Annotated in this window: 45 protein-coding genes and 1 pseudogene (2 of these 46 running past the window's edge); 11 read left to right on the forward strand and 35 right to left on the reverse strand. The window is 39.4% G+C overall.

The window, feature by feature from the left end; translation table 11 throughout:
* The 15 genes from KFO35_RS01615 to KFO35_RS01685 all read right to left on the reverse strand — a co-directional run.
* On the reverse strand, positions 1 to 785 hold the 5' portion of the coding sequence (locus KFO35_RS01615; protein ID WP_025477344.1) for a zinc-binding alcohol dehydrogenase family protein. Its footprint begins 253 nt before the window's first position; the window shows 785 of its 1,038 coding nt (coding positions 1-785); the start codon lies at positions 783 to 785; the stop codon falls past the left edge of the window.
* A 324-nt stretch (positions 786 to 1,109) separates the two neighbouring features.
* Positions 1,110 to 2,093 (reverse strand): tRNA dihydrouridine synthase, encoded by a 984-nt coding sequence (locus tag KFO35_RS01620; RefSeq protein ID WP_002310522.1) that lies wholly within the window; start codon positions 2,091 to 2,093, stop codon positions 1,110 to 1,112.
* Positions 2,094 to 2,382: 289 nt separating this feature from the next.
* Entirely contained in the window at positions 2,383 to 3,153 is a 771-nt protein-coding gene (locus KFO35_RS01625; RefSeq protein WP_002287492.1) for an ABC transporter permease, read from the reverse strand.
* The gene (locus tag KFO35_RS01630; RefSeq protein WP_002315841.1) at positions 3,146 to 4,081 is read right to left on the reverse strand and encodes an ABC transporter ATP-binding protein; all 936 of its coding nucleotides are present in this window, start codon (positions 4,079 to 4,081) and stop codon (positions 3,146 to 3,148) included. Before KFO35_RS01630 ends, KFO35_RS01625 begins: the two co-directional genes overlap by 8 nt.
* A 315-nt stretch (positions 4,082 to 4,396) precedes the next feature.
* Complete coding sequence (locus KFO35_RS01635) at positions 4,397 to 6,046, reverse strand: MutS-related protein (protein ID WP_156272036.1); 1,650 nt, start codon at positions 6,044 to 6,046, stop codon at positions 4,397 to 4,399.
* Positions 6,047 to 6,162: 116 nt separating this feature from the next.
* Positions 6,163 to 8,766, reverse strand: a complete 2,604-nt coding sequence (locus KFO35_RS01640) for a glycoside hydrolase family 38 N-terminal domain-containing protein (RefSeq protein ID WP_156272038.1) — start codon at positions 8,764 to 8,766, stop codon at positions 6,163 to 6,165.
* A gap of 11 nt (positions 8,767 to 8,777) precedes the next feature.
* Positions 8,778 to 9,827 carry a PTS fructose transporter subunit IIC gene (locus KFO35_RS01645; protein WP_002305530.1) on the reverse strand — a complete coding sequence of 350 codons (1,050 nt, stop codon included), beginning with the start codon at positions 9,825 to 9,827 and terminating at the stop codon, positions 8,778 to 8,780.
* Between the two features lie 25 nt (positions 9,828 to 9,852).
* Positions 9,853 to 10,167, reverse strand: a complete 315-nt coding sequence (locus KFO35_RS01650) for a PTS fructose transporter subunit IIB (protein WP_002315837.1) — start codon at positions 10,165 to 10,167, stop codon at positions 9,853 to 9,855.
* Positions 10,168 to 10,182: 15 nt separating this feature from the next.
* Entirely contained in the window at positions 10,183 to 10,629 is a 447-nt protein-coding gene (locus tag KFO35_RS01655) for a PTS sugar transporter subunit IIA (protein ID WP_002302514.1), read from the reverse strand.
* Entirely contained in the window at positions 10,630 to 12,552 is a 1,923-nt protein-coding gene (locus KFO35_RS01660; RefSeq protein WP_070704681.1) for a BglG family transcription antiterminator, read from the reverse strand. It lies immediately after the preceding gene.
* A gap of 226 nt (positions 12,553 to 12,778) precedes the next feature.
* Positions 12,779 to 13,675, reverse strand: coding sequence for a sensor histidine kinase (locus KFO35_RS01665; protein ID WP_002315834.1), 897 nt, complete (start codon positions 13,673 to 13,675; stop codon positions 12,779 to 12,781).
* On the reverse strand, positions 13,668 to 14,348 hold the full coding sequence (locus tag KFO35_RS01670) for a response regulator transcription factor (protein WP_002303698.1): 681 nt from the start codon (positions 14,346 to 14,348) through the stop codon (positions 13,668 to 13,670). Before KFO35_RS01670 ends, KFO35_RS01665 begins: the two co-directional genes overlap by 8 nt.
* Positions 14,349 to 15,131, reverse strand: a complete 783-nt coding sequence (locus KFO35_RS01675) for a DUF2705 family protein (RefSeq protein WP_002315833.1) — start codon at positions 15,129 to 15,131, stop codon at positions 14,349 to 14,351.
* Positions 15,124 to 16,041, reverse strand: coding sequence for an ATP-binding cassette domain-containing protein (locus KFO35_RS01680; RefSeq protein WP_002315832.1), 918 nt, complete (start codon positions 16,039 to 16,041; stop codon positions 15,124 to 15,126). Before KFO35_RS01680 ends, KFO35_RS01675 begins: the two co-directional genes overlap by 8 nt.
* Positions 16,042 to 16,203: 162 nt before the next feature.
* On the reverse strand, positions 16,204 to 17,574 hold the full coding sequence (locus KFO35_RS01685) for an MFS transporter (RefSeq protein WP_002315830.1): 1,371 nt from the start codon (positions 17,572 to 17,574) through the stop codon (positions 16,204 to 16,206).
* Positions 17,575 to 17,639: 65 nt separating this feature from the next.
* Here KFO35_RS01685 and KFO35_RS01690 point away from each other — a divergent pair, with 65 nt between their 5' ends.
* Positions 17,640 to 18,566: an Rgg family transcriptional regulator gene (locus KFO35_RS01690; protein ID WP_025477343.1), complete on the forward strand. Its 927-nt coding sequence runs from the start codon at positions 17,640 to 17,642 to the stop codon at positions 18,564 to 18,566.
* Positions 18,567 to 18,805: 239 nt separating this feature from the next.
* On the opposite strand, the gene KFO35_RS01695 is transcribed toward KFO35_RS01690, so the two are convergent.
* Entirely contained in the window at positions 18,806 to 20,935 is a 2,130-nt protein-coding gene (locus KFO35_RS01695) for a hypothetical protein (RefSeq protein ID WP_002315828.1), read from the reverse strand.
* A gap of 211 nt (positions 20,936 to 21,146) precedes the next feature.
* On the opposite strand from KFO35_RS01695, the gene KFO35_RS01700 reads away from it, so the two are divergent.
* Positions 21,147 to 21,635 carry a hypothetical protein gene (locus KFO35_RS01700; RefSeq protein ID WP_025477342.1) on the forward strand — a complete coding sequence of 163 codons (489 nt, stop codon included), beginning with the start codon at positions 21,147 to 21,149 and terminating at the stop codon, positions 21,633 to 21,635.
* A gap of 39 nt (positions 21,636 to 21,674) precedes the next feature.
* Here the strand turns inward: KFO35_RS01700 and KFO35_RS01705 are convergent, their stop codons facing one another.
* From KFO35_RS01705 to KFO35_RS01725, 5 genes are all read right to left on the reverse strand, one after another.
* On the reverse strand, positions 21,675 to 22,424 hold the full coding sequence (locus KFO35_RS01705) for a helix-turn-helix domain-containing protein (RefSeq protein ID WP_160769826.1): 750 nt from the start codon (positions 22,422 to 22,424) through the stop codon (positions 21,675 to 21,677).
* A gap of 289 nt (positions 22,425 to 22,713) precedes the next feature.
* Positions 22,714 to 23,106, reverse strand: coding sequence for a 30S ribosomal protein S9 (gene rpsI / locus KFO35_RS01710; RefSeq protein WP_002287505.1), 393 nt, complete (start codon positions 23,104 to 23,106; stop codon positions 22,714 to 22,716).
* A 15-nt stretch (positions 23,107 to 23,121) separates the two neighbouring features.
* Entirely contained in the window at positions 23,122 to 23,550 is a 429-nt protein-coding gene (gene rplM, locus KFO35_RS01715) for a 50S ribosomal protein L13 (RefSeq protein ID WP_002323724.1), read from the reverse strand.
* A 282-nt stretch (positions 23,551 to 23,832) separates the two neighbouring features.
* Positions 23,833 to 24,300: a Dps family protein gene (locus KFO35_RS01720; RefSeq protein ID WP_002310545.1), complete on the reverse strand. Its 468-nt coding sequence runs from the start codon at positions 24,298 to 24,300 to the stop codon at positions 23,833 to 23,835.
* Positions 24,301 to 24,419: 119 nt separating this feature from the next.
* Complete coding sequence (locus KFO35_RS01725) at positions 24,420 to 25,958, reverse strand: gluconokinase (protein WP_156272040.1); 1,539 nt, start codon at positions 25,956 to 25,958, stop codon at positions 24,420 to 24,422.
* 79 nt (positions 25,959 to 26,037) lie between these two features.
* On the opposite strand from KFO35_RS01725, the pseudogene KFO35_RS01730 reads away from it, so the two are divergent.
* A pseudogene (locus KFO35_RS01730) lies at positions 26,038 to 26,723 on the forward strand (prepilin peptidase).
* Between the two features lie 71 nt (positions 26,724 to 26,794).
* On the opposite strand, the gene msrA reads toward KFO35_RS01730, so the two are convergent.
* Positions 26,795 to 27,322, reverse strand: coding sequence for a peptide-methionine (S)-S-oxide reductase MsrA (gene msrA / locus KFO35_RS01735; protein WP_002315823.1), 528 nt, complete (start codon positions 27,320 to 27,322; stop codon positions 26,795 to 26,797).
* Between the two features lie 278 nt (positions 27,323 to 27,600).
* On the opposite strand from msrA, the gene KFO35_RS01740 reads away from it, so the two are divergent.
* Positions 27,601 to 28,755, forward strand: coding sequence for a hypothetical protein (locus KFO35_RS01740; protein ID WP_025477341.1), 1,155 nt, complete (start codon positions 27,601 to 27,603; stop codon positions 28,753 to 28,755).
* A 301-nt stretch (positions 28,756 to 29,056) separates the two neighbouring features.
* Here KFO35_RS01740 and rpoC read toward each other — a convergent pair whose 3' ends face one another.
* Positions 29,057 to 32,710: a DNA-directed RNA polymerase subunit beta' gene (gene rpoC / locus KFO35_RS01745; protein ID WP_002295965.1), complete on the reverse strand. Its 3,654-nt coding sequence runs from the start codon at positions 32,708 to 32,710 to the stop codon at positions 29,057 to 29,059.
* A 78-nt stretch (positions 32,711 to 32,788) separates the two neighbouring features.
* Complete coding sequence (rpoB, locus tag KFO35_RS01750; RefSeq protein WP_156272042.1) at positions 32,789 to 36,406, reverse strand: DNA-directed RNA polymerase subunit beta; 3,618 nt, start codon at positions 36,404 to 36,406, stop codon at positions 32,789 to 32,791.
* A 726-nt stretch (positions 36,407 to 37,132) separates the two neighbouring features.
* Here rpoB and KFO35_RS01755 point away from each other — a divergent pair.
* The 4 genes from KFO35_RS01755 (at position 37,133) to KFO35_RS01770 (ending at position 40,951) form a co-directional block, all read left to right on the forward strand.
* A complete protein-coding gene (locus KFO35_RS01755; protein WP_025477340.1) occupies positions 37,133 to 38,101 on the forward strand; it encodes an ABC transporter substrate-binding protein in 969 nt (322 codons plus the stop codon).
* 17 nt (positions 38,102 to 38,118) lie between these two features.
* Positions 38,119 to 39,024: an ABC transporter permease gene (locus KFO35_RS01760; protein WP_002315820.1), complete on the forward strand. Its 906-nt coding sequence runs from the start codon at positions 38,119 to 38,121 to the stop codon at positions 39,022 to 39,024.
* Positions 39,021 to 39,827: an ABC transporter ATP-binding protein gene (locus tag KFO35_RS01765; protein ID WP_156272044.1), complete on the forward strand. Its 807-nt coding sequence runs from the start codon at positions 39,021 to 39,023 to the stop codon at positions 39,825 to 39,827. The genes KFO35_RS01760 and KFO35_RS01765 overlap by 4 nt, the downstream gene beginning before the upstream one ends.
* Before the next feature lie 155 nt (positions 39,828 to 39,982).
* Positions 39,983 to 40,951: a biotin--[acetyl-CoA-carboxylase] ligase gene (locus tag KFO35_RS01770; RefSeq protein ID WP_070704735.1), complete on the forward strand. Its 969-nt coding sequence runs from the start codon at positions 39,983 to 39,985 to the stop codon at positions 40,949 to 40,951.
* A 456-nt stretch (positions 40,952 to 41,407) separates the two neighbouring features.
* Here the strand turns inward: KFO35_RS01770 and KFO35_RS01775 are convergent, their stop codons facing one another.
* Together KFO35_RS01775 and KFO35_RS01780 are read right to left on the reverse strand one after the other, a co-directional pair.
* Complete coding sequence (locus KFO35_RS01775) at positions 41,408 to 41,596, reverse strand: hypothetical protein (protein WP_002315817.1); 189 nt, start codon at positions 41,594 to 41,596, stop codon at positions 41,408 to 41,410.
* 216 nt (positions 41,597 to 41,812) lie between these two features.
* Positions 41,813 to 42,058 (reverse strand): hypothetical protein, encoded by a 246-nt coding sequence (locus KFO35_RS01780; protein WP_002310557.1) that lies wholly within the window; start codon positions 42,056 to 42,058, stop codon positions 41,813 to 41,815.
* 374 nt (positions 42,059 to 42,432) lie between these two features.
* On the opposite strand from KFO35_RS01780, the gene KFO35_RS01785 reads away from it, so the two are divergent.
* Positions 42,433 to 43,209, forward strand: a complete 777-nt coding sequence (locus KFO35_RS01785; protein ID WP_002315815.1) for a hypothetical protein — start codon at positions 42,433 to 42,435, stop codon at positions 43,207 to 43,209.
* Between the two features lie 87 nt (positions 43,210 to 43,296).
* Here the strand turns inward: KFO35_RS01785 and KFO35_RS01790 are convergent, their stop codons facing one another.
* Genes KFO35_RS01790 through KFO35_RS01805 form a run of 4 tightly spaced genes read right to left on the reverse strand, consistent with a single transcriptional unit; the run spans position 43,297 to position 50,209 of the window.
* Positions 43,297 to 48,720, reverse strand: coding sequence for a putative mucin/carbohydrate-binding domain-containing protein (locus KFO35_RS01790; protein ID WP_025477338.1), 5,424 nt, complete (start codon positions 48,718 to 48,720; stop codon positions 43,297 to 43,299).
* A gap of 36 nt (positions 48,721 to 48,756) precedes the next feature.
* Complete coding sequence (locus KFO35_RS01795; RefSeq protein ID WP_002315813.1) at positions 48,757 to 49,161, reverse strand: LPXTG cell wall anchor domain-containing protein; 405 nt, start codon at positions 49,159 to 49,161, stop codon at positions 48,757 to 48,759.
* Positions 49,162 to 49,165: 4 nt separating this feature from the next.
* The gene (locus KFO35_RS01800; protein ID WP_002315812.1) at positions 49,166 to 49,777 is read right to left on the reverse strand and encodes a hypothetical protein; all 612 of its coding nucleotides are present in this window, start codon (positions 49,775 to 49,777) and stop codon (positions 49,166 to 49,168) included.
* Positions 49,778 to 49,813: 36 nt separating this feature from the next.
* Positions 49,814 to 50,209 carry a hypothetical protein gene (locus KFO35_RS01805; RefSeq protein WP_231401893.1) on the reverse strand — a complete coding sequence of 132 codons (396 nt, stop codon included), beginning with the start codon at positions 50,207 to 50,209 and terminating at the stop codon, positions 49,814 to 49,816.
* Between the two features lie 381 nt (positions 50,210 to 50,590).
* Here KFO35_RS01805 and KFO35_RS01810 point away from each other — a divergent pair, with 381 nt between their 5' ends.
* The gene (locus KFO35_RS01810) at positions 50,591 to 50,758 is read left to right on the forward strand and encodes a hypothetical protein (RefSeq protein ID WP_154017557.1); all 168 of its coding nucleotides are present in this window, start codon (positions 50,591 to 50,593) and stop codon (positions 50,756 to 50,758) included.
* Here the strand turns inward: KFO35_RS01810 and KFO35_RS01815 are convergent.
* Positions 50,738 to 51,262 (reverse strand): mycothiol transferase, encoded by a 525-nt coding sequence (locus KFO35_RS01815; protein WP_002315810.1) that lies wholly within the window; start codon positions 51,260 to 51,262, stop codon positions 50,738 to 50,740. The genes KFO35_RS01810 and KFO35_RS01815 overlap by 21 nt on opposite strands.
* 284 nt (positions 51,263 to 51,546) lie before the next feature.
* On the opposite strand from KFO35_RS01815, the gene scm reads away from it, so the two are divergent.
* Complete coding sequence (gene scm / locus KFO35_RS01820) at positions 51,547 to 53,583, forward strand: collagen-binding MSCRAMM adhesin Scm (RefSeq protein ID WP_156272048.1); 2,037 nt, start codon at positions 51,547 to 51,549, stop codon at positions 53,581 to 53,583.
* Between the two features lie 153 nt (positions 53,584 to 53,736).
* Here the strand turns inward: scm and KFO35_RS01825 are convergent, their stop codons facing one another.
* The 4 genes from KFO35_RS01825 to KFO35_RS01840 form a co-directional block, all read right to left on the reverse strand.
* Positions 53,737 to 54,723 carry a polyprenyl synthetase family protein gene (locus KFO35_RS01825; RefSeq protein WP_156272050.1) on the reverse strand — a complete coding sequence of 329 codons (987 nt, stop codon included), beginning with the start codon at positions 54,721 to 54,723 and terminating at the stop codon, positions 53,737 to 53,739.
* A gap of 22 nt (positions 54,724 to 54,745) precedes the next feature.
* The gene (locus KFO35_RS01830) at positions 54,746 to 55,312 is read right to left on the reverse strand and encodes a Gx transporter family protein (protein WP_042957083.1); all 567 of its coding nucleotides are present in this window, start codon (positions 55,310 to 55,312) and stop codon (positions 54,746 to 54,748) included.
* Between the two features lie 13 nt (positions 55,313 to 55,325).
* Positions 55,326 to 55,742, reverse strand: coding sequence for a NusG domain II-containing protein (locus KFO35_RS01835; protein WP_002315806.1), 417 nt, complete (start codon positions 55,740 to 55,742; stop codon positions 55,326 to 55,328).
* 454 nt (positions 55,743 to 56,196) lie between these two features.
* Positions 56,197 to 57,671: the 3' portion of an NAD(P)/FAD-dependent oxidoreductase gene (locus KFO35_RS01840; protein ID WP_002315805.1), read on the reverse strand. Its footprint extends 460 nt past the window's final position; 1,475 of the gene's 1,935 nt are visible here — the last part of the coding sequence; its start codon lies beyond the right edge, outside the window — the gene reads right to left on this strand; its stop codon occupies positions 56,197 to 56,199.

Consider the following 57,671-nt stretch of genomic DNA (forward strand, 5'->3'; position numbering starts at 1 on the left):
ACACCTATGTCTAACGGCTCTTTTATCCCTACGATCGTTCCCACATGTCCAAATGGTCGGACAAGGTGCTTGATTTGATCAAAATAGCGGGTAATATCGAATAATACAGCGACATACTCTACTTGATCGATTCCTAATTCACGAAAACTTTTACTTAAGTCTTGATGATAATCGATTGGATAGTCTACGCCTGTTTTTTTCAGCCATTCAAAATTCTTCGGACTTGCAGTCGCATAGACTTCTAGACCAGCCCAATGCGCTAGTTGATTCAAAATCGAACCGACGCCCCCAGCTCCGTTGATCACTAAGATTTTTTTCCCGCGGTTGGCATTTTCTTCTGGAATCAGACCAAATTTTTCAAATAACAATTCATAAGCGGTCAATGAAGTCAATGGCAACGCTGCGGCTTCTTCATCTGACAGATTTTTCGGTGCAAGAGCGGCAATACGTTCGTCAACCAGTTGGTATTCTTGATTGCTTCCTGCTCTTGTTGTTGTACCTGCATAAAACACGCGATCGCCGACAGAAAATTTTTGCACTTCATCGCCTACAGCAACGACTTTCCCGACCCCATCAAACCCTAAGATACGCAAAGCATTTCTTATCCCATTATCTTGGCGAAGTTTCGTATCGACAGGATTGACAGATACTGCGTTGACTTTTACCAGAAGATCCTGTGGAGTGGGTACAGGTACCTGTTCTTTTTCATCCATAAAGCTTTTTGGATCATCGATCGGCAGCCCTTCATAAAAACCGACTACCTTCATTAATTCCTTTTCTGACATACGAATTCCTCCTTAGCTTCATCAAGTTGGAGCATCCATACAGTGTTCATTTCAATATATATAGTATGTTATTTGTTCCACCTTTTTTATCCATCATAATTATTCTCTTACTTAAAGTAAACTATTTGTACTTTTTTGGTTAAAAAAGAGGCTGCGACAAGACTTTTGTCACAACCTCTTATAAACGGTGTTCTCCTACCAACTCTTCGGTCACAAGTTACAATATTCATAAAATATGAGGAGCTATTTTTTGAAATTGCTCCTTGTAACTCAGAGTTAAACGGCAGGCTCACAACCTCTGATTCGCGGTGTTCAAGCAAGAAATCATCGTTCACTGAAAAGTGTTGGATGTTCTTTTTCAAAGGTGTCTAAAATCTCTCGTACTTCATCGGTAGATTTCGTATTCATCAACTGAACACGCAAGTCATTTGCTCCTGGAAATCCTTTGATATAGATTTTAAAGAAACGATGCAGTCCTGTGATCGAACGCGGGATGATTTCTGAATAATGATCTTGCAGATCTAGTTGCAGACGAAGTAGGCCAATCAGTTCTTTTTCTGTATGTTCCCTCGGTTCTTTTTCAAATGCATAAGGATTCTTGAAAATCCCCCGGCCAATCATGATGCCATCTACGCCATATTTTTCAGCCAATTCTTCTCCTGTCCGGCGATCGGGGATATCTCCATTGATCGTGATTAGTGTTTGCGGAGCGATTTGGTCACGTAAAGCAATGATTTTAGGAATGACTTCCCAATGTGCATCTACTTTACTCATCTCTTTACGCGTACGCAAATGGACAGAAAGATTGGCTATATCTTGATGAAGTAGGTGACTGATCCATTCTTCCATCTCAGACATTTCCGTATAACCGATACGCGTCTTGACGCTGACAGGCAAACCACCAGTTTTAGCCGCTTCAATCAATTGTGCCGCTACTTCTGGACGAAGGATCAAGCCACTGCCTTTTCCACGTTCTGCTACATTAGGAACTGGGCAGCCCATGTTGATATCGATTCCTTGGAAGCCCATTTCTGCCATAGCAATGCTCATTTCTCTAAAAAATTCTGGCTTGTCTCCCCAGATATGGGCAACCATCGGCTGTTCATCTTCTGTAAAGGTCAATCTTCCTCGTACACTGTCTTTTCCATCTGGATGACAGAAACTGTCTGAGTTTGTAAACTCAGTAAAGAAGACATCCGGTGCTGCTGCATGCTTTACGACATGGCGAAATACAACATCTGTTACATCTTCCATTGGTGCTAAAACAAAAAAAGGCTTTGGCAGCTCTTTCCAAAAATTAGTAGTCATTTATTTGTTACTCTCCATTCTATCAAGCAGTGAAGTCGCAATCTTTCTCAAAAACATTGTCATTATACTAGGAAACAAAAAAAGAAGCAAAGTGAACAGCTTAAAAGATGTTTCTGATTGAACAAAAAAGACTGTGACAAAAATCTTATCACAGTCCATTTTCCGGAATAAATGGTGTTCTCCTGCCAACTCCTCGGTATTCGCTCAACAAACGACAAAATATGAGGAACTATTTTCCCGTTTGTTTCTCTAATACTCAGGTCAAAACGCTGATTTCACAACCTCTTTTCTAACTTCTCAATCCTCTTCCTTTATTGATCAGATACCAAGTAACAGCGTACAAAACAACGATGAATAACACAAGTACGATCATCGATGTTGCTACTGGCACATCGATCGTTCCAAGGAATCCGTAACGGAAACCGGAGATCATATAAACGATCGGATTGACTTTCGAAACAGCTTGCCAAAAGGGCGGTAACATCGAGATGGCATAGAAAACGCCACCTAGATAAGTTAACGGCTGCAAGACAAATGTAGGCACGATCGATACATCATCATAAGACTGAGCAAAAATCCCGTTGAGCAGACCTGCTAACGAAAACAAGATTGCCGTCATCAATAATGTAATGATGACCATGAACCATGAATACACATGAAGTGGTACAAAGAACAAGGAAATGATCGTTACGAGAGAGCCGACGAGAATACTACGACCCACTCCGCCAATCACAAAGCCCCAAATGATCACATGGGTAGGAACAGGTGCTACCAAGATTTCTTCGATGTTTTTCTGGAATTTTTGAGAGAAGAAGGACGAAGAAACGTTGGCATACGAACTAGTGATAGCAGACATCATAATCAAACCAGGCACGATGAATTCCATATATGAAAAACCACCCATGTCACCGATCCGACCACCGATCATTTTTCCGAAAATAACAAAGTACAAGGATGTCGTGATCACTGGCGGAACCAGTGTTTGGACCCAGATACGCAAATAGCGGTTCGTTTCCTTGATAGCTAAACTTTTTAATGCAGTAAAATAAAGATTAAACATTTTTCTCCTCCGTATGATCATTTTCTTCTGTGATTTTCAAGAACAGTTCTTCTAAACGATTCGACTTATTCCTCATAGAAAGAACTTTGATTCCTTGTCTTGTCAGCTGATCGAAGATTCCGTTCACCCCTTGATTTCGTTCAACTTCGACAGCGATTGTCTGTTCATCTTCAAATGTACAAGCGTATCCTTCAATCACAGGTTTGGTCTCATATGGCGCTAAATCAAAGATAAATGTTTCAAATTGCAATTTGGATAGAAGCTCTTTCATACTAGTATTCTCGATCAGTTCACCTGATTGGATGATCCCGATGTTACGACAAAGCATTTCAGCTTCTTCTAAATAATGCGTTGTTAAAATGATCGTTGTACCATGTTCGTTCAATTCTCGGAGAAACTCCCACATCTCGCGTCTCAATTCAATATCGACTCCTGCTGTTGGTTCATCCAAGATCAGCAAACGTGGTTCATGCATCAATGCCCTAGCAATCATCAGTCTTCGCTTCATTCCCCCGGAAAGCATACGTGCACGGACATTTCTCTTTTCCCAAAGATTGGACTGCTTCAAATATTTTTCGCTGCGTTTCATCGCTTCTTTGCGAGAGACACCGTAGTAACCTGCTTGATTCACGACGATTTGCTGGACCGTTTCAAAGGGATTGAAATTGAACTCTTGCGGGACTAATCCAATCTGTTGCTTTGCTCGGACTAGATCCGTATCCAGATCATAACCGAAGACCTTCACTTTTCCAGATGTTTTATTAACTAAAGAAGTAATGATTCCGATCGTTGTAGACTTTCCAGCTCCATTTGGTCCTAATAGCGCATAGAAATCTCCTTCTTTCACGGAGAGATCGATTCCTCGCAATGCTTCGACCCCACTTCCATAAACCTTTTTCAAATTATTTATTTCAAGCGCATTTGCCATTTATTTCCTATCTCCTTATAGACATGATTCTTTATTGTATCATGGAATACAGCAGATGAAAAAACAACTTGGTTCCAGCGAAAAATCAGGTTGCTGGGCTCAGGAAAATCTCCTAATAAAAGACATCAATCGGACGAAGTCAGACAACCTTTTCAGAAAAAACAAATCGAAGATAAAGGATTACTATTCATATGTGCAACAAAAGGAGCGTGAGACAAAAGTAAAGAACACTTTTGTCTCACGCTCTAAACACGTATAAACGGCGGAAGCAAAAGCCAAGATTTTTGATCCAATAAATACTTTCGATCACTTCGCCTATCCCAATACATGCCACTGCCGCTTTTCATCAAATGACGCAGCTTCCGTTTTTGCGGTTTCTACTAAAGTCTCTGGGTAATCCAAAACTTTCAGCAAGGCAATCGCATTTCGGGTCCTTGAAGGTCCTTCTTTTAATTTGAAATCAAAACTGATTCCTTTTCCTTCTGTTACTTGTTCTTCAAAGTGGACATTCTCACAATAATTCTTTAAAATCTCTGTCAATTCGATATCATGTGTGGCGACAAATGCTAAAGATGGATACTCCGCAAGCCACCGAACGACTGAAGCGGAAGAAGCAATCCGTTCGATCGTATTTGTTCCTTTTAAAATCTCATCTACGAAGCAGTAGCAGCGTTCTTTGGAAGCCACTTGGTCCAACAAACGTTTGATCGATTTGATTTCTGAAACAAAATAACTGTCGCCTTCAAATAAATCATCTTCGATTGCCATGGAAGTCAACACATGTCCAGGTTGCAGGGTAAACTGTTCTGCAATCGCTGTTTGGATCGTCTGTGCTAGAATACAGCTGATAGCTATACTTTTGACATACGTAGATTTTCCTGATGCATTGGAACCCGTGACTAATGTATTCTTCTGCCAGTTGACTGGATTCACTACCGCTTCTTTTAATAATGGATAATAGATATCTTTCGCTGTCACACCGCCCTCAGTAAATTCCGGACGGCAAGTGATGGGCATATAAGTACGGTAATTCAATACTGCGGCGGCTACTTCCAGTTCTCCCAGCAGTTCCCACAGCTTGATAGCTTCAGTTGAATGCTTTTCTAATTTAGTGAGAACGAAATGATAGGAGATAAATGGCAGCATGAACATGATGTTGACATATTCAAAAATCAACTCTGCTTCACTCCCGCTCTTCATACGAAATGAAAAACCTAATTTAGGGATGTCTCTTAATGGTTTAGTTTGCTGCTTCAGCTCTTCTTGAAGTGGTGTCGGCAGTTTTGCTAACTGATTGGCGGCTGAAATCGTTGAAACCAAATAACTCATGCTATTCAGCTCTGTTTCTAGTGTTTGTTTCTTCACTAGATAATAGACCGTATTGAATACTAACCCACCGATTGCCAAATAGATTCCTAGTACTTGACCTAAAAGAAGCAAACCTACACCCACCAGCGGAAGCAAGCCAAGAAAAATAAATAAACCTACGCGTCCAATCTTTTTACTTTTTCCATCCGCTAGATATTGTTTTGCAAAATTATGATCTTTTTTTCCTAAACGAGCGAATTGATATTGGATTTTTTCTCTCAGTTGAGGATTTTCCTGATAAAAAGCAATCAGTTTTTCTAACTGCTGATCTTCGCCAAAATCAAAGCTGCGTAAACGTTGATACAACGCTTCTGAACCTACACTAGAATAGGTACTGTTGATCCCTTCGAATACTTCGAACATATCCAGGTCATACCAAGTAAGATCGTCGATTTCGCTATCCCATGAACGGAACTTCTTCTCCGTGAGCCATGCTTCCTTCAAGCTTTCTTCTTTATCAAATCTCGGTTGATAAGGAATTTTTCCCCATTTGCTACGAACTGTTTCCTTTAATTTCAAACGTGAAAAAATTTCTAAAGCAACTAATAAAATAACAGCCGCAATAATAATTGAAATGATAAATTCTCTTTGACCCATATCCCTCTCCGTTCCTTTATTTGTTAGCTTTAGTATAGCACTGTTGCGCTATTTGAAAAGGGGGTAAAAAAACACCTTTCAAAATAAAAGGTGTTTTTTTCTTGTATATTACATATTTATCTCTCATTTATCAAAATTGACAAATAATCATAGGGAGGAATTGTTGTTAATTCTTGTTTATTCTCCAGTGCATTGACAACTGTCCCAAGGGAAAGGATAGCCTCAGGTACTATTTTTTCTTGTTCTGTTGGATTAGCTAAGCGAAGAACAAATCCTTGTTCATGAAAATAAGAAGGATAAATCGATGATACAATTAAGTCTTCAGGTAATTCAATCAATGAAAATTTACGAGGAACATCAAGTTCGTTTTGTAATGGCCAAATCTTGTTATCTAACCTGTGAATAAATACATTCAGTTTCTGCTTTTGATAAGAAATAGATTGTTCTAACCGTTTTTCTGCCTGTTTTGCCACTTTGAACTCATTAAATCTTCCTTCTTCTACATTAAATCCAAAAGTGACTTTATACTCACCTATTTCTTGAGCTAGCGGTGTTTCCATCATGACATGCCCTTCATTTGTCGTATCTCCTGAAGCTCGCCCAGGTCGCCAAGCAAGATTAGGTTTTCCAAGTTCCCCTGTTGTTGAAAATAAGGTTATGATCAATTGATTTTCTATACGTTCATACTCTTTTAAACCATCTGCATAAAAAGTAAAATAATGATCATTTTCTGCCACAGAGACACTCTTATCGAATATTTCTAAATTAACAGGTTTCTCTACCATAGTTTCTGACCAATCCGGAGGAATGACATCAGGGGTATTTTCAATAAATCCGTTTTGAATTTGTGCAATTGATTTTTCAGATTTATCTAAAACATTAATTGCTAAGCGCATACGATGCGAGTAAACAGTATTATGAATTTTGAGTGTGCCTTCAACGATTTGACTTTCTCCCAGACTGAACGATATTTCATAAGATATTTCTTCCATTTCGGGTTTTTCAGATAAACGATCTTTTAAATTTTTAGGAAGTTGAGCTTTTCCGTAAACAACTAATGTTTCTTGTAAAGAATCTTTATATACTTTAGCTGTTTCAAATTTTAGAGATAGTTCTGTATCTCCTTCTAATGGTGAATAATCATACGTATCGCCATCATTTGCTGAATCGATCAAATGAACGAAATCAAGATATTGTCTATCTCCAACTATCAAATTCAAGTGCCCATCCTTAAAAAAAAGTTTATATTTATTGTTACTTATCTCAGTTTTGTCTATCTCGATTGCTGTTTCTAATTTTTCATTATTTTTCTCAAATTCAACAACAGTGTATCCTAGCGCTGGCACATTTACATTTATTTTTATGTCAAGTTCATAATAAGCTGGTTCATCAAAATATTCGAAACCTGTAGCAATCATCCGATAAGCATTTTTCCGTTCTGGAAAATAAACTTCTTTTTCAATGATATTATAGGGACTGCCTTTGAAATGTATTTTCTTTGAATCAGCTACTACATGCACGATTTTCGATCCACTATAATTCTCAGTCGTTGTGTTGAAAACAAGGACTTCATTCGATTTTAGCTTTAATGCATCAGCCATCCGTTTTACAATAAGGTTTTCGATTCCGTCGGCTATCTCATTAGCTTCTTTGATCCGATGGAAAATATCTTCCGCAACATTATCTGAAACACAGCCACCAATACTATCATGAGCCTGGTTTTGCAAAATCTTTTTCCATAACCGACGAAGTAGGCCTTTACTGATATGGATACCATTTCTTTCTGCAATCAGCATGAGTGGCTCAACTCGTTTTAAAATTTTTTGTTCCAATTTAAAATTTTCTATTTTCATTTTTGTTCTTACTGAGCCAATCGAACGATGAACACGAGAGTAAACCGGCTGACGAAGTTCACCTTTATATTCAGGTAATTCTTTTTTATTTTTGATAACTTCTACATAAGAAGGATAGTCTGAAATAATATTGTGGAATTTACTGTATTTATTCAACTTCTCTACGACTTGATCAAAATTTAAAATCATTGACTTTTGATCTACACCCGAAGGTACTAAAATATCTTTGTTTTTTCCTTGCATATGAAGCATTTCAACTGCTTCATCCAACTTTTCTTTTGCAAATTCAGGAATATCTTTAATTGCGTCTAAGGTCATCATTCCAGTCATATAACCAAATGGAAAATTCATGGCATAAACAAATTTATCTCCTAATCCGTTCCAGATAAAGTAAGGAGATGGAACCATCGTTTCAAAGTTTAATCCTCGCCAACACATGAAATTATCGATTTCTACTTGATGAAAAAGTGTAGGCAAATTCGCATTGAACCCAAACGTGTCAGGCAAATACCCTACCATCATTGGATCTCCATATTTAAGGATCGTATCACTGATCCCAATCATTAAGTTTCTTAAAATTGATTCAGCATCCACTAATAAGGCATCTGTTTGTGCATACCACGGTCCCACGAATAGTTGTCCTGTTTTCATCAGTCGTTGGATAACCTTAAGCTTTTGCGGATTGATCTCCAAATACTCATCGACGATTGAAGTTTGTCCATCTAAACAAAAGTTTACTTTAGGGTTCCTTTCCAATTCATCTAGAACTTCAGTAAAGACCTGATCAGACAATACGATGGCATCTTCATTTGTAAAATACCATTCTCTGTCCCAGTGCGTGTGTTGAATTATATGTGCATTGACCATGTCAGATTCCCCTACTTTCCTTCTTCTACTGAATTTACTTGTTGTTCTTTTTTATACTTGATGGATTTTAGTGCATTGACCATTAACGCTGTAACCACTCCTCCAATAACAATTGATACTAAATATAAAGGTATATTCGTAACAAAAGGAATCGCCATAAAGGTTGAAAGCATTGTTTCTTGTGTAACACCAAAAAATCCATTTAGACCACATGCTACTGCAGTGCCCACCACGATGCTCGGTATTACTCGTAAAGGATCTTTCACGGCAAACGGGATCGTCCCTTCAGTAATCCCCACAAGGCCCATAATCATAGCTGTCTTTGCATTATCTCGTTCTGATTCATCATAGAGTTTTTTGTTTAAAATTGTTGCTAAAAACATTCCAAATGGCGGAATAGCAATTCCTAACAACATGGCTGTACTAGGTCCAAAGCTTCCGCTTGAAAAAGAAGCAACCCCAAAAGCATATGCAATTTTATTGATAGGTCCTCCCATATCAAACGCCATCATTCCTCCTAAAATAGCCGACATCAAAGCAGCATTTGCTCCTGACATGCCTTCTAGCCAATTAGTCAGTCCTGTTGTCATTGCTTGAATAGGCGTAGCTAGTACATACCATAATATGATTCCAACAACTAATGTAGTAACAAAAGGAATCAGCATAATTGATTTTAGACTAATAACTTGCATCGGTACTTTTACTTTTTTCAATGCATTAGCTAAATAGCCACAAGCTAATCCAGCAACCATTCCTCCAATAAATCCCATACCAAGATTTTGACACATCATCCCAGTGATAAAAGCTGGTGCTAGACCGGGACGGTCAGCAATTGAATATGCGATATAGGCTGAAATCATCGGTACGATAAACTGTAATCCCGTCTGACCAATCATTCGCAGGACTCCCCAGAATGTATCCGTCTGGTCCCAAACACCTGTGCCACCAAAAATGACTGCAATAGAAGTTAGTAACCCTGCTGCTACGACAAGCGGGATCATATAGGAAACCCCACTTTGGAAATGATTTAAAATTTCTCTTCCTTGTTTCTTGAATTCCATTAGTAACTCCCCCACGATACATTTTTTATTTGTTAATTAATGCAATTGCTTCATCAATCGTCTCTTCACCATCTTTTACTACCTCTGAGGTTCCTACTATTAAAATCGGTTTACCATCAAAGCGACCTCGTTCTGAAACATTTGTATCTACTGCAAATATGACAACATCTGCCTCGGAAACATCCGAAATTGAAAGTTTGTTTTCTATCCCCATAGCCCCCTGTGTTTCTACTTTAATATCTAACCCTTTCTTCTTCGCAAACTTTTCTAAATTAGCTTTTGCCATATAAGTATGGGCAATCCCTGCAATACATGCTGTTACTGCTACTATTTTTGTCATATGAAATTCCTCCTTTTAAAATGATAGAGCTTTTACCAATTCTTTTTTATTTCTCGAATCTTTTATTCTTTTAACAAACTCGTCATCCATCAATCTTCCAGATAATTCTGCTAAAATACGTAAATGATTAGTACCTTTATCAGTGTCTTTTATTGCTAACAAAAAGACGAGATCAACTGGTTGATCATCTAATGCGCCCCATTCAACAGACCGCTTTAACTTGGCTACAGCCACTGTTGATTCAATTACTGCTAGGCTTTTGCCATGAGGAATGGCGATATTTTTCCCAATTCCTGTGGTCATATGGTTTTCTCTGTCAAATACGTCTTTTTGAAATTGTTTGTGGTCAGACACAAACCCATTAGTCTCTAACAATTTCGATAATTTTTCGACTACACTTTTTTTATCAGATGCATTTAAATCTATCACTATATTATTTATATTGATTTTTTCACTGATCATTTATAAGCCTTCTTTCAATATATAAACTAATTTTTCAAACGACGAACTCGTTTTTAAATTTGCTAATAACTCATGATTCGAAGCGATTTCATTGAATGTTTCATAAATTTTATTCAATTCAGGTTTTACTTTTTCATTAAGTGCAAAAAAGAAAACAGAATGAACAAGTGTCCCATCCCAATCAATTCCTTCTGGATTAACGTAGACACAGATTACTGGTTTTTTTATAAAATCTACTTCAATATGCGGCATAGCAAAATCATTCATCGCTGTTGAAGATAGTTTTTCTCTTTTGATTGCTCCCTCTAGTATCCCTTCTTTCGCGTAATTTTCTTTTACCAATTTTTTGGTAATTATATTTAAAACGTTCACTTGATTATCCTTTATTTGGTGGGTAAAAAAGCAAAATCGTTTATCTAATAAATTTAGAAAAGCATCTTCTGTTTGTTCATTTAACTGTAGATACTGTTTTACTTTTCTGACATCTGCCCCTAACATCAAAGGACTAACAACAATAACAGGAAAATTTGTATTTTCAATCGGAATCGTGCTTATAACAAGTTCATCAGTGACTTTTCGATCTTGTAGTTCATTGATGCTTAGTACATCTTCTATCTCAACCATATCTGCAAAACCGTTATTTATTCTTTGCTCTAATAATTTTGATGTTCCATATCCGCTACTACAAACTAATATCACTTTCGTTTTGTCAGGTTTGTAACGATCCAAAAGTGATTGAACATGGAGTGTTACGTAAGCGATTTCATCTTCATTGAAATGTATACAGAATCTCTCTTCGATTTCCTCTAATAAATCCACACTTATCATAAATGACCTTTTAAAAGAATATTTGATTTTGTCCGTATAAGGATTATAGATATTTACTCCCAATTTGAGTCTTTTAACTGCTGCATTGAGATGTAATACTAGATTATTGATCAATTCTTCATCAGGATAAAATTCATTTAATTTAGTTCTTACTAGCTCTTGTAGCTCAACACCCATATCTAAATAGGAAAGCTTCGTTTGATCTAAGTCGTGATTCATAGCATTTTTTTCAATCGAAGTAATGTGGATGTCAACATAAGCTTGTTCATCTATTGGCACAATAATTGAAAATGCTTTTTCAATCATTTTGATTAAAATAAGTGTATTCTCTGAGATTTCTTCTTCAGAATTATTACTACGTGATAAGAAATTGCTTGTTTCAATCCTTTCTATCGCAATAGCAAGGTGGATAGCTAAAGTTTGAAATTCATAATCTGTAAATTTCAATTGTGTCTTATTCATGTATCGATTAAGCAATTCGGCTACTTTTTTCAATATGTCCTTATTTAAGAAATTATTCGCTTCACCAATGAAATTAATATTCAAGTCTAAGAGATCTGTTTTACTGTTAGATGCTGTAAAGCCACCCCAATAATAGTTCACAACTTCTGACATCAACCTTCTTTTACTTTTTTCATCAGCTTTGATGCGCACGCCATTTCGATCTGAAACTAAGGACATCCCATGCTTGTTTAGTCTTTTTCTAACATCTTTCATTGTGCTTTCTACCGTCGACCTGCTCACGTATAATTCGTCAGCAAGATTTTGAATCTTTAGAGAATCATTAGTATTCAATAATTTAGCAAACACATAAGTTAGACGGTCCTCCGGAGAGTCTGCGATATTGATTTTATGACTGGATAATAAATTTCGAAGTGTTTCTTTTTTTCCAATAAGCGAAACGCCTTTTTTAGGTTGAACCAACATTTGTACATCTGGCATTTTTTGGATTATTTCTTTCAAAATTAAAATATCTTTGCTAATTGTTTTCGTAGATACATATAATTGTTCTGATAATTCTTTGTAAGTTGTGTGCTCATTTTCAATCAAAAAGTATAGTATTTTCATTTGCCGTTCGCTAAATTCGATGCCCATTATCTTCACCTCCTGAATACAGCTTAAGTGTACAATTATTATCTCTATTTTCATACAGAAGAAAGTTCTTGATTAATGTAGAAGTTTCTAATATTCTTGATTATTTCAAATCAATAAAAAAGCCAGCAATATTTATATCACAGGCTTTTTTCTCTATTAAATCTATATATCTATATATATATATAGATAATACGTTTTTCTACTAGTTCTCACTAATCTTGTATAATTAAACCCTCCGCAACTTGACAGAGATGGAGAAGATGTCCCCGTCTAATTTAGCGGTCATCTCTCCTCCCATTCCTTCCACCAATTTTTTTGACAGGTAAAGCCCGATTCCGCTAGATTCCGTATTTGTGCGGCTGGTATTTTCGGTATAAAAACGCTGGAAGACTTTTTCAACAGAGGTTTGCGCTCCTGCTTTGATAGGATTGGCCACTGTTAATCGAATGAATGGATCCTCTTTTGAAAATGTCACCTTTGCTTGTCCATCTGCATAACGCAATAAATTCTGTATGATATTTTGCATCACTCGCAACAACATGAGCGGATCTGCTAATACAGTTGTATTTATCGAGTGTTCAGCGAACGCTACCTCGATATTTTTCTCAGAAAACTGTTCATAAAAAGAGAAAAAAGCTTCTTCCACCTCTTTAGAAAAAGAAAGCGTATGGAGATCCATTTCTTTTTGCTTCGTCTCTATTCGAGCAAGATCATAAAACTGATCCGTCATACTGAGTAATCTTGCAACAGATTGTTTGATGATCGTTAAATACTTCTCCCGTTTCTCCGTATCCTCTACCTGTTCTAGTAATTGTACATAACCGTTAATAGCAGTCAAAGGAGTTCTGAGATCATGAGAAAGGCCGACGATCGATAGTCGGATGTTTTCTTCCATTTCTTGAAATACTTGTCCTTTTTGTTCATTTTCATCCACCCATGTATTCAGTGCATCTACTAGGTCCATTAGATTCTTTTCTCGAAACTCGACTGAAAGACGACCACCATATTCTTGTCGTTCAGAAAGAGTGGCGATTTTCTTAGTCAATCGCTTGATTTCCCTTTGCAGGAAGAAAATAAAACTTCCCATAAAGATAACAACGAGAAGCAACAGCCACTTAATCAAATCTAAACCCCACTCCCCACACCGTATGAATATACACCGCATGTGCCTTTGCTAGTTTCCCTCGAAGATTGGAAATATGCATATTCACTGTTTTCTCACTATCAAAATATGGTTCTTGCCAAACTGTTTCATAAAGATTTGCTCGCGAAAATACTTTTTTCGGATGTTCTAAAAAAAGCTTCAGCAAATCGAATTCTCTTCCTGTCAAATGGACAGCCACACCATTCACATTTACATCCCTTGACTCTTTGTCCAGTAAGATTTCCTTATAATAGATGCGTTGTGACAGATCTTTTACTTGGACAGAAGTCTGATGACGAAGTTGGATGCCGATTCGTAACAACAGTTCTTCGATATCAAATGGTTTCGTCACATAGTCATCCGCTCCTGCTGCCAACAAGGAAACTTTATCTCTTTGATCGCTTTTTGCTGAAAGAACGATGATCGGAACATTCGATGTCTGTCGGATTTCTGCTAACAATGCTTCTCCTGAAAGCCCTGGAAGCATGAGATCTAGAAGGATCAAATCGACAGGATATGTGCTTAACAATAATTTTCCTTCCGTACCTGAATAAGCATCGAGAAGTTTGTATCTCTGTTCAAGAACCTCCTCCAGTAAGGAATGAACAGCTTCATCGTCTTCGATAATCAAAATAGTTTCCAGCAGGACCACCTACTTAATGTCAGATTTTTGGAAAATAAACATTCCTAGAGCTGATGATACCACGATTGTTACTAGACTGACCAGAATCATTTTCGGTGCTTGCGAATAAGTTGCTTGTTGCGCAAAGTCCGTATACATGAGCCACGTTTCCGTAAACCACTCCGTTAGAAATTCCAAGCCTTTGATTTTTGCGAAAACACCGGGAACGAAGGCCGTTCCCATGATATAAAGAAAAGAAAGAAGCAAACTGACACTGGTACTTCTAGTGATGAATGTCAAAGCCACTGGAACAGATAATGTCCCTAATGTCAGCAGAAGCAAGACAGGAAATACTTGCAGAACATAATTTCCATAGTTTTTGATTCCCTCGATTTCACCAAATCCGAAAGCAAGTGTGTAAGCAAGCATGGCTAGACCCGTGATCAAAACCACGCCAAGTGTTGTGATCAAAAGCGTAACGAGAAGTTTCGACACATAATAAGTCATTCGATTCCGTCCTAAAGATAACGTATTGCGAATCGTACCGTTTTGAAATTCTTCCCCAATATAAAAGCACGCAAATGCTGCAAAAGCCAGAAGAATCCATGCAGCCATTTTTTCCACCATTAAAATCCCTGTTGCACCGTTGATGACTGTATCCGTTGCTTGATTTAATTCATTGCCGTATTTTGTATGCATATACCATTCGTTCCAAGAATAAAAAAGCGGAAGTACGACCATCAGTCCTAGTGAAACCCACATTTTACGGCTCTTCCATACTTTTATTTTTTCAGCAGTTAATAGATTAAACATGTGTCTTGCCTCCAGTTAATTGTAGGAAATAATCTTCCAGTTTTTGCCCAACTAGGTGGATGCCATCCACAGGAACTTTTGCCTCTACCAATGCTTGATTGATGGCTGCTACTTGGTCAATTCCTTCAAAAAGCTGGATAACACGGCTAGATTGGACAAAATAATCCCTATAACCAAGAGAGTCGAGAACCGTTACTGCTTGTTCCGTCGCCGAAGTGTCAATTTTTATAAATTGACGAGATTCTTGTGCCAATTCTTCTTTCGATAATTCTTTGATCAAGTGTCCTTCATGCAAAATACCATAGTGGGTGGCGATCTGTGACAATTCATCTAGCAAGTGGCTAGAAAGCAAGACGGTGATTCCCCGTTCTTTTACCAAACGTTGGATGATTTCTCGCATTTCTGCCATCCCCGCTGGATCCATCCCATTCGTCGGTTCATCCAAAATCAAAAATTCCGGATTCGTGATCAGTGCATTTGCAATAGCTAAACGCTGGCGCATACCTAAAGAGAAATTCTTTGCTTTCTTTTTCCCTGTATTTTCCAACCGCATCATTTTCAGCAGGTCTTCGATTTCTCTATCCGACACACCGCCGTTCGCTGCTTGGATACGTAGGTTATCTCTTGCAGTTAATTCTGGATAAAGAGCAGGGGTTTCAATCGATTGACCCATACGTCGTCTTGCTGCTTGCAAATCCGTCGTTCCAAATAATTCGATCGAACCTTCATCAATCGAGATCAAACCCATAATAGTTCTCATAAAGGTAGACTTCCCCGCTCCATTTTCCCCAATCAATCCATAGATCATTCCACGTTTGATTTCGATCGATACTTTATCTAATGCTTTGGCAGCACCGTATTTTTTGGTTATACCAGTTGCTTTCAAGACCGTTTCATTTCCAAAATCCATACTTATCCTTCTTTCTTATTGATAAGTGAAGTATAGTTGACGGGTATAAAGAAAGCAGCCAGAAATGTATAAAGAAAGTGTAAATTTTCCAATTGAATGTCAAAAAAACAATCTGACAATACGTGTCTTTCCTATTATCAGACAGTTTGTTATACGCTTGTATCAGTTTCCTGATTCTTTCTTTTCGACCAAAGTCGTTTCTCTGTATTCCTCTTCACTGAAAATTTTTGCTTCTTTCAGATCAAGCTTGAGTAATTTTACCAGACCAGTTATAAGGATAACTATAGCAAGACTCCCTCCCAGAAAAATCAGACTGTCTCGCAGACGTGGTTGCGTTGTCTGCCAATCAAAGAGCGCACCAAACAGTGCTAATCCAAGTGGACTGGCCACCATGGTAATCGTTGTTATCGTTGACATCAGACGTCCTTGTATATGCGTTGGAACTTCTCGCTGAAGCCAGACCATAGTTGGGATATTCATCAGATTGTTCACGATAGCAATCGCAAAAAGAAGCAAGCCATCAATGATAACTGCAAGAATCTCTCCGTGGACCAAAAGAACCATTAAACTAATGCCTACATAACCAACTGCATAGCCATAAGAAAGCTTACGAGATCGTTCAAGAGGAGCCGATGGATCTTTTATTTTTCCTGCTAACCAGGCACTTACTAACATCCCGACAAAAAAGAATGTTTCAGTCAATCCATAAAGAACATTAGATACCTTCAAAGTACGAAGCATGATGATGGGCAGCCCTACATTGATGATGGCACTGAAAAAATTCATCAGTAAAGCAAAAACCAACGAATAGATAAGATATTTTTGATGTTTGATGTAACGCAACCCTTCAAGAAAAGAACCTTTATCTGATTCGGTAGCTCTCTTCAGTTGGTCTTCTTGTGAATGAACAAGGCGAAAATCCATTGTCAATGTAATGAATAACGTCATGATCTCAGTCAGTATCTCGATAAAAACAAAAAGCCAGAATGGAAGAAGTGTATAAAGTACCGCACCTAAAACTCCTGTTAGTAGACTCGAGATACTCGTAGCCATGCTCAAATAACTGGCAAGTTTCATCAAGTCATCCGACAATACTAGATCGGGTTTTGCCGCCTGTTGTGCAGTATAAGTAAATTGGTCGGTGGCTTTCAATACAATAATCAGCAAGATTGATTGCAAAAGAATTCCTTTTTGCGGATGAGCAGACAGCCCCCAATATAAACCGTATATGGCTAAAATAACTAACGTTACAAGCTGGCTGATGATGATCACTTTTTTACGATCGTATCGATCCACGATGGGTCCAACGATGGGTGTTAGAAAAATGGCAAGTATTGGCTGAATGACAGATGCTAAAACAAATGAAATAGCTAACCCGGTTTTTTCAAGTAGCATCAGACTAAGTCCAAATGTAAAGATAGAAGAACCAAATGTCCCGATAAGAGAAGAAATTGCTGCTTTCATAACTTGTTTCTTTGATTGCTGTTCAAGAGTGAGTGTATTCATGCTCCATGCTCCCTTCGTTTTTTTCATCCTATCAGCAGATCAATTTTTTATGCTATTATGTTCACTATAATGAACACAAAAGAGGGAAGTATATGGAGAAATATGGATTGACAGCGCGTCATATCAGGATAGACAAAGGGTTGCTGATGAAGGAAGTGTATGGAGGAATCGTTGGACGGACCTTTGCTTATCGTTTTGAACGGGGGGAAGTAAATCTAGCTTTAGAGGCTTTTTTATCCGTTCTCGATAATTTAGAATTAGAAAACCCCGACGAATTTTTCTTTTTACATTATGGAGAAAAATATCGCGGACAGAAAAGTTTCTTAAAAGAAATAGCAGAAGAAACCCAACGATTCCAACATGTGGAAAAAGAACCTAAGTTTTATTTGAAGTACAAAGATAGTAAGAAAAAAGAAGAACGTTTTTATGCGTACCTCATCCACTTACTCGCTACTATTGATCGAATCGATGCACAGACAAGCGAAGTCAATACCGAAGAAATGAAGTTCATGGAAGATTATTTGATGCAGATGGAGACGTGGACGCTAAAGGAAATGAATAACGCAAGCATCATTTTGCCAATGTTGGCAGATGATATCCGCCCTTTATTCCTCTCACGCTTTAAAAAGAATTATCAGAACTACCGTGACTTTGAAGAAGACTGGTCTTTTAAATATGCCAATCATCTACTTAACTATGCCTTGATCCAGCTACTCTTTGATAGATATGAAGAAGCATTGTCTTTAGTTCCCGACCTCCAAACTTTAGTGAAAGAACATCCGAGTTTACAAGGACGCTTAGTCATCACATTGCGTCTTTCTCAACTTGAATTGATTGCTGCTGTTTTTCGAGAAGACGATGATTTCATTCGTTCAGAGACCCAACGAATCCAGACAATCTGTGATCTTTGCTTCCTAGATGAAGAAGTACGTATGGCCTACCCTCGAATCACCGCAGAACACGTCAAAAGAGCCAGAGTATATAAAACGCAAAAGGAAAAGAAAAGCACTCATCCTTAAAAACGGACCTATGAAAAATAAGAGGGGTTGTGACAAGACTTTTGTCACAACCCCTTCTTCCGAATAAACGGTGTTCTTCTGCCAACTCCTCGGTCACAAGTCACAATATTTATCAAACATGAGAAGCAATTTTCGTAAATTCCTTCTTATTTCTTGAAGCTGACCACTTCTGTCACAACCCCATGTTTGACTTTTCCAAAGACAGTCAAAAGAGTATTTTTACTTGTGAAACTAAAAAATCATTTACTTTCACATAATCTGTTCTGTTTTTTCTCGATTAAAAAAAATGTAGACAACAGCACAATACATTCGATTAGTATGTATAACGAAAAAATAAAGACATCCGTTATTCTAAATGAATGGACAGCTACATAGATAAAAAACAAAAGATATTGTAATCCAAACAGCAGAAAAATTCTTCTATAAGTTTTGAAAAAAGAAACACCATTTAATCGCCAAACAACAAATTTTTGCTGATAAAGGCGGAAATAGCTCAGTGTGGAATAGGTGATCAAAACAATAACCAATAAAATAGTAATCGATAAATCAGTTATCCTTTGTCTTATGTCCCACAAATAAATCAATTGCAATTCTGTTTTCCTTAACTGTTCCATTGGGATCAAAAAAGGAAAGTTGTCTTCCAATCCTGCTTCCTTCAATAACGGAAGATATCTATCATAGGTTTCTTGTGCAGTCCCAATCAATGGAATTTTTAATGGTTCAGCAAAACTATTTCCTGTCAGAATATTTCTATGAGAAATGGGTAGATTGTTCAAAGTGAATACATGGATGATATTCGGCTGATTGATGATGATTGCCTGTTCTTGGTCAAAGGCAAAGATTTCTTGTTCATCTTGGATGGTATAAAACAAAACATCCTCTTCTTTTTTTGTTCGTCTATCAGGATTCGTTTCATTCAAAAACCAAGAACGAAGTTGAACAAAATCGGGCATCATTCGTTCTGGGATTAATATGATTTCTCGATCCTCATTTTTATCAATTTGGATAGGCTGATTTGTTATGCTGATGAGCGGATACTTGTCTAAATAGTTTGTATTTACATAAATAGATTGATGGATCAAAGGATTCTCTTCTTCAAAATAAGCACTTGTATCAACCTCGATTGCTCCATCATCCAACAGTTGCGAAAGCAACTTTGTTTTATCTAATCCTCTCATATCTTGAGAAAGATCTGTCAAAGTCGCTTCATTGCCGCCAAGTCTTGGATAGAAAACGGCATGATTTTTTATTTCTTCAGGTACTGCTTCTGGTGTAAGGAATGTGCGAGCATATTCAGTTAACGGAACAAGTTGTACCACGCTAAAAAATAAAATCAACATTTTGACAGAATAGATAGTATAAAAGAATCCTTTACCAAAAGTTTGGCGATTTAGTTGCTTATTCAATGAAAGATTGCCTAGTAAATCAATCACAAAAAAAGAAATGATTAGACTAAAAATAAGCAAGAACAGTTGCACTAGCACAAACAAATGATTCACTGAATGTAGGACAAAGAAGAAAGCTACCAATAGATTCAAGAGAAAAAGAATCACTAATTCTTTTAATAATAATCTTTTTAAAATTTTTCTACTAGTTAAACCATTTAAACGATAGATCGCAATGTGTCTATTGTTCTCCAGTATCCATAAAATCAAGGAAAGGCTATAGAAAAGAGTAAATATCACAAAAGTAGATGCTTCTAATGTTCGAGATGGTGCAAATGTTTCTATGTCATTCTCATATTGAAAAGATGTGGGTTCGTACGCTGTCTCAAAGGAGAGATTGTATTCATCAGATAATTTTGATAGGAACCTATCTAGAGTTTTTTGATCTTTCGTTTCCACAAAAAAATCAGCTGGATTTAGCGCCTCAGCCATTTGTATCGGTAGTATAAAAAAATCTTCGTTTTTCAGTTGTTTATTTTCTAAATATTCCGCATCTGGATATTTCTCTAAGTCAGATGCAAAATAATTTTTTTCACTGATTATTTGAGGCTCTATGTAAAAATTGTTCAAAAGATGTGTTTCTGTTTGCTTGGAAAGAAAAAATGTATGTGTTTCACCTAAACGATCAAAAGAGATTTCTCCTGTTTCAGAAAAGGTATGGTCTCTCACACCATAGAATGAAACTTTTGCCATATAGTTTACATTCAATTTTTCTGAGACTGATTCAAGTATTTCTAGAACCCTAGTTTCTTGCTGAGGATCTACGATAAATTCTGGAAATCTGAACGGTGTAAAATACTCGGCCGTGTTTACCTTTTTCTGGAAATCTTCTTCCCTATTCACATTCCTAATGGCAACAGCTAATGCAAGACTTGAGAGTATAGACAACAGCAAAACGATTTTTTTCAATACTATATTAGTCATCGGCAAAACTCCTTGTTTTTAACGTAGTTAGTCAATTAAAAGTATAGATGGACACTAAACATTCAACAATCTATGTTTGTTAAGAGGTCATATTATTACAAATAGATATAGGTATATAGTCATGATATTACATAGAAAATATGGCTAACCTCATAGTATTTTAAATGTGGGAATAATCTATTTCCACAAAAAGAAAGAGGTGCTCTGCATTATGAGAAAAATTTTTTCTGTATCATTTGTTGCAATTACTCTCTTGCCCCTTGCTATGCCTGTATCAGTAAATGCTGATAAAGTTGGATTTCAAAATGATGCACTAACAATGCCAATAACAGAGTCATTTCCAAATAGCGGAAGCATTGTTTTTGATGAAAACGGAAGAGTTCTGGATGTTTCAAATGAAATTTTGTTAGAAAAAAGCAATAGCACAGATAATCCTTTATCTAGACGACAAACTCATTTCCCTTGGGGCTTTTGGACAATTTCAACAGATGGTTTTCCTTTTGTTGCTTGGGGAAACGTAAGACTAAACTCAACTATTCATCATCGTACACGTCGTTATCGAGTTTCAGCCGTGTTACTAAACTCAAATGGAACAGTGATTAAAGCTAATCATGTCACTGGTAATGCCGGACAAACTCGTACTGCACGCGTTACAGGTTCAAATAATTTAAGACATGCTCCTTCTTACTATATTTTTTAATCAACACAATAAACAAAGGCTGGATTAATATTCCAGCCTTTATTTATTTAATTTTTTATATCGATTTCTAAAAAAAGTTGGTGAAGTTCTTTCTTCTTTAAAAAAACTATTATAAAAATGACTTGAATCATAAAAACCTAAAAAGTTAGAAATTTCTTCGATAGATAACTGAGTCATAAGTAAGTCATTCTTTGCATGTTCAATTCTATACTTTTCTCGATAATAACTATATGAGCAGCCAACATATTTCTTGAATTCTCTACTTAAATACGAATAATCATACCCAATTTTCTTCGCCCAAAATCCTAAAGAATGTCTATAGAAATTCTCAGTAGCCAATATTTCATCTATCACTAAGTACAGATATTTATTGACCTTTTTGGAATAGAATTTTCTTAGTTTACGAATACATTTACGTAGAACTATATGGGACTGAATAGTTTCACTCGTACAGAAAGGACCTAAAATAATCAAATGTTCTTTATCCTCTATTTTTTCTACCCGTATTAAAAAATGTTGATTGGATAGTGAGAACTGAAAATGTTGCTTCTCTCTTCTTAAAATCACCTTATCAATTATTTCATTGAATGCAACAATCAATTGCCTTTGTTTCACTTTAGATTTTATCTGCTTTTCAAAGTACTTCTTTTTTAATTCCCATGCTCTGTTTCTCTGGTCTATAAATAAAACATCAACAGGAATAAAATAAGTTCTAGACAACTTTAACACATAGACATTCACACACGCTTGGCAAGAAAAAACAGCATCATTTACACTATTGATAAACATTTGTACTCCTTTCTTGTCCACTTCAATCATATACCAATCAAATCATATCATAGTAAAGAGGAAAAATTGACTTTGGCAAAAAATACATACATTTTTTATTTCTATTAGTTGACACTCTCCAAATTTTGAAAGTGCCTTGTAGTGATAGAATTGAACTAGTACTCATAAGCAAATGAAGTCGCATCCATTAAATAAAACTACTTTACTCTGCTTACGCCTCGCTCTGTATTTTTTCATAATCAAAAAAAACACACCTTCCAAATAGAAGGTGTGTTTTGCTCGAACGATATTAACGTTTTGAGAACTGAGAAGCTTTACGAGCTTTCTTAAGACCTGGTTTTTTACGTTCGACCATACGTGCGTCACGTGTAAGCAAGCCAGCACGTTTAAGCGCTAAACGGAAGTCAGGATCAACTTCTAGCAATGCACGAGCGATACCATGACGGATAGCTCCTGATTGTCCAGCGTATCCCCCGCCGTTTACGTTAACAAATACGTCATATGCGCCTTTTGTTTCAGTAACAGCGAAAGGTTGATTGATTACTTCACGCAAGTCAGCATGTGGAATGTATTCTTCAACATCTTTTTTATTTACAGTAATTTTGCCAGTTCCTGGTACTAGACGTACGCGAGCAACTGCGTTTTTACGACGGCCTGTGCCGATATATTGAACTTGTGCCAATGAAATTCCCTCCTATTAGATTAAGTTTGTGATGTCTAAAACTTCTGGTTGTTGTGCTGCATGTGGATGTTCTGCTCCACCGTATACGTTCAATTTTGTAAATTGTTTGCGGCCTAAAGTGTTTTTAGGAAGCATACCTTTTACAGAAGTTTCGATCAAACGACGAGAATTTTTAGCACGCAATTCGCCAGCAGTGATTGATTTCAATCCTCCTGGGTAGTTGCTGTGACGGTAATAAATTTTGTCAGTCGCTTTTTTACCTGTTAATTTCACTTTGTCTGCATTGATGACGATGACGAAATCGCCAGTATCCAAATGAGGTGTGAAAGTTGGTTTATTTTTACCACGTAGTACAGATGCAACAACTGTTGAAAGACGTCCCAATGGAACATCAGTTGCGTCTACTACATACCATTTACGTTCTACTTCGCCTGGTTTGGCCATATATGTTGTACGCACGTTATTTTCCTCCAATTTAAGTTCTGATGTTTGACATACACTTCGAGTTTCCGGGGCTCTTTGTGGGGCAAACAATACCATTTAACATATTACCCGCTAATCTAGTCAATGTCAACGTTTTTCTGCTTGATTGAAAAATTTATATGAAACTTTACTTCTTTTTCTTTCTTTTATATAAAAGGGGCGTTTCCTGTCAAAATGAAAAACAAAAAGGACGCTGAACTATCAAGTTCTGCGCCCTTTTTTCGGTCAAGTTCAACAAAGTTTTTACGCGTCGATCTCTGGCGCCTTGCCTAGATGAGCTTGGATCATCCAGATACGTTTTTCTGTGGCTGTTTTGAATTCAATAAAAATATCTTGTGTTGGATCGTCGCCTTCTTCTCCAGAAACTTCGATTCCTTTTTGGTAAAGATCTGCTAGATAACGGTAGCCTGCAACAAGTGTTTCCAAACGTTCAGGAATCGTGCGGTCCCAACGTCCTACTTCATCAGGGATTTTCGTGTTATCTGCAAATTCACGCAATGTAGAATAAGGTGAACCGTCTAATGTGATCAAGCGTTCGGATACTTCATCTAACTGAGCGTTCAAATCGTCCATGAACTCATCCATCATTGGGTGCAATGTAAGGAAACCTGGTCCTCTCATGTACCAATGTGTTTGGTGAACAACAACAGACATTTGGCTTAGATCTGCAACTAATTGATTTAATACTTCTTTGGTTTGTTGGAATTTCATCTTTCTTGCCTCCTAACATTTTCTTACACTTAAAATAATAGTAGACTTTCAATGAAAAGTACAACAAAATCATTTACCTGAGAACGATTTTCATTTCGCTTTTTTATCCGTAAAGCCAATCATTTTTCAGAATCAGCTAATTCTTCTCGCAGTTGAGCAAATTGCTGATAAGTCTGTGCTAAATGCTTTTGTGTCGAAACAAATAATGGATAGATTTTCTGATATTTTTTATGATCGTTTTCTTGTACTCCGACTTGCTCTTTCAATTCTATCAATTCCTGTGCTTCACTGATACTTTGAATCTTTCCGATGCTTCGCCAGCCTAAAATCACAGCTCCTAATGCGGATGCTTCTGTGACAGTAGGGAAAACAAGCGGATACCCCAGTACATCAGCCATCATCTGACGAAAAATCGGAGATTGAGCAAAACCGCCTGTAGCACGGATCTCTGTGAGCTGATTTTCTTGGCAAACTCCTTTTAAAATCCGATAAAGATTGAGACAGATTCCCTCTAGAATTGCCTTCATCATTTCTTTTTCTGTATGTTGCCGCTGCAAGCCGATAAAACTGCCAAACGCATCTGCGTCCCAAAGCGGTGCTCGCTCGCCAAGCAAATAGGGATGAAAAATCAGACCATTGGCACCTGCTGGCACAAAAGCAATAGCCGAAAGCAGTGCATCATATGGATTTTCGCCTTTTTCTTTAGCAGATTGAACGACTTCCTGTAAAAATGTATGCCCTGCCCAATCAAATATGCCAGCACCATTGCTAGTCGCTCCTCCTACTACCCAATGTTTCTGATCCAGAACATAACAAAACGTCTCCATTTCTGGATGGAACTGAGGCTGAGTAGTAATAAAACGAAGTGCTCCGCTCGTTCCTACGGTCAAAGCGGCGATCGTATCACCAAAAGCGCCTAACCCTAGATTAGAAAGCGGGCCGTCTGCCCCTCCCAAAACAAATGATATATCATTTGGCAAACCTAGTTCTGCTGCTGTTTCTGACGGTAGACCTGTTACTTGATAGGTGGAAGGAAACACTTGCGGCAATTGTTCTGTTCGAATGCCCAAGTAGTCAAGCACTTCTTCTGCCCATTGGAATTCATGGATGTCAAAGTATCCAGTTCCTGAAGCTGTTCCGTAATCGCTGATGAGTTCTCCAAACAATCTATAAAAGATATAGTCTTTGATACCGACAAAATAAGCAGTTTTTTTGAATAATTCAGGTTGGCTGTTTTGCAGCCACTTGATTTTGTTCAATGGTGTCATTGGATGAATCGGTGTCCCAGTCTGCCGATAAAATTCTTTGCCAAGCACGGTATATTTCAGTTTTTCTGATTCGTCCGCTGCTCGGTTATCTGCCCAAGTGATCATTCGAGATAACGGTGTTTTCTCTTCATCCAACAATATCAGGCTATGCATTGCAGAGGAGAAGGAGACAAATTGAATGGTCGTGTCTGAAGGCAACTGTTTAATTACTTCTTTTATAACGGTGCAGACGCCTTGAAAGATCAAATCCTGATCTTGTTCTGCCATCCCTTGTGTTTCTTGGATCAAAGGGTAGCGAAAATAAGCGGATGCTGCTTCTTGGGCTTCATCTGTGAAAGCAACTGCTTTGGTTTGTGTGGTTCCGATATCTAATCCGATTGAAACGTTCATTTTTTCACCTCAAATTTTATGTATGTACAAAAATTTAGTTTAAGCTTGCGTATCTTGGTTTTGAAAAGGGGGAGATGGCGTGTTACTTTATTTTATCATTGGTTGCTGTATCGGGTCATTTTTATGTTTAACCGCCCAGCGGATTCCGTTAGGACACTCTATTATTTATCCTAGATCTCATTGTGTCAAATGCTGTCGTTCGCTTTCTTGGTATGAATTGATTCCGATTCTCTCAATTATCGTCCAACGTTTTCGCTGCCGCTATTGCCGGTGTCGGTTGCCCTTCTACTATTTGTTGGCAGAAGTCTTATGTGGTGGTCTTTTTGCCTGGTTCTTTACTTTTTCTTCCGCAAGAAATTTTTCGACGTTCATTTGGGTGCTTTCGGCTTTGCTATTTTCGTTGATGGACTTGTTTTTCTTCATGGTCCATTCTCACACGCTATTCTGCTCCTGGGCAGTCTTATGGATTTTTTGGTTGCAGGCCGGCGTTTTCCAATGGCAAAGTGTGCTGTTAACGTTTATCGTAGGCGGTGTGTGCCTTCGCTATGGTCAATCCTATCTCGGAGCTGGCGATACTCTGTTGGTGCTTTCTTGGAGTGGGGGCTTGCCTCTGGAAGAGTTGCTTCGGGTCTTGTTTCTGGCTAGCCTGTTTGGAATAACCGTTTTTTCTGTTTGCTTTATCTGTCATAAAAAAAGTTGGAAAAGCTGCCTTTCATTCCTTTTTTGAGTAGTGTATTGCTGATCGTCCTTCATTTTAGGTATTGAAAAAAGGTTGTGACAAACGACTTGTCACAACCTCTGATATACGGTGTTCCAAAAGTAGCTTTTTCGGCTTCTTATTTCTTGCCGCCCCAATGTCGACGAATGAAACCGGCACGTCCAGAACCTTCTCGATAAAGATTGTAATGGAGCTTGTTTTTCTTGTAATAATCCTGATGGTAATCTTCTGCAGGATAAAATTCGCTTCTTGGTTCGATTTTTGTCACGATCGGCTTATCGAATCGCCCGCTGTCTTGCAATGCTTGTTTTGAATGCTCTGCAATGTTTCGTTCTTCTTCATCACTATAGTAGATCACTGGTCGATAAGAATCACCACGATCAGCGAACTGCCCTAACGCGTCAGTCGGATCGGTTTGCTGCCAATAGATTTCCACCAACTGATCATAAGAAATAACTTCTGGGTCATATTCGATCTCTACGGCTTCTGTATGCCCAGTTGTGCCTGTTGTTACTTGTTCGTAAGTTGGATTTGGTACATGCCCGCCTGTATAACCGGATGTCACAGAAATGATCCCTGGCTGCTTTTCGAATGGTTTGACCATACACCAAAAGCATCCGCCTGCGAAAACTGCTTTTTTTGTCATATAAAATCCCCCTTTTTTCTCATCATACCTGTTTTATAGATAATTAAAATTATTTTGCTTATTTTTACCCCCTCCCGGTATTTTAGCGGATTTTTCTTCATTTTTAATTGGTTGTGGATAACTATAAGGTTTGTGTTAAACTATTTTTTCCACAGGTAAGAAAAAGTTGTCTTTTCAGTCATGTTGTGTATAAGTTTTATATGGTATGCTTATCCCAAAATTATGTACCTTTATTTTTTCATACGAATAAACAAATCCATGTTATCGGAGGGATAATTATGCCTAAAGCAAAAAGAAAACATTCAGATACATCCACTGACTTTATTGCATTTGATGAACTATTAACTAAAGCGAACAAAAAAATAAAAACGCCCCCTGTAACTTCTCATGAATTTGATGCTCATTCAAAGGATGATGCTCTAACTCTCCCGGAAGATGAGAAGCAACTCGTCAATGAACTAGCTTCAGTCATTCCAAATCCACCTGAACATTCGCCATTTGAGGAGTCATTTTCATCTCCACCTATTGACATCTCTGGGGAAGGTTATCGTTTCCATAACTTAATGGAGCACGAGTCTCTCACAAGAGAGGAGCGACAATTTATTGATGAACCATTGCCCGATCCAATCTTCCATCAACAAACGATCGAAGAACCCATCTCGCCTACTGAGCCAGGGCCTTCCTTTGTTGTGGATAGACAAAAAACGAGCAATCTAGTAGAAGGAAATGTTGGAAATAACGCTTATCAGCTTTTGTATGAGACATTTGGTCCTATTCCTTCTAGAGAAGGAAAGAATAAGAGACTATCACAAGAATTGCGTAATCAAATCGAACACGCATTAACATTGCCTGATATTAAACAAAGTCAAATTGCCACATTTTTTGGCGTATCCTCATGTTTAGTAAGCAATATATACCTCAAACAACTTGCAGAAGGTGATGCTCAAAATCACACATATCAAGTCTTATACAAGGAATTCGGCGAAGTTTCCAGAAAAAGAGAAAAAAGGGGTTTATCACAGAAATTACGCGAACAGATCACACACGCATTGACATTGCCTAATCCTAGTCAAAGACAGATTGCCGCATTTTTTGGCGTGTCCAACTCTACAGTAAATAATATATACCAAAAACATTTTGAAGAAGACTATGATGAAAAAATGACCCATCAGCTTTTTCATGGGAAATTCGGAAAAATTTCCAGAGAAAAAAATCAAAGGATACCACAAAAATTACGTAATCAAATCGAAGAAGCATTAACAATACCCTATACTAAACAAAAACATGTGGCAACGTTTTTTGGCGTATCCCTAACTACAGTAAAAGAAATAGAACAAAAACTGAAACGCAGTAAACAGCTAGCAGATATAGCAAAACCTGTAGCTTCAAGATCATCTCCTACTCTTTCTTCTAACCAAACAAATGAGAGGTAAGCTACTTCGTATAAGCAAAAAAAGGGATTGTGACAAGATTTTGTCACAATCCCTTTTTCCGAATAAACGGTGTTCAATCAGCTGACCCTCGGTATTAGCTCAACAAACGGCAAAATATGAGGAACTATTTTTTCGTTTATTTCTCTAATACTCAGGTCAAAACGCTGATTTCACAACCTCTTATACACGATGTTCCAGAAGTAACTTCTTCGGAAATAAGCCGAAATTTCACAAAAATTTGAGAAGCAATTTTCGTAAATTTTTTCTTATTTCTTGAAGCTGACCACTTCTGTCACAACCTCTATTTTGTTTGATTGTTCATTGCGTCTTCTGCAGCCATTTGCGCTTCAATATCTGAAATACTGTAGACATTTTCACTTGCTACACCGACTTCTTTTGGTTCCATGTCACGGTAACGTTGCATACCAGTACCAGCTGGGATGATCTTACCGATAATAACATTTTCTTTCAAACCAAGAAGAGGATCTTTCTTACCGCGGATCGCAGCATCCGTCAAGACACGAGTTGTTTCTTGGAATGATGCAGCAGATAAGAAACTATTTGTTTCTAATGATGCTTTTGTGATACCTAGCAAGACTGGTCGAGAAGTTGCAGGAACGCCTCCTGAGACTAGCGTATTGTAGTTTTGATCTTTAAAGTCTGCGATGTCTAATAATGTACCTGGTAAGATATCTGTATCACCTGGATCCATTACACGAACTTTACGCAGCATTTGACGAACCATTACTTCGATATGCTTGTCGCCGATTTCTACCCCTTGCATACGGTAAACACGTTGTACTTCACGAAGCAAGTAGTTTTCAACAGATAATACATCGCGGACTTGCAACAATTGTTTTGGATCGATTGATCCTTCTGTCAATGGTGCACCACGGTGGATCATATCGCCTTCTGCTACTTTCATACGTGCTGTATAAGGAACAGTATACGTACGTGTATCTGTTTTTCCTTTGATTGTTACTTCTTTGGTACGTGTTGCAGGATCTTCTGAGATATCGATGACATCCCCTGTTACTTCTGTGATCACTGCTTGCCCTTTCGGATTACGTGCTTCAAAGATTTCTTGGACACGAGGAAGACCTTGAGTGATATCGTCTCCGGCAACCCCACCCGTATGGAACGTACGCATCGTCAACTGAGTACCAGGTTCACCGATTGATTGAGCGGCGATCGTACCAACTGCTTCTCCGACTTCAACGTCAGAGCCAGTTGCAAGGTTGCGTCCGTAACAATGTTTGCAGACACCATGTTTTGTATTACATGTGAAGACAGAACGGATCGTCACTGTTTCGACACCTGCATCAACGATTTGTTTTGCGATGTCTTCGGAAATCAATTGGTTTCCTGCGATGATCAATTCATTTGTTTCAGGATGACGTACTTCTTTACGAGTGTAACGTCCCACTAAACGATCTTCTAATGATTCGATGATTTCATTTCCTTCACGGATTGCTTGGATCTCAAGACCTCGGTCAGTCCCGCAATCTTCTTCACGGATGATTACATCTTGAGCCACGTCAACCAGACGACGAGTCAAGTAACCTGAATCGGCAGTCTTCAAGGCTGTATCGGTCATCCCTTTACGAGCCCCGTGAGTTGAGATAAACATTTCCAAAACGGATAGTCCTTCACGGAAGTTCGAAATGATTGGCAATTCCATGATTCGACCATTAGGAGCGGCCATCAAACCACGCATTCCGGCAAGCTGTGTAAAGTTGGAAATGTTCCCACGAGCTCCAGAATCAGACATCATGAAGATTGGGTTTTTCGCTTCCAAACCTTCCATCAGTTTTTGTTGGATGCTGTCTTTTGCAGCGTTCCAAACAGCAATGACACGTTCATAACGCTCGTCATCTGTAATCAGACCACGACGGAATTGTTTTGTAATAGTTTCAACTTGTTTATGGGCATTTTCAATGATTTCTTGTTTTTCATTCAGTACACTGATGTCAGCGATCCCTACTGTGATACCGGCATGTGTTGAATGTTTGTACCCTAAGTCTTTCATACGGTCAAGCATCTTAGAAGTTTCTGTTACTTTGAATCGTTTGAAGACTTCTGCGATGATGTTCCCTAAGTTTTTCTTCTTGAACGGTAATACTAATTCTTGCTCTTTGATATGTGCAGGAATATCCGTACCAGCTTCAACAAAGTATTTGTCCGGTGTTTGGACGGTCAAGTTGAAGTCTGTTGGTTCATTCAGATAAGGGAATTCAGGAGGCATGATCTCGTTGAAAATGATCTTACCAACTGTTGTGATCATCGTACGTTCTTTTTGCCATTCAGTAAATGGTTTTTCACCTAATGAGTTAGGGTTCACACCGATACGTGAATGTAAATGAACGTATCCGTTGCGCCATGCGATAACAGCTTCGTTTTGATCTCTGAAGACCATTCCTTCGCCTTCGCGTCCTTCTTCTTCCATTGTCAAGTAGTAGTTACCTAGAACCATATCTTGAGAAGGAGTAACAACTGGTTTACCATCTTTAGGGTTCAAGATGTTTTGAGCAGCTAACATCAACATACGTGCTTCTGCTTGTGCTTCTTCATTCAATGGCACGTGGACAGCCATTTGGTCTCCATCGAAATCGGCATTATAAGCTTCACATACAAGTGGATGCAAACGGATTGCGCGTCCTTGTACTAAAACTGGTTCGAATGCTTGGATACCAAGTCGGTGAAGCGTAGGTGCCCGGTTCAGCAATACTGGGTGTTCCTTGATTACGTCTTCTAAGACATCCCATACTTCGTCTTCTTGACGTTCGATTTTACGTTTCGCATTTTTGATGTTTGAAGCTAGTTCACGTTGAACAAGCTCACGCATCACGAATGGTTTGAATAATTCGATGGCCATTTCTTTTGGAAGTCCACATTGGTACATTTTCAAGAAAGGTCCAACAACGATAACGGAACGACCGGAGTAGTCCACACGTTTACCTAGCAAGTTTTGACGGAAACGACCTTGTTTCCCTTTCAACATATGAGAAAGAGATTTCAATGGGCGGTTACCTGGTCCAGTTACTGGACGTCCGCGACGACCGTTATCGATCAATGCATCTACTGCTTCTTGCAACATGCGTTTTTCGTTTTGAACGATGATTCCAGGTGCGTTCAAGTCTAATAAACGTTTCAAACGGTTATTACGGTTGATGACACGACGGTAAAGATCATTCAAGTCACTTGTTGCAAAACGTCCACCTTCTAATTGAACCATTGGGCGCAAATCTGGTGGAATAACAGGGATAACATCCATAACCATCCAGCTTGGTTGATTTCCTGAAGCGCGGAATGCTTCTAAAATATCCAAACGGCGGATTGCACGTGTACGTTTTTGTCCTTGTGCAGATTTCAATTCTTCTTTCAATTCGGCTGCTTCTGCATCTAGATCAACATTATCAAGTAATTGTTTGATCGCTTCTGCACCCATAGCAGCTTGGAATTCTTGTCCATATTGTTCACGTTTTTCGCGATATTCGCGTTCTGTCAACAATTGTTTTTTCTCTAAATTCGTGTTTCCTGGTTCGATAACCACATATGAAGCAAAATAAATGATTTCTTCCAAAGCGCGTGGGCTCATGTCTAATACAAGTCCCATACGTGAAGGAATCCCTTTAAAGTACCAGATATGTGAAACAGGAGCTGCTAATTCAATATGTCCCATGCGTTCACGGCGAACTTTCGAACGAGTCACTTCCACTCCGCATCGATCACAAACGATTCCTTTATAACGGATACGTTTGTATTTTCCGCAGGCACATTCCCAGTCTTTTGTAGGACCAAAAATCCGCTCACAGAACAACCCTTCGCGTTCAGGTTTTAAGGTACGATAGTTAATCGTCTCAGGTTTTTTTACTTCACCGTAAGACCAGCTTCTGATTTTTTCGGGAGAAGCCAAACCTATTTGCATACTTTCGAATTTATTTACATCGATCAAAAGGGGTTCCCTCCATTTCATTTAATGGCAAACCGCAAGACGGCTGATCTTCGACCGCCTTGCAGCTCATAGACCGGATTAGTCTAAATTATCTTCTGCGGTTTCAAAGTTTTGGATGACATCGTCTCTTTCATCTTCCACTTGTTCAGCAGCTTTCTTTTCTAATTCTTTGGCAGTTTGCTGTTCGGCAAATTTTGTCAAAGCATCAACAGTGATCAAATCGTCGTCTTCATCGTCCATGTCGCGAAGTTCGATCTCTGTCTCTTCGATATCCAAGACACGCATGTCCAGACCTAGTGATTGCAATTCTTTCACCAATACGCGGAAGGATTCCGGTACACCTGGTTTTGGAATTGGTTCACCTTTGACGATTGCTTCGTATGTTTTCACACGTCCGACTACGTCATCTGATTTGTATGTCAAGATTTCTTGTAAAGTATAAGCCGCACCGTAAGCTTCCAGTGCCCATACTTCCATTTCACCAAAACGTTGTCCACCAAATTGAGCTTTACCTCCCAATGGTTGTTGTGTAACCAATGAGTAAGGTCCGATTGAACGGGCATGCAATTTGTCATCGACCATGTGAGCAAGTTTGATCATGTACATCACACCGACAGACACACGTCCGTCAAATGGTTCACCTGTACGTCCGTCGTACAGAACAGTTTTCGCATCGCTGGCCATACCGGCTTCACGAACTGTTTCCCATACGTCTTCATCACTTGCACCATCGAATACTGGCGTTGCTACGTGGATACCTAACTGACGTGCAGCCATACCCAAGTGTAATTCCAATACTTGTCCGATGTTCATACGTGAAGGCACCCCTAAAGGATTCAGCATGATATCGATTGGTGTTCCGTCAGGTAGGAATGGCATATCTTCTTCCGGCATAATACGGGATACAACCCCTTTATTTCCGTGACGACCGGCCATTTTATCCCCTTCATGGATTTTACGTTTTTGAACGATATAAACACGAACTAACATGTTTACGCCTGGTGACAATTCATCTCCAGCTTCACGAGTAAAGATTTTCACATCGTGAACGATCCCGCCGCCGCCATGCGGTACACGTAATGATGTATCGCGGACTTCACGAGCTTTTTCGCCAAAGATCGCATGCAATAGACGTTCTTCTGCAGATAATTCTGTTACCCCTTTTGGCGTGACTTTCCCTACAAGCAAATCGCCATCTTGGACTTCTGCACCGATACGGATAATACCCATTTCGTCTAAATCTTTCAATGCGTCTTCCCCGACATTAGGGATTTCGCGTGTGATTTCTTCAGGTCCTAATTTTGTATCGCGGGCTTCTGATTCATATTCTTCAATATGAATAGAAGTGTATACGTCATCTTTTACCAAACGACGGCTCATGATGATCGCATCTTCATAGTTGTACCCTTCCCAAGTCATGAAACCAACTAAAACGTTTTGACCTAGAGCCATTTCGCCTTGTTCCATAGATGGTCCGTCTGCCAGAGTATCCCCTTTTTCGACTTTCTCACCCAAATGAACGATTGGACGTTGGTTGTAGCTTGTTCCGGAGTTTGAACGACGGAATTTTGTCACATCGTATTTATCTAATGCACCGTTGTCGCGGCGTACACGGATTTCAGAAGCATCAACGTATTCAACGACACCGTCATGTTTACATAACAAAGCAGCTCCTGAGTCATGCGCTGATTTGTATTCCATACCAGTACCAACCCATGGTGCTTGAGGATTGATCAACGGCACTGCTTGACGCTGCATGTTGGCACCCATCAAGGCACGGTTGGAGTCATCGTTTTCCAAGAAAGGAATACATGCTGTCGCAACGGCAACTACTTGTTTAGGTGATACGTCCATGTAGTCTACTTTATCAATAGATACTTCTAAGTTTTCACTTTGCGCACGCGCCATAACAACGTCTTGAGCAAATGTTCCATCTTCATTCAATGGGCTGTTTGCTTGGGCTACGATGTAATGGTCTTCGATATCTGCTGTCAAGTAGTCGATTTGGTCAGTAACCCGACCTGTTTCGCGGTCTACACGACGATAAGGTGTTTCGATAAATCCGAATTTATTTACTTTCGCATAACTGGACAAACTATTGATCAACCCGATGTTTGGGCCTTCAGGAGTTTCGATCGGACACATACGGCCATAGTGGGAGTAGTGAACGTCACGAACTTCATAACCGGCACGGTCACGAGTCAATCCGCCAGGTCCTAAGGCTGAAAGACGACGTTTGTGTGTCAATTCGCCAAGAGGATTTGTTTGATCCATGAACTGTGACAACTGAGAAGAACCAAAGAATTCTTTGATACTTGCCACAACTGGACGGATATTGATCAATTGTTGAGGTGTCAATGTTTCAGTATCTTGGATCGACATTCTTTCACGAACCACACGTTCCATACGTGCTAGCCCGATACGGAATTGGTTTTGTAAAAGTTCACCGACTGAACGGATACGACGATTTCCTAAGTGGTCAATATCATCGACATTGCCGATACCTTCCATCAAGTTCAAGAAATAGCTCATTGAAGCAATGATGTCGGCTGGACGAACCGTTTTTACAGCTGCTTCTGGATAGCCGTTTCCGATCACGTTCACTTCACGTTCAGGATCTCTTGGTGAAAATACTTTGATGACTTGGACAGTCATTGGATCTGTGACCACACCATCTTCTGATGGATAGTAAGTCACTGAATTTAGACCGTTATCAATGAAAGGAGCTAATGTTTCCATGACTTGGTGAGTCAGAACTGTTCCTTTTTCAACGATGATCTCGCCTGTTTCTGGATCAACTAATGTTTCAGCTAATATCAGATTCAATAGACGTGTTTTCAAATCTAATTTTTTGTTTACTTTGTAACGACCAACGTTTGCTAAGTCGTAACGTTTTGGATCGAAGAAACGAGCATTCAGCAAGTTACGTGAGCTGTCTGCTGTTTTTGGTTCGCCTGGACGCAAACGTTCGTAAACGTCTTTCAAACCTTCTTCTGTTCTTGAGTCGCTTGCGTTTTTATGCAAGTCTTTTTCGACTGTATTGCGTAATGTTTCGCTGTCGCCGAAGATTTCAAAGATCGTATCATCGGAACCAAATCCTAACGCACGAACTAATACGGTTAAAGGAATCTTACGTGTACGGTCGATACGTACATAAGAGATGTCTTTTGCATCAGTTTCCATCTCTAGCCAAGCGCCACGGTTAGGGATAACAGTAGAACCGAATCCTTCTTTTCCGTTTTTGTCAACTTTTCCATGGAAATAGACACCTGGTGAACGGACTAACTGAGAAACGATTACTCGCTCTGCCCCGTTGATGATGAATGTTCCTTGTTCTGTCATTAATGGGAAATCACCGAAGAATACTTCTTGTGCTTTGATTTCGCCAGTCTCGCGGTTTGTCAAACGCAATGTTACATGTAATGGTGCAGAGTAGTTTGCATCATGCGCACGAGCTTCTGCTACTGTATACTTTGGTTCTTTCAATTCATAATCTACAAATTCCAAAGATAGATTGCCATTGAAGTCATCGATTGGCAAAATGTCTTCAAACATTTCTCTAAGTCCCTCATCTAAGAACCATTGGTAAGAGTCTGTTTGAATTTCGATCAAATTTGGTAATTCCAACACTTCACTGATTCTTGCGAAACTTCTACGTTCGCGATGTTTTCCGTATTTTACTACGTGTCCAGCCAAGCTCTTCACCCCTCTAAAATGTCATTCAAAAAGACTACCCGATCAATTGTTACAATAATATTTCAAATATTATTTTTAGGTAACAACAGACATTTTTTGCGGCTTTTAGGCAAAAAAAAACCAAAAATAGAACATTCTCTTGAAACCTTACTTCGTGAGCTTCTACTTTTGTTTCCTTATATTAAAGCCGAAACGGACAATATTTCGTTTCTGCCTTTTCTTCATCAGATAGTTTTTGCAACTTCATATACTACACTTATTTTCTATAAAAGTCAACACTTCCTGGCGTTTCTTCTGCTTTTTCGCAATATTTTCTTAAAGTTTTCAATTTTATGTTTTCAATTATCTGACAATTCTTAATTGACAGACCATTTTTTCTCGGTTATACTTTAGAAAATTCATTTTGTGGAGGAACTTCTATGCGAACCAATATCAAGCAAATCGTACCAACACAACTGAATAACTTTTACTTTAGCTACTTTAGATAGGTTTGTATTCATCATGATGGATACAAACGTTAAACGACAGTTTGTATCTATGATGGCTAAAGAACTTTGTATTGCAGCAAAAAGCCACGTAGACAAAATGCTAAGTGGCTGAGCAATGAAAATACAAAGTAAAAGTATCAAGCATTCTACTTTTCAATTTATTTTCCGACTTTTCAATCCATTTGGACATTTTGTCTGAATGGATTTTTTGTTTCCCAAAATTAAGGAGGAAAAAAAAATGAAAAAAAACATATTAATTGGATTAGGCGCTACTCTGCTACTAGCTTTAGGAGGTTGCGCACAAAAAGACAATTCCGCAGAGGCATCAGATGGACAAAAAACAATTGGCGTATTGCAACTTGTACAACATAACTCGTTAGACGCTGCCTATAAAGGATTCAAAGAAGGATTAGCAGAAGAAGGGTATAAAGAAGGCGATAATCTAACAATCGATTATCAAAATGCCCAAAACAATCAAGACAACCTGAAAAGCATGAGTGAGAAGCTCGTCAAAGAAGATCCTGATTTGCTACTTGGGATCGCCACTCCAGCAGCACAATCTTTATTAAATGAAACAACCACTATCCCGATGACTGTCACAGCGGTCACAGACTTGGAACAAGCCCATTTAGTCACATCCAATGAAAAACCTGGCGGAAATGTGACTGGCACGACAGATATGGTGCCAATCGAAAAACAAATCGGCTTACTGTTAACTATCGTGCCAGACGCCAAAACAATCGGCATCATGTATAACAACGGTGAAGCAAACTCTAAGATCCAAGCTGATTTGGCAGAAAAAGAATTGAAAAAAGCGGGCGTAAAAGTCAAAGTACTGACAGCAAATTCCACAAATGATGTCCAACAAGTGACGAAAAGTCTAGCTAAAGATGTAGACGGAATCTATATTCCCACTGATAACACGTTCGCAAGTGCGGCAAGTGTTGTCGGTGAAGTCGCAAAAGAAACAAAAACACCTGTCGTTGCTGGCGCAGTTGATCAAGTCAAAGACGGCGGTCTAGCAACAGTAGGGATCGACTACGAAAGCTTGGGCAAACAAACGGGGATCATGGCAGCAAAAATCTTAGACGGCAAGAAGCCAAGTGAACTTCCTGTCGAAACAGCGAATGATTTGGAACTGTATGTCAATAAAGACATGGCCAAAGCATTAGGCATCAATCCAGACAGCATCAAAGAAGCTGAATAAAACACAGGAGGATTCTCATGACAAATTTGCTCTCTCTTTTCTTATCATCTGCGTCGCAAGGGGTCTTATGGGCCCTGCTTGCGATTGGTGTGTATATCACTTTCCGTATCTTGGACATTGCCGACTTGACTGCTGAAGGAAGCTTTCCTTTAGGTGCAGGGATCGCGGCAGTAAGTATTACAAATGGCTATCACCCATTGACAGCTTGTCTTCTAGGCTTTTTAGGGGGTGCGGCAGCAGGGCTTGTTTCCGGACTGCTTCACACAAAATTAAAAATCCCCGCCCTTCTTGCAGGTATCATCACCATGACTGGTTTATACTCTGTCACCTCCCGTGTGATGGGTGCGCCGAACATCTCTTTATTGGGTCAGCCAACGATCTTTCATTGGGTCGAGTCATTCGGCATAACAAAAGACAACGCTGTACTGATCGTCGGTCTGCTTTTTGCTTTGATCGTTGTATGTTTACTTGTTTTGTTCTTACGTACAGAAACAGGTCTTGCCATTCGTGCAACTGGCGATAATCTGGCAATGAGCGAAGCGAACGGGATCAACACCGATAATATGAAGATCATCGGTTATATGATCTCTAATGGATGCATTGCTCTTTCTGGCTCCTTGCTTGCGCAAAACAACGGCTTTGCTGATTTGAATTCTGGTATTGGAACGATCGTGATTGGACTTGCTTCTATTATCATCGCAGAAGTTTTGTTACGTAACCAGCCACTATTTCTCCGTCTATTGACTGTCGTTTTAGGTGCGGTCATTTACCGCTTTATTTTAGCGTTAGTCTTCGAACTGAATGTTGAACCAAGTGATTCGAAACTTGCTTCTGCTTTCGTACTAGTGATCTGTCTTTCTTTCCCGCAGATTCAGCAAAAATTCCATTTATCTCAAAAAAGGAAAGGCGGTAGTGTCAAATGAATGACGTCTTAACATTGGAAAATCTCCATCATACCTTTGAAAAAGGAACGATCAACGAAAACCATGTCCTGAAAGGGATTAATCTTTCTTTGGAACCCGGCGACTTCGTGACGATCATCGGTGGAAATGGTGCTGGTAAATCTACTTTGCTGAACAGCATCGCCGGTACATTTTCTGTCGATCAGGGACAGATTTTATTGAATGGAAAAAATATCACGAAAAAATCCGTTGTCGAACGTTCGAAATCCATCAGTTGCGTATTCCAAGATCCTAAACTAGGGACAGCCGTTCGTTTAACGGTAGAAGAAAATCTTGCTCTTGCTATGAAACGAGGAAAAAAGCGCGGCTTCTTCCGTGGTGTCAAACCGCAAGACCGAACGTTTTTCAAAGAACAGCTGGCTCGGCTGAATTTGGGTTTGGAAAATCGTTTATCCTCAGAAATCGGTTTGCTGTCTGGGGGACAACGTCAAGCCATCACGCTGTTAATGGCTACATTGCAGCGTCCAGAACTGATCTTATTAGATGAGCACACTGCAGCGCTTGACCCGGCTACTTCCAAAACCGTCATGGACTTGACAGAAAAGCTGATCACCGAGCAGAATCTCACTGCTTTCATGGTCACACATGACATGGAAGACGCGATCCGCTATGGAAATCGACTGATCATGCTTCATCAAGGAAGGATCGTCGTCGATATCCAGCAAGAGGAAAAACAGCAGCTCACAGTACCTCAACTATTGGCGTTGTTCAAACAAAACAGCGGCACGACGTTGAAAGACGATCAGGTACTTTTATCTTCATAAACAGAAAGAGGCTGGGAAAAAAATGAACGCCCACCCTCTTCTTTTTTCTCTTTCCTTCTTTCGTTTTTGCTTTATGTATCACCCGTTGTTTCTTCGAAAACTATTTTGTTCTCTCCTTCTTCCTGATAGAATGGATGGGAAAGGAGCTTGGTGCCATGACAACAAAAGACAAAGTACTTCATTTATTGAAAAAGACGCCAGATTTTCTTTCCGGAGAAAAGTTAGCACAGCAACTGGAAGTTTCCCGGACAAGTATTTGGAAAGCCATCAAAGAATTGGAAAAGGCAGGCTATCGTTTTGAGCACGGGCCTACAGGGTATCGTTACTTGCCCTCTGACGTACTAGATGCAAAAGAAATCCAGCAAAAGCTACGGTCTTTTATTCCCGATTTGAAGGTACAAACGATGTTGACTTCTGAATCTACGATGAAAGATGCCAAACTGGCAGCAGCTCACGGAGATTCTGTTTCGAAATTATTTGTTGCTGATACACAAGAACAAGCTCGTGGACGTTTTGGACGACCTTTTTTTGCCGAACCTGGACGAGGAATCTACATGAGTCTCTTGCTCCATCCAGACAAACGGTTTGATGAACTGCCTCAATATACGATCATCGCAGCCAGTGCCTGTGTGAAAGCCATTGAATCTGTTACCGGTCGTTCTGCTTCGATCAAATGGGTCAATGACATCTACATGGATGGAAAAAAAGTCTGTGGGATTTTATCTGAAGCAGTCAGTGATATGGAAAGCGGCAGAATCAGTCATATCATCATCGGGATCGGGCTGAATTTTTCTGTTCCTCAAAATCATTTTCCAACTGATCTCCAAGAAAAAGCCACCTCTGTCTTTCCTGATGGACAAGCGAGTATCACAAGGAATCAGCTAATCAGCAAAATCTGGCAGGAATTGTTCACCTATCTTTCTCAACCGAAAAAAGCATTGGACTTTTATAAAGAAAAATCATTCGTATTGGGAAAAACCGTGTCGTTCAATCAAAAAGGAACGACTTATGTCGGACTTGCAAAAGAAATCGGTGATCACGGCGAACTGATCGTCCAAACAAATGGACAGGAAATGAGTTTGTCTTCTGGCGAAATCAGTCTCACATCTATCCGTACGCAATAATAGCAGATTTCACAAAAGGACACCTGATCTCATACAGTGTCCTTTTTTCTGAGTTCTCTTCAAACGACTCTCCTTATTCTCTTGACTTACCTTTTTCTATCCTCTAGAAAAAGGTGTTCTAAACGTATCAAGAAAGCATGGTACACTTTCTTTAAAGGAATCCATGCAAAAAACAGGAGAAACATGCGTTTGTACAGCAAAAAGAGATAGAGGACCGATTCCTTTTCTCGGTTTTCTATCTCTTTTCTATCAATGGTGGTAAAGCTGATTATTGTTTCTATTCAGTTTTTTTATGATACCCACACAGGACTATTTGCTAGTCCTGTGTGAAAATACTTATGCGATCATAAGTTATGTGCTTGTTTCCTAAAAAATATCTATCTCCTCATCGTTCTTTTTATTGAGGAACGATGTCGATAGAGCCGATATAGCCTACGCGATAATTTTCGATGACTATCAGTGGCAGGCATTGCCGATACCATCTTCTCCCCCAGGATTGAGATCGTTCACCTTTTCTTCTTGAAGCGTGCGACTGATATTGAGCACGTGATTTTCCGCTTGCAAGTCTTCATTGATGAACATATTTATCATACTCGTCAACACTAGCGTTGATAGTAATAGACTACCAATGATTTTCTTTTTCAATCCAATTACTCCCCCTTTATTATCTATGTAGCAACCAACTTACAACTAAAAAATCAACGCATCCCATCCCCCCTGTCTGACATTCTCGTGTTTCCATCTCCTATGATAAAGGACTATTTTGTTTTTTAATCTTTTTGTATGCGATTGCAACACTTTTAATAACATATTTGTTATTTTTTCCTGTTTGCTACATAGATAGAACAATAAATAGAGTGATCAAGAAAGTTCTTTTGCTTTTGGAAAAAACTTCAGCTGGTTCTCCGGTGCTTCGCACACCACTTGCATTTTGAATTTTTTCTCTGCGACAGAACGGATCAAAAATTTGTCTGCGCTCGTCAATTTTATCCCGCTTTCTTTTTCGATGTCTTCAAACGTAAATGCTTGTTTCTCTCCTTTTAACCGAAGAATCAGGGGCGAAACATCTGTACGTGTTAAATTAGTGATGAGTTTTTTCAAATGCATCCTCCTCGATTTGATTTTTGTGGACAGCTGTTTTTCGCTTAGATAGACAGTAAAAAATCGGCTGATTCCTCTGCCAACTTCACTTATGTTTTTACTATAACATGTTTTTTTTCATGCCTTGGGACCATAATTTCTAAAAATAAAAAAGAATGATACGAAGAAAAAAAGCCTTTGACAACGAGGATAAATGAGGATTGAAAAAAATCGGTACGAATCTTTTTTCATAAAGAAGCACCTTGTTTTATTTTTTATGGAAAATATCAGAAAACCGTACCAGATATTTTCCACCTTAGAAAAAGACGGAACAAAAACAAAAAGAAAGCATGATAAAGTGAATACAAAGATACAAATAAAAAAAGAAAAGAGGAATTGACATGCCAAAAGAAGATATTGCAAATTCACCAGATTATAGGCAAGAAACACTATTAGATAAAATGATCAATGAGATTAAAGACCCTACAACAAAAAATCTTGCAGCACAACTCCGAGATAATATAAATGTTATGGAAAGTACACCCAAACATGGAAAACATACACCTGAATACAAAATAGTTGAAGATAACAAGGTATATGCGAAGGCAGAATTAAAAGCATCAAAATTACGAGAAGAACTGAAAACACGAGCACCAGAAATATTAAAGACCTTTGATAATACTAGAAAAACAATGGCGAAACAAAAGGCACAACAGAAGCAAAAAGAACAATCATTTAAAAAACAAGAGGCAAAACAAGAGACCAGTTTAAATGATTTTAAGTCGCTGCTAGCTAAACAAACAAATAATTTAAAACAATGTAAAAAGGTAGATACATTCATGAATAGACTTTTTAACAAAAATAAGATCACAAATGCAATACAAAATTACGTAACTACTCAAGTAAAAATTGATAATGCACTCAGAGCTGATCAATCTTTAGGTTGGAATGCTAGGCAAGAGATGGCGAAACTAGAAAATCCACCTCAAAAATTACAAAAAGCAGTTGAGGACTACAAACAGAGCCTTTCTAAAAGCCTAACCTCTTATCAGGAAAAAAACACACAACAACCCACCCAAGAAAAAAAATTATATAACTTAACTCAAGACGCTAGTAACAGAGCTAAGAATTCAAATCTATCAAGTCCATCGCAGTCAAAGCCTAACCCTACACGATAATACTCAAAAAGCCCATCAACCGATTTCAATCGATTGATGGGCTTTTGTGTTCGTACATCATTTTCTTCAAATCAACAGCTTTCTACCTTACGAAGCAACCTCAAATCGATAGCGGATATCCAACCCAATATTGATTTCTTGCTGATAGTTTCCAAAGTATTGCCCTTCGATCATAAACTGGGTTTGTTCGTTCGGCGCCAGCTCAGCAACTATCTGATTTGGTGTACTTTCATAAAGATCGACAAGGATATTGCTCGTCTTGTAATTCATACGAAGTTTTGCTGCTGCCCTCTCTGCAGATGGATCTGCATCAGCTGTACGTAACAGCTCCAAGTTATTTGTATTGTTCGTGATGTTGATTTCTTCCACGCTGACTTTTAGATTTCTCATCCCAGCGTTCTCGATGTAGTAAAGCGGGGAAGAAACCATTCCTTTATTTGCGTCAGTCGTTCCAAAAAGCAATTTTTTAGGAATCTTGACATCGATCCATTCCGTCGAGTTCTCCACGATAAATGGTACCGTATAGTTATACGTAGCTGTGCCACCTGTCGCTAATGTTTCTTCTACTTCGATGATCCCGTTACTTGTTCCAGCTTTACTTGTGTCAGGATATTGGATGAACTTTGTCACATGGATCGTATCGAATCCGTCAGTTGACAGATAAGATTCGATATTTTGACTTAATTCCTCTTCTGTCAATCCACTTTCAATGGTTTGCGTTTCTACTTTTAATTGGTTGATACGTAGAAGATTGAACCCATTAGCTGTCATTTCGTAAAAAGCTTGCGGATAGCCGATTACTTCTTTTACTAACTGTTCATTTCTTGAGACAGCTGTTTTATTTCCAAGTAGGTTATTCCCTGCAGAATCGAAAACTTCAAAAGAAAGCACATCACCATAGGCTAATTCATTTTGTCTAAGAACATTGTTCCAATTGCTTCTCAGTGTTTGTGCGTCCATAGCCAAGTTATTGGTCAAAAGGGAGAATCTTGGTGAAGTAAGATCACCACGATAAAATACTGCTTGTGGTGCAGAGGCTACTGGACTGAAAGAATCAAGTCCGTCTCCTTGCGTAGCTGTCAGTTTTGGCAAATTATTCTCTTCGGTCAATGACAGAACAGCTACTGTCTTATCAGAGTTTGCTACCTGATCTTGCGCGATGATCGAGTTCCCCCACTTCACTTCATAAGGAACTGTCAGTTGTACGATACCTAGTCCATCAGTTGTACGGACTTCAATATCGATTTCACGCGTACCAATCAATGACGTATCAAGTTCTGAACGTAAGGTGACTTCATATTCACTTGCATCCACTGCTACACCATTTACCTGCACATCCTTAACGAATTCTTTTAGGTCACGTCCGTCAACGCTTTCACCTAAGTTAAATGTCTGAGGGACTGCTTCAGCTTCCAAGTGTTTGATCGGAACTAAGCCATTGTCCGTTACTCGGTAGTAAGAAAAAGGTGTACCGAAGGAGTAGTTTTCCGCGACTTCATTTACCATCAATCGACTTCGACTGTGGGACTCCCCATGAAAGACTTTGATGATATTCCCCGCAGAAACTTCTAGCGGATTGCCTTGATTGAATCCATTGATTGCATTTCGGATAATCGCATTCCCTGTGACTTCATACTGATATGTGCTTGTTTCTCCGTCGAACACTTCGATGGAATAATAGACGCTACTTCCATAATAAGAATGGACTTGCATACCTTGATTCGTTCTATTGTCACCAAATGTCGAATGCAGACGCAGTGTGCCATCTGCGCTTCTCGTCAAACTATAGGCGCCAACTGTACGATCACTAAGTCCTCTTAAAGAAATCGTACTTCCCCATTTCACTTCATATGGTATTTCTACTTCCAATGAAATATTAGCTACAGTAGATGTTATCTTTACTTTAGCATTACGAGTACCTACCAAGGAAGTATCAAAACCTATGAGTTGTTCGACTTCGTATTTATCAGAAGAAATTACGCAGTTGTTTAACCCAACGTATTCAAATAAATCGTGGGGGTTTAACTCCGTAATATCTTCACCAAGGACAAAGTCTTGCTTCAGTGATTTCGCTGCTAGAACAGGTGCTGGTTCCAGCCCTTCTTCTGTCACTCTATAGTAAGCATAATCTGTTTCGTAAGTGTGATTTTTTTCTATTTCGTTTACCATTAAGTTGTTTCGATCGATATCAGAATCTCTACAAAAAACTCTGATCGTGTTACCCACAGAAACCTCCAAAGGATTACCGTGATTGAATCCATTGATTGCCTCTCCAATGAGTTGGTCTCCTCTGACAGCATATTTATATATGCTGGTTTCTCCGTCGAACACTTCCAAATGATAAAAATCACTACTTCCATAATCAGGATGGACTTGACGATCTCGATACACGCTGTTGTCCCCAAATGTCGAATGAAGATGTAGTGTGCCATCTCCATTTTTCGTCAAACTGTATGCTCCAACAGTAATATTACTGTTTCCTCTTAAAGAAATCGTACTTCCCCACTTGACGGTAATCGGCACTTCGATGACTGAAATAGCTCCCCCTGAATCTTCCAGTTGAATGCTAGCGGTCATCTCTCCAACACGGTCGATGTTTGGTCGGTTTAGATAAGTGGCTTTCAGTTCTGATGGATCGTCTCTGTCATCTGATACGTTTTCTAGCAGATCCATTGGCGAATCTGGCAATGATTCTCCTAAATACAATTCTTGCGCAATTGGATCAGCTGTTGGAGGGGCGTTTTCAACTGTAAAGGTGATCTCATAGTCATAGGAGACTGTTTTTCCTGTAGATAAAGTCTCTGTTACTCGGATCGTTCCACTTGTCGTGCCGATGACAGAAGTATCTGGATACTGGACAAATCTATCCAAGTTGATGTTCTCTACACTTGATACATCTAAGAACTCGGCTAGTCGGCTGTCTAATTCACTCTCTGTCATCCCTTGTAAAATCATATGACTTGATGTAGTCAATTTATTGATATTCAACGCGCGGTAACCGTTTGCTGTGATCTCGTAGTAGACTTCTCCGCCGTTAGAGACAAATTGCTCGTTTTCTGTCACTGCATTTTTTGTTGGATCTGCTACCCAAGCACGGACGACATCACCATAGTTGACCGTTTGTGTCCTCCAGCGGTTTAAAACATCATTCTGTCGTTCTCCTCCTTCCGCTGTTACTGCTTGATTAGCAGAATCGTTCGTTAGATCTACATTGTTTTTTTGACTCACGTCATACCAAGAAAAATTATAGTAATCTCTCCCATAGTAACCCGAATTTATAATGAAGTTGCCTTCGTTAGGTCTTATTCCTCTACTTGCAGTAATTGATGGACGAGTCCCCCGATGATGTAAGGTGAAAGCAGCAACTGTCCTCATAGCTATTGGATCACTACCACCAAACGCAATACTGTCTCCCCATATAACACCTATATTGATAGATGTATCTTGAGAAAGAGTTGTCCCATTCACAGTGACTCGAATCGATTGTGCTCTTCCAACGCTCACGGTATCTGTAGCAATAGGTGCAGCAGTCATTTCTACTTCATATTTGTCGTCATCAAGTTGCTCTCCATCTACCTCGACATCTAAAAACTGACGTAGATCAACTGTATTCATATCTGTTCCTAGCAATACCTTACTATCAGGCTTAGCCGTTACTTCAAGTTTAGGAGTCACGACAAATGGTACTGTGTAGTCGTATGTCACTGTTTTTCCTGTCGATAAGGTTTCTTCGACTTGGATTGTTCCAGTCTTTTCTCCTAAAGTAGAAGTATCTGGATAATCCAGGAATCTCACTACTCGAAGGTTCTCCTTGCCAGAAGTGTCTAGAAATCGACTGACTTGACTATCTAAAGATGCTTGCGAAGCGCCACGTTCAATCGATTGTTCTGTCGGTGTCAATGTGTTGATGTCCAATTTACGGTAGCCGTTCGTAGTGATTTCATAGTAGACTTCTCCACCATTAAAGACAAATGGCGCATCTATTGTCATTGAATTTGTCACTGCGTTCTTTTCTGGGTCTGCCACCCATGAACGGACGACATCACCATAGTTGACATAGTTGATTTGTGTATTCCAGCTATTCAAGATATCTTGGTTTCTAGCATTTCCTCTTGCTGAGACTGCTCGATCCGCGGAATCATTTGTCAAATCAAGAATATTTTTTTGACTCAAGTTGTACCAAGAAAAATTATAGTAATTTTGACCTAAATAATTTTCATTTATCACAAAATTAGTTAAACCCGAATTGTTTCTTCCTGTAACTGCAGTAATCACTGGACTTGTTCCACGATGATGTAAGGTGAAAGCAGCCACTGTCCTCATAGCTATTGGATCACTTCCACCAAACACGATACTGTCTCCCCATACGACAGGCATTTGGAAATGTATTCTTTCACTCTCATGAACGGTTCCATCCATCGTATAACGGATTCTCACCCATGCACTTTTTGATCCTACTGTCCCTACCACGTCCAAGCTACCTAAGTTAGTCTCAATGATCTCGTAACTATCTGGGCCAGAAGAAGGCAACAGGCTCCCATTAACCCTTACTATCAGACTATCTTTGTGTTCCTGAGGAAGCACACCCAAAATAAAAGGATTGGCAGGATTGGCGGTGATCTCTACAGTAGGTTCTGGTTCCCTAGTATTGACCGTAAAGTTCCCAATCGACAGATAATTGATCGGCACATCTTCTATAGGCGTAGGATCTACCTCATTACCTGAAGCTACGGCAGTAGAACCTAATACAAGATTATGGATCCCAGCTGTTAACTGATAATCGGTACGGTTGCTAGCTCTTGTTCTAGTGATCGTCCCTGACATCGTCATCGTGAAATCATTATTGTTTATCGTGTGATTCGACGTAATACTAAGATCACCAGAAGCGCCCCCGACTTCGACAACTTCCGTGCGACCGATCTGATAAGTCGTTGAATATTTATCTGTATGATTTGGCGATCGACCATAGTACATCCTATCAACAAATCTAACACCGATATTACCATTACCAACAATATACGCGATCCAGTCAGTGCCATTCCCATATACGAGAGAATGAGTCGGAATCGTAAAGCTGTAGGAAATACTGTCACCTACATTGGGACCCAGTTCCGATAAGTTGCTGACTCCCGCATTGAATCCAGGCTGGGCTGCTGCCTGATAGGAACTTTCTCCATTCCTTCTCAAATCTCCGCGATATTGGGGAAGATTGGGAAGATCAATCTGCGGACCTGGCACAGCCGTTTCTGGTACGGGAACTGCTGGCTCTGTTTGCGGTTCGACGGTTGACGGTTCGGGTGTGGTTGGTTCCGTGGATGATTCTTCTGCTACAGGATCGACTACTGCAGGAGCTTCTTCCACTTGCGGTTCGGCTATTGGTTCTGTCGGTGTTTCTTCATTTGCTGTCTCGCTACTTTCAGGCGTCAAAGATGAGACTGCGTAGACAAGGGTAGTCGGGCTGATGCTGGAAAACAGTAAGGTAAAAACTGCTAGTATTTTGAATAGTTTCATTTTTCTCTCCTCTCTCTTTTGTATTTGCACGCTTGTCTAAACATCTGTGTCTCCAGGCAAGGCTTTTTTACTTAATAAAGAAAGAGAACCGAGGAGAAGCAGCACACCTGCTGCCGTTACCCACCTGCTTGTTCTTACAGCATTCGTCTGAGGCAGATTGCCTTTAGTGTCGCTAGAACCGGATGTTCCTGACGTATCTCCACCGGTACTTTTTCCCGAATCAGTTGCGGAATCCGCAGTTGAGCCTGTATCAGGCCCAGCACTTGATCCTGTTCCAGGATCTGTACTTGGACCTGTTCCAGGTTCCGTTGGTTTTTCTGAATAGATCAGTCCGCTAACTTCGATCGTGCTTTCTTTTTCTGCTGCATCTGCCAAACCGCTTATTGATAGACAGATAACCCCCAGAAGGAAAAACAGCGGAAGGATCCCTGTTTTTTTCATTTTTTTATACCCCTATTGCTTCAAATTGCAAGACAAGCTCATATTTAGGGTTGATGGCTTCCCCAAATTGGAAATTCGCTCCGACGCTACCAGAGAAAGTAAACTCTGTGACATCGTTTTGGTTCGGCAATGTCACTAACTCGCGTGGAAATTGCGGAGCAGTCGTTGGGTTGACTAAAGAGATAGATGTACTGCTGCTGACACTATCCATGTTCAACACTAATTCCGGCACTTTGTCTGCATCTTGCCCTTTGACGAAATTGCCCACAGAGACTTTCACGCCTTTTGTCGAATTGTTTCTGATTTGATAGATTGGTGCTACGACCTTACCCTCTGTCGCATCTGTTTGTCCGAACAAGACTTTTGTCGGGATCGATACATCGATCCAATCGACTGGATCCGTTGGCCCAGGTCCTGGTCCTGGATCAGTTGGGTCCCACTCTTTAAAAGTGCCTTCTGCTGGGATCGTTGCGTTATCTTGTTTTTGGACTGATTCGTAAACCGTATTCGGATCAGGTTCGCCACCCACCCATGTATAAGCGCTTACCGTTTGCCCGATTGCCGCACTGCTTACTAATGCAAGTGCCGGCAACAACATTTTTCTTGAGACTCTCATTTCTTTTCCTCCTAAAAAATATATATTTGCTATCAGTTAACTTTCAACTATTAACTTTCCAACGACAGAAGATGTTCCGACTACATTCTTTTCGGAATCCAAAAATTGGACCGTACTGATCGTTTTGTATGTTCCTTTAGCTACTTTACGCAACAGTTTGCCTTCACTTACATATTGTTCTGGCTGGATCACTCCAGAAATGTAGATTTCATCGTCTTCTCCTTCGATATAAGTTGTCACTTCGATGGCGTATTCATTACTGGGCGGGTTTTGGATATTGACTGACCCAGGTTTGTCAGAGGTATCAAAATGCATCGTCGTATCCAACTTCAGCCGAACATAATCTTCGTCTGCTTGATCTTGCAGAAAATCACGCAACTCTTCTTCTGACATGTCCTTGATAAATGATTGATCGCCGCTATTCAAATTCATGATCACTTCCGGCTCTTTCCAGAAATGGTCATAGACAAAAAAGCCACCGAGTGCAACTACCAGTACTACTAGGGAAGCGATGATCTTTTTTTGTGTCGTTTGACCAGAATATCTTCCTCCTTTGCCGTTTTTTATCGATAGAACTTTTCTGTTTTTTCTATAAAAACAAATGGCTCTGTTTTTGTTTTTCCATAATGTTTTTATCGATAAAACTGCCTACCTGCTAATACTTTATCAGACTAAGAACACACCCTCAGAACAGTTTTTTCCTTTTATAGAAATATGTGGATGACCAGAAAAGTGAAATAAACTTCCTTCTTATTGGATTATTTATTAGGACGAAATAGTAACCGATTACAATAAAAAATGGAGGGATTTGAAATGAAAAAGAGAAAATCACGTTTACTGACGGCTTCACTACTATTTAGTACATTCCTTACTACTATACAGATCGTGGATGCCAATCAACTGAAATCAAAAAAGAACTTGCGACTTGTTTTTGTCGTAAGTTCTTTTTTATTTAGTGCCTTAGTCTTTCAATCCCAATAAACGTCTCGCATAGATCACCTGACCAGAGTGCATGGCAGCGTCATCAATAATAGAAACGAGACGCATCCCACGTGTGACTGGTGGTGTCCAGTTCTCGTCAATTACTTCATCTAGTTCGGAAGGTTCTAACCCTCTTAAATAAGAAATAGCAGAATCAGAAGCAGCCCGCAAGTATCCTAGCAAGACTTCTACTTGATTAGCTTGGATCTGTTTTGCTTGTTCCAGACTGTGCTTCCAAACTTGTTCGTCATCTGCTATCGTCATCGGAAACCGGCTTTCCCAATCTTGGCTGTGCCAAATTGGAGAGGTACTGGCTAAATCAGCAATCTGGAAATCCAATTCTCGAGCGGTATGCCAAGCCAGCCAAGTCATTGATTTGATTTGCGGAGCTCTGTCTTCCACTGGAAAACGGTTGGCCTCCTCAATAGAGACGCCTTCAAACAAGCGTTCAAATCGCTCGTATGCTCGGTCCACACTCTCGCATAACATATCTAAATAATTCATCTGTTTTCCTCCTTTTTATTTATCCTACTTGCTTTTTCCTAACTCTAGGATTTCTACTTATATGTTACTACACCCCCTCACTTTTTACACTTTCCAGTCACTAGCATGATCGTTTGGAGATTGAAAGAGAAAGATATTCTCTATTTTCCACTTGAACAAAAATCAACAAAATGAATGATTCATTAATATTGTTTAAATAAATAATGATTTTTTAAACGAACAGTTTAAGCTTAGGAAAAAAAGAGTATAATAGGAAAATGTTTGAAATGAAAGGAAGGGAAAAGATGAAAAAAAGGGTAAGTTTATTAGTATTAGCTGCTTTATTGTTCAACATCTTTTCGTATGGTGTGGCTGTTTCAGCGGAAACATATATTCCTAAAGATCCTGGGAATGTTTATAATGATTTAACTGGTAATTATGGTTTGCTGGGAATTGCTAGTCAATTCCATGTATTTGCCAAAAACAAGACAACGGTTAATGCCCATACAGACGGAAATATAGCAACACATGAACTGGATGCAAATAATAATTTTGGGACAGAGCTTCATGAAGGCTTATTGAACCAAGAGATCAATTATATACAAAAAACTGATTCTTTCATTAATTCTTCTGGAATCCCTACTGGCGACACAAGAGTAAATAAATTTGTCGTTGGTAGTAATGTGGATGTAGCATTACAAGATGGACGTCCTACGGTTAATGGAGCAAGGCTTGATCACTTAACTCCAGATGATTTCTATAAAGATCGTGATGGAAACGAATATATTGATTTCGAGCAAGAGTTTGCTAGATTGAATGTAGCAGCAAATGACCTTGCAACTGCCACTCCAGTTAAAACATATACTGCTGCGGATTTTCCAGACATGAATAATCGAACCATTGACTTGACTGGTTTATCAGATTCTGGATTTTTATTGGTAAATATCGACGCAGAAGTGTTAACGATGAATACGCCACTTCAAATCATTAATCCAAGTGATCAAGTAGTCGTATTTAATGTCATCAACAGTTCTTCTGCATTGAACGTACAGTCACCAATCAAATACAATGATCGTTCCAATCATGAAACAGAAGATTTTTCGGATGCGAATATCTCTTGGAATTTCGGAAATGAGATGACTGATTTGACAATCAGTGCTCCTTTTCAGGGTACGATCCTTGCGCCTAATGCCACTATTCACATTACTCAAAACCAAGACGGAACGATTATAGGGACAAATGTGATTTTAGATGCGGCTACCAATCGTTGGGATCCTAACGAAATATTTATCAGCGACAATGGTACAGGCGGTACAGATACCACGACCACAAGTGATAGCACAGATACAACGTCCACAAGTGATAGTACTGACACAACGACTTCAAGTGATAGCTCGGATACAACGTCCACAAGTGATAGTACTGACACAACGACTACAAGTGACAGCACAGATACAACTACAACAAGTGATAGTACCGACACAACAACTACAAGCGATAGCTCGGATACAACGTCCACAAGTGATAGTACTGACACAACGACTACAACCGATAGCACAGATACTACTACCACAAGTGATAGTACCGACACAACGACTACAACCGATAGTACTGATACAACAGCTTCAAGTGATAGCACAGATACAACGACTACAAGCGATAGTACCGACACAACTGCTTCAAGCGATAGCACAGATACAACTACCACAAGTAATAGTACTGACACAACAACTTCAAGTGATAGCACGGATACAACTCGAACAACAAGTGATAGTACTGATACAACGACTACAAGCGATAGCACAGATACAACGACTACAAGCGATAGTACCGACACAACTGCTTCAAGCGATAGCACAGATCCAACTACCACAAGTAATAGTACTGACACAACAACTTCAAGTGATAGCACGGATACAACTCGAACAACAAGTGATAGTACTGATACAACGACTACAAGCGATAGCACGGATTCTACTACCACTTCAAGTGACAGTACCGATACGACAACTACCACATCAAGTGATGGTACAGGTACAACGACTACAAGCGATAGCTCAGATACTACTCGAACAATAAGTGACAGTACCGATACGGCAGATACAACATTTATCACAAGTGATAGTCGTCATGCAAGTGTCTCTTTCCCAAGAACAAGTTCGGATAACAAGACGAACGTCAACTTAACTAATAAAACAAGCGATGATCATTTAAACAAATCAAAAAAAGTACTTCCTAAAACTGGAAGTCAATCAAATAATTGGATAACAGTCGCAGGCGTTATATTACTTGTAATCGGTTTAAGAATCACTTTCATGAGTCATAAGAAGTCGAAAAGATAAAAAAATGATCCGAGATAAAAAATAAAGGGCAACGTCAGTTAGCGACGTTGCTCTTTATTTTTGCTTGTTAACATCAAAAAATCCATTTCAAGTGATCCAAAACACGCAGATTTCATCCTTAGGAATTTATCCACGTGTTGCACCAAATTCTATTCAGTCTTTGCGGTCTAGAATCAATTGAGTAAGGGAAAAAAGATTTTCTCTCGTTCGAAGAGAGGTGTCAGGTAATTTCTTAATTTCTTTCAACGCCCTTTCGGTGTAGGCTGCTGCTAATTTCTTGGCTTCTCCCACACCTCCTGTACGTTCAACGATTTTGCGTACGGCTTCAACATCTTTTTCTGTCATTTCCGTTTTCTTCTCTAAATAAGGCAGTAAAGTCTGTTTGTTTTTTTGCAAAGAATAGATCAATGGCAAAGAATAGACTCCTTGACGCATGTCTTCTAGTACAGGTTTCCCGATTTCCTGACTCTCTTTTGTATAATCCAAAATATCATCGATAATCTGGAAGGCCATCCCGATAGAAAGTCCGATATCTCCTGCTTTTTTTGCGAAACGCTCGCTTGTTCCACTTTCAAAAGCGCCAACAGAACAACTTAGTTGGAACAATTCAGCTGTCTTACCTGAGATATTCTCCAAATATTCTTTTACAGAAAGTTCATAATTATAGCGATCATCCATCTGCCCTAATTCGCCATTCAATACTTTTTCCATACTGCGAGAATTCAATTGAAGACTTTTCAGGGAAGTCGAGTAATCAGACAATAGTTTAAAACAGCAGACGAATAAATAATCTCCTGCATAGACAGAAACGACATTCCCAAACTGACTACGGATATTAGGCTGACCACGCCGCAGATCTGCTTCATCAACGATATCATCATGAATCAGTGTGGCCGTATGGAGCATTTCGATGGAAGCTGCCAAAGCGATGGCTTTGTCCCGGTCTTGCTCTGGTCCAAATTGTGAGAACAGTAGCTGATAGGCAGGTCGCAACAGTTTTCCGCCGGCATGGATCGTTTCTTTGATTGCTTGTTCGACAGGTTTGTTTTTCAGACGGACAGTTTCTTCCATCCGTTTTAGTGTTTCTGTCAATTCTTTACTTAAAGCAGGATAGTTTTCCCACATTGGATGTAGCTTCATAAAAAAACTCCTTGTGTGACGATTATTTTTTAGTAAACATCGGGCTCCATTGTTGTTTGGTTCCCTGCTCATAATCTTTTTGGAATCGTTGCAGTGTCTGCACATGTCGTAAAAGATAATTCGCCGCGATCCCGATAGCGATTCCTGACAAGATTCCTAAAACGGAAAGGACTGGCAAGTACAGCATGACTGTCCATGATTGCGCAATGAAAGAGGCCATCAAAAGCTGACCGACATTATGCATGAACCCGCCGGCCGCACTGATTCCGATGATACTGACACGTTTGGGACCTAATTGCTTGACCAATAACATCCCAAAATAACTAAGCAGCGCACCGCTCATACTATAAAGGAACGTAGAAATCGTTCCACCTAGCAAGGTAGTCAGAAATAGTCGCAGCCACAATAACAAGAAGCTGTCCCTTTTTTTCATGGTAAAAATCGCAACGATCGTGATCAGGTTGGCTAATCCCAGTTTTGCCCCAGGCGCAAAAGCAAAAGGATAAGGGATCATATTTTCCAGTAAGCCAATGATCACTCCTTGTGCAACAAGTAGCGAAATATAAATCATTTTTTGTAATTTGCTCATGGTGTGTGAAGGTCTAATAAATCAGACTGTCTTCGTCACCCCCATCTGTTGATCGGACCTCGATCACTAATTTATGTGGTAAACAAACAATGGTTTCGCCATTTTTCGTTGCCCAGCCTCGACGTACGCAGATCTGGTCATCGCAATCTGCTTCTTTTATCCGTACTCGATCGCCATCTATCTCGATTAAGTTATAATCTCCGTGTTTATCTTTGTAAGTATATGTGTAGCTCTTTTCTCCAGCCATCAAAGGGAATGTTTTGATTTCTGTGCCATCCACACGCAGTACCGCTTCTTTTTCTGCTGTTGCGGTGTTTTGCTGAAGACCAAAAATCATGACTGGTAAAAAAGAAAGAACAGTCAAAAGAAAAATTATAAAAACATCCCAAGGTTTGAGCAGACTTTTTTCAGCAAATTCTTTAAGGCTCATTTTTGTTCTCCTTTTTCCAGATTAACTCACCCAATTTTAGCATAAAAACAAGAGGTTGTGACACCTGTGACTTGCTTTGAGTAATAAGAACGAAGAGTAGGAAACAGCTTTCCATGTTTTCTGATTCTTTGGACTTATTACCGAAAAGCAGCAGGTGGAACACCGTTTATATCAAGAGGTTGTGACAGAAGTGGGCAGCTTCAAGAAATAAGAAGGAATTTATGAAAATTGCTTCTCAAATTTTTGTGAAATTTCGTCTTATTTCCGAAGAAGCTACTTCTGGAATACCGTTTATCAGAGGTTGTGACACCTGCGTCTTGCTTTAAGCGTGGAGGCTTATCTCGGGCATCTTATTCCTTTATTTTACATAAAAAGGAGGCTGCGACGGTTTGCCTCAGCCCCTTTCTATTGAAATCTTGCATTCAAGTAACGTTGTTCATTTATTTTTATCTATTTATTTCTTGCCGTATTGGGCACTTGGTCTACCGTACCACCAATTGCCTAGTGTACGTTGTAGCCATGGAATCACCCAGCGATCCAAACCAATCGCACGACCGGAACCGTTCATCAATGCGAAAGCAACAAAAATGAACCAAATGTTTACCCAGTAAAACATACCTGATAAACAGAACGTGATCACTAATACGATCGTTGTCGCACTGCATAGCCATGTGAATAATCCAGCAATCAATGCTAATGCCAAGGCAATTTCAAAGAATACCATGAATTTCTGGAAGAACATTGCTACATCATTATTTGGCATGATCACTTGCATGATCTTTGTGAACCAGTCTGGTGACTTCTCAATCACAGCCATTGGTTCTTCTCCGTATGCATAACTCAAACCGAAATGTGCAGCATGAGTCGCTGCTTCTCCGGCACTTGCCCCTGCTCCGCTAGCAGCTGTCGTTGCGTCTCCAGCAGCAGAAGCACCACTGGCAACATCTGTTACGTTATATTCCCATGTCCAAGGGAATACGCTGTTTCCAGTGAACCATGATCCTTCACCAAACCAAGTACTTGGTTTGAACACTTCACCATTCCCAATGATTTTTTTAGAAGCTTCAACGAACCAAACTAAACCATAGAAAATACGAAGTGGCACACTCCATAAAACGTTGCCGTAACGAGAAGAATGTCCTCGAGTCACGTTGCGATCGTCTTTGATATGGAAAAACTCATGCATTAAATATTGGAACATGTAATAACCAGAACGAATATCAAAGAAGTATTTCAAATTCACGATATGTTTCATTACGATAGCTAAAAATCCACTTAGATGAATCTTATCAAATAGGTTAGCTACCCCCCATTTAGCACCAATAGAAACCATAAATCCTTGATAGTTTCCTTTAAATTTATGCTTTTCTCCGCCTTTGATCGAAGCCACGATATTCGCTGCGGCTGTGTGTCCTGTTTGTTCAGCAGCTTGGACGATTTGCGGTGTCGGTGTTCCTGGAAACTCTTCATAAAAGACTAAATCACCGATGATATAGATGTTTTTATCTTCGTAGCCTTTTGCCTGCATGTATTCATTGGCGATCAACCGCTGTCCCCGTGCTGCTTCTAATCCAAAGTCAGCAGCGTCAGAAGTTCCTTTAACACCAGCTGTCCAAATCAGTGTGTGGGTCGGAATGTTGCGTCCGTCCTTCAGCTTGATATGATCCGCAGCCACTTCTACGATTGGTGCGTTCAATAATAATTCTACATTGTGCTTACGCAAATAGCGTTCAGCTTTTGCAGCATCATTTCGGTCTAACATATTCAAGATCGTCGGCATTGCCTCTACGACCATTAGTGTGATCTCGTTTGGATCTAACTTATAATCTTTGGCTAAGCGATTTTTCCAGTCGATCAGTTCCCCAATCATTTCAATACCGGTAAACCCAGAACCACAGACAACGAAAGTCAGCATGGCTTTACGCAACT

The sequence above is a fragment of the Enterococcus lactis genome (genome assembly GCF_015751045.1).
In the GTDB taxonomy this organism is placed as follows: domain Bacteria; phylum Bacillota; class Bacilli; order Lactobacillales; family Enterococcaceae; genus Enterococcus_B; species Enterococcus_B lactis.

Coding starts and splice junctions, on each gene's coding strand:
- scm (WP_156272048.1), top strand. CDS start 51,547: ATGAAAAAAAGGGTAAGTTTATTAGTATTAGCTGCTTTATTGTTCAAC.
- KFO35_RS01695 (WP_002315828.1), bottom strand. CDS start 20,935: ATGACTAATATAGTATTGAAAAAAATCGTTTTGCTGTTGTCTATACTC.
- KFO35_RS01825 (WP_156272050.1), bottom strand. CDS start 54,723: ATGAAGCTACATCCAATGTGGGAAAACTATCCTGCTTTAAGTAAAGAA.
- KFO35_RS01810 (WP_154017557.1), top strand. CDS start 50,591: ATGAAAAAGAGAAAATCACGTTTACTGACGGCTTCACTACTATTTAGT.
- KFO35_RS01620 (WP_002310522.1), bottom strand. CDS start 2,093: ATGACTACTAATTTTTGGAAAGAGCTGCCAAAGCCTTTTTTTGTTTTA.
- KFO35_RS01830 (WP_042957083.1), bottom strand. CDS start 55,312: ATGAGCAAATTACAAAAAATGATTTATATTTCGCTACTTGTTGCACAA.
- KFO35_RS01650 (WP_002315837.1), bottom strand. CDS start 10,167: ATGACAAAAATAGTAGCAGTAACAGCATGTATTGCAGGGATTGCCCAT.
- KFO35_RS01690 (WP_025477343.1), top strand. CDS start 17,640: ATGGAGAAATATGGATTGACAGCGCGTCATATCAGGATAGACAAAGGG.
- KFO35_RS01625 (WP_002287492.1), bottom strand. CDS start 3,153: ATGTTTAATCTTTATTTTACTGCATTAAAAAGTTTAGCTATCAAGGAA.
- KFO35_RS01725 (WP_156272040.1), bottom strand. CDS start 25,958: ATGAACGTTTCAATCGGATTAGATATCGGAACCACACAAACCAAAGCA.
- KFO35_RS01765 (WP_156272044.1), top strand. CDS start 39,021: ATGAATGACGTCTTAACATTGGAAAATCTCCATCATACCTTTGAAAAA.
- KFO35_RS01835 (WP_002315806.1), bottom strand. CDS start 55,742: ATGAGCCTTAAAGAATTTGCTGAAAAAAGTCTGCTCAAACCTTGGGAT.
- KFO35_RS01685 (WP_002315830.1), bottom strand. CDS start 17,574: ATGAAAAAAACGAAGGGAGCATGGAGCATGAATACACTCACTCTTGAA.
- KFO35_RS01640 (WP_156272038.1), bottom strand. CDS start 8,766: ATGGTCAATGCACATATAATTCAACACACGCACTGGGACAGAGAATGG.
- rplM (WP_002323724.1), bottom strand. CDS start 23,550: ATGGCCAAACCAGGCGAAGTAGAACGTAAATGGTATGTAGTAGACGCA.
- KFO35_RS01770 (WP_070704735.1), top strand. CDS start 39,983: ATGACAACAAAAGACAAAGTACTTCATTTATTGAAAAAGACGCCAGAT.
- KFO35_RS01795 (WP_002315813.1), bottom strand. CDS start 49,161: ATGAAAAAAACAGGGATCCTTCCGCTGTTTTTCCTTCTGGGGGTTATC.
- KFO35_RS01815 (WP_002315810.1), bottom strand. CDS start 51,262: ATGAATTATTTAGATATGTTATGCGAGAGTGTGGACCGAGCATACGAG.
- KFO35_RS01705 (WP_160769826.1), bottom strand. CDS start 22,424: ATGTTTATCAATAGTGTAAATGATGCTGTTTTTTCTTGCCAAGCGTGT.
- KFO35_RS01660 (WP_070704681.1), bottom strand. CDS start 12,552: ATGGGCATCGAATTTAGCGAACGGCAAATGAAAATACTATACTTTTTG.
- KFO35_RS01635 (WP_156272036.1), bottom strand. CDS start 6,046: ATGGGTCAAAGAGAATTTATCATTTCAATTATTATTGCGGCTGTTATT.
- KFO35_RS01790 (WP_025477338.1), bottom strand. CDS start 48,720: ATGAAACTATTCAAAATACTAGCAGTTTTTACCTTACTGTTTTCCAGC.
- KFO35_RS01680 (WP_002315832.1), bottom strand. CDS start 16,041: ATGGATTTTGGAAATGAAACGGTCTTGAAAGCAACTGGTATAACCAAA.
- msrA (WP_002315823.1), bottom strand. CDS start 27,322: ATGACAAAAAAAGCAGTTTTCGCAGGCGGATGCTTTTGGTGTATGGTC.
- KFO35_RS01655 (WP_002302514.1), bottom strand. CDS start 10,629: ATGATCAGTGAAAAAATCAATATAAATAATATAGTGATAGATTTAAAT.
- KFO35_RS01805 (WP_231401893.1), bottom strand. CDS start 50,209: ATGAATTTGAATAGCGGCGATCAATCATTTATCAAGGACATGTCAGAA.
- KFO35_RS01785 (WP_002315815.1), top strand. CDS start 42,433: ATGCCAAAAGAAGATATTGCAAATTCACCAGATTATAGGCAAGAAACA.
- KFO35_RS01630 (WP_002315841.1), bottom strand. CDS start 4,081: ATGGCAAATGCGCTTGAAATAAATAATTTGAAAAAGGTTTATGGAAGT.
- KFO35_RS01780 (WP_002310557.1), bottom strand. CDS start 42,058: ATGCATTTGAAAAAACTCATCACTAATTTAACACGTACAGATGTTTCG.
- KFO35_RS01800 (WP_002315812.1), bottom strand. CDS start 49,777: ATGAGAGTCTCAAGAAAAATGTTGTTGCCGGCACTTGCATTAGTAAGC.
- KFO35_RS01740 (WP_025477341.1), top strand. CDS start 27,601: ATGCCTAAAGCAAAAAGAAAACATTCAGATACATCCACTGACTTTATT.
- KFO35_RS01755 (WP_025477340.1), top strand. CDS start 37,133: ATGAAAAAAAACATATTAATTGGATTAGGCGCTACTCTGCTACTAGCT.
- KFO35_RS01720 (WP_002310545.1), bottom strand. CDS start 24,300: ATGAAATTCCAACAAACCAAAGAAGTATTAAATCAATTAGTTGCAGAT.
- KFO35_RS01700 (WP_025477342.1), top strand. CDS start 21,147: ATGAGAAAAATTTTTTCTGTATCATTTGTTGCAATTACTCTCTTGCCC.
- KFO35_RS01645 (WP_002305530.1), bottom strand. CDS start 9,827: ATGGAATTCAAGAAACAAGGAAGAGAAATTTTAAATCATTTCCAAAGT.
- KFO35_RS01675 (WP_002315833.1), bottom strand. CDS start 15,131: ATGTTTAATCTATTAACTGCTGAAAAAATAAAAGTATGGAAGAGCCGT.
- KFO35_RS01760 (WP_002315820.1), top strand. CDS start 38,119: ATGACAAATTTGCTCTCTCTTTTCTTATCATCTGCGTCGCAAGGGGTC.